Here is a 42,737-nt window from a genome sequence, read left to right as displayed (position 1 = left end):
CGGCCGGGCGGGGCTGCCCCACCAGCTGCGGCACGGCCGTCAGCTCGCCGTCCACGTCCAGCTCGACGCGCTCCCGGCGGACCACCTTGCCGCTCGCCTCGTCGAGGTCGTACAGACCGACGGCGATCCGGTGCGGGCGCAGCGTCGGCTCGCCCTTGGCGCCAGCCGGCAGGGCGGGGGCCTCCTGGCGGATGGCGAAGGACGTGACGACCCCGTCGGAGTCCGTCTCGATCTCCGGGCGCAGCACGTTGATGCCGGCCGTCTCCAGCCAGGCCTTCGACCACGACTTCAGATCACGCCCCGAGGTCTCCTCCAGGGCGCCCAGCAGGTCCGACAGGCGCGTGTTGCCGAACGCGTGCGCCTTGAAGTACGCCTGCACGCCCCGGAAGAACTCGTCCTCGCCGACGTACGCGACGAGCTGCTTGAGCACGCTCGCGCCCTTGGCGTACGTGATGCCGTCGAAGTTGACGAGCACGTCGTCGAGGTCGTTGATCTCGGCCATGATCGGGTGCGTCGACGGCAGCTGGTCCTGGCGGTACGCCCACGTCTTCATGGAGTTGGCGAACGTGGTCCAGGAGTGCGGCCAGCGCGACTCGGGGTGGGCCGCCTGGCAGGCGATCGACGTGTACGTGGCGAACGACTCGTTCAGCCACAGGTCGTTCCACCACTCCATGGTCACGAGGTCGCCGAACCACATGTGGGCCAGCTCGTGCAGGATGGTCTCCGCGCGCACCTCGTACGCCGCGTCCGTCACCTTCGAGCGGAACACGTACTGGTCACGGATGGTCACCGCGCCCGCGTTCTCCATCGCGCCCGCGTTGAACTCCGGCACGAACAGCTGGTCGTACTTCTCGAACGGGTACGCGTAGTCGAACTTCTCCTGGAACCACTCGAAGCCCTGCCGGGTCACCTCGAAGATGGCGTCCGAGTCGAGGTACTCGGCGAGGGAGGGACGGCAGTAGATGCCGAGCGGGACGGACTGGCCGTCCTTCTCGTACACGCTGTGCACCGAGTGGTACGGGCCGACGATCAGCGCCGTGATGTACGTCGAGATGCGCGGCGTCGGCTCGAAGACCCAGACGTTGTCCTGGGGCTCGGGCGTCGGGGAGTTGGAGATGACCGTCCAGCCCTCGGGCGCCGTGACCGTGAACTGGAAGGTCGCCTTGAGGTCCGGCTGCTCGAAGCTCGCGAACACCCGGCGGGCGTCCGGGACCTCGAACTGGGTGTAGAGGTAGGCCTGGTCGTCGACCGGGTCGACGAACCGGTGCAGGCCCTCGCCGGTGTTGGTGTACGCGCAGTCGGCGACGACCCGGAGGATGTTGCGGCCCCGGAGCAGGCCGGGCAGGGCGATCCGGGAGTCCGCGAAGACCTCGGCCGGGTCGAGGGAGTCCCCGTTCAGGGTCACCTCGTGCACGGCCGGCGCCACCAGGTCGATGAACGACTCCGCGCCGTTCTCGGCCGTCACGTCGAAGCGCACCGTGGTCACGGACCGGTAGGTGCCGCCCTCCTGCGCGCCCGAGAGATCGAGCTCGATCTCGTACGACTCGACGGCGAGCAGCTGCGCCCGCCGCTGCGCCTCTTCGCGGGTCAGGTTTGTGCCAGGCACGCGGTCATCTCCTCGTTATGGGTGGGTTGCGCCATCTTTCCACGGCGGCTCGGCGTCATGCGACGACCTGGGCGAGTCCTAGGGATACCCCTCGGGCAGGGCCCTTCGCCGGGGGGCGTGACGTCCGGATTCCGCCGGTGAGCGCGGCTCGCGCGAGCGAGTCTGGTGACCATGACGACCATCTCGTACACCGCGCGCCCCATCGCCCCGCGCGCCCTGAAGGACCTGCGCACGACGGACGACGCGGGCCGCCGGACCGACGGCTTCACCGACGCCGATGGCGGCAGCCCGCTGCGCTGCTGCCTGCGCCACAGCGAGCCGGGGGAACGCCTCGCCCTGGTCTCCTACGCTCCCCTCCGCCGCTGGGCGTCGGAAACGGGCGCCACCCCGGGCCCCTACGACGAACAGGGCCCGGTCTTCATCCACGCCGAGGAGTGCGCGGGCCCCGCCGGTGACGCCCTCCCCTTCACCGGCTCCCACCGCACGGTCCGCCGCTACTCGGCCGAGGGACGGATCCTGGGCGGCCGGCTGGTCGGGGAACCGGGTGCGTTCCAGCGGGCCCTCCGGGAAGCGTTCGACGACCCGGCCGTGGCACTGGTCCACGTCCGGGCCGTCGAGTACGGCTGCTTCCTCTATGAGGTGCGCAGGGGCTGAGGAGGGGGCGGGGACTAGCCCTTCAGCTCCGCCGCCACCAGCTCCGCGATCTGGATCGCGTTCAGCGCCGCGCCCTTGCGGAGGTTGTCGTTGGAGACGAAGAGGGCCAGGCCGTTGTCCACCGTCTCGTCGCGGCGGATGCGGCCGACGTAGGACGGGTCCTTGCCGGCGGCCTGGAGGGGGGTGGGGATGTCGGTGACGACGACGCCCGGGGCGTCCGCCAGCAGCTCGGTCGCGCGCTCGGGGCTGATCGGCCGGGCGAAACGGGCGTTGACCTGGAGGGAGTGGCCGGAGAAGACCGGGACGCGCACGCAGGTACCGGAGACCTTCAGCTCGGGGATCTCCAGGATCTTGCGGGACTCGTTGCGGAGCTTCTGCTCCTCGTCGGTCTCGTTCAGCCCGTCGTCGACGATGCTGCCCGCGAGCGGCAGCACGTTGAAGGCGATGGGGCGCTTGTAGACGCCCGGCTCGGGGAAGTCGACCGCCTCACCGTCGTGGGTGAGCTTCTCGGCGTCGGCGACGACCTTCTGCGTCTGGCCGTGCAGCTCGGCGACGCCCGCGAGGCCGGAACCGGAGACCGCCTGGTAGGTGGCGACGACCAGGGCCTGAAGGCCCGCCTCGTCGTGCAGCGGACGCAGGACCGGCATCGCGGCCATGGTCGTGCAGTTCGGGTTGGCGATGATGCCCTTGGGACGGTCCTTGATCGCGTGCGGGTTGACCTCGGAGACGACCAGGGGCACCTCCGGGTGCTTGCGCCACGCGGAGGAGTTGTCGATCACGACGGCGCCCTGGGAGGCGACCTTTTCGGCCAGCGCCTTGGACGTGGCACCGCCCGCGGAGAACAGCACGATGTCCAGGCCGGTGTAGTCGGCGGTCGCCGCGTCCTCCACCGTCACGCCGTCCAGCTGCGACCCTGCGGAGCGGGCCGAGGCGAACAGGCGCAGCTCGGTGACCGGGAAGTTCCGCTCCTTGAGGATCCTGCGCATGACCGTGCCCACCTGTCCGGTGGCTCCGACGATTCCGACCCTCACGGTGACTCCCTCTCCTGCGTCTGTTCACATACTCGTTGCTTGGCCGAGGCTTTTCCATCATGCGGCCGACCACGGCCCGCCTGTCCACTTCTTTCCCCGGTCTGCCCGGAGAGTGGGACGGCCTGTCCCAGCCCATGGTTGCGGACCTGCGGTGTCGACCCCGCTGAGCTGGAGGAATTCGTCCGGCAGGGGTCGTGCGCCGCAAGCTCGCCTGCCCATACCGATCCCCGCCACACGGAAGTGTGATGTACGCCTCTGCCGTCCCGGCGGAACTCGCCGCGCGGTGAGCGAACGTTCCGTGCCCTGCCGGCGTCGTAGGAGAAACGACGTGAGGGGGGTGGCTTGTGCTGTTGCGCGGAAGGCCACGGCGCGGCCGGGAGGCGCACGCGGCGACCGGCGGCGACCCGGGGGGCGGGGCCGATCCGCTGGACGCGGCACAGGAGCGCCGGGTCCGGGCGGTGCTCGCGCTCGGCGGGGTGCCGCAGGCGGACCTGCCGGACGGGGTACAGCAGGTCCGCCTGCGGCTGCTGGAGCGGGCCGCCGGCGGCCGGGAGGCACCGCGGGACGTTTCGGCGTGGGCGGCGGTCGTCGCCTCCAACCTCGCCATGGACTGGCACCGGGCCAAGCGCCGCCAGGAGCGGCTCGGGGAGCGGCTGGCCGCCCTGCGCCAGCCGGCGGCGCACCCTTCCGGCGAGGACAGCAGCGTGCTGTCCGTCGCCGTCGCCCAGGGCCTGGACGAGCTGCCCGACGCCCAGCGGCAGGTCGTCGTCCTGCGCTTCTACGCCGACCTGCCGGTCCGGTCCATCGCCGAGCAGCTCGGCGTCCCGGAGGGCACGGTCAAGAGCCGGCTGCACACGGCCGTACGGGCCCTGCGCGCCCGCCTGCACGAGGACGAGGTGGTGTGACGTGACCGCCGGGTACGACAAGGACGGGCACGACCAGGACAGGCATGACGAGGCGGCGCTGATGGCGGTGATCACCGGCGAGGCACCCGGGGACGACGCCCTCGCGGACGACGCCTTCATGGCCGAGTACCGGTCCGCGACCGCCGACGTGGCGTTGCTGCGCGAGCAGCTGGGGCTCATCGGGCAGGCACTCGCCGAGCCCTCGGAGGCACCGGGACCCGAGACCGGTGGCGGCGCCTCCGTGACACCGCCGGCCGTCCGCCGTAAGCGGCCCGAGCCCCTGGCCCTTGCGCTGAGGGGCCTCGTCGCGGCCGTCGGGGCCAGTCTCGTGATCGGCATGGGCTGGCTCGTGGTTCAGAGCGACGGCATGGGAGCCGGAGACGATCAGGGCGGGTCGTCCGCCGCCGACAGCTCCGCCGACCGGCCGCAGGCCGGTGCGGACGCCAAGCTCGGTCACGCCGGGTACCTCGCCTGCGCCCGGATCGTCGTCGAGGGCACCGTCGCCGGGGTCGAGCCCCTTCCCGGCAGCGGCCAGGACCGGATCACCCTCGATGTCGCGCACTACTACAAGCCCGACAAGGGCGGCAAGCGGATCACCTTCCCCATGGACACCGGCGTCGACCCCCGGCTCCGGGCCGGTAATCACGTCCTGGTCGGGATCCCCGCCGGTCAGGCCGAGCCGGACATATGGACCACGGGGGAGAAGGAGATCGCCCGCGACCGGGCGTGGATCACCGAGGCCCTGCCCGCCTCGCGCACCATCCCGTGCCCGTGAGGAGCAACGCAAAGGGCGGGCGCCCGCACGGACGCCCGCCCCACAGCTACCGCGGTACCGCTAGGGCAGAACCTTCTCGATCTTCACGCTGCCCACGCCCGCGACCGTGCCGCGCGCGTTGACCAGCTGGACCTGGCCGAAGAACTCACGCCCCTCGGGAGCGGCCGCCGCGGCGGTGACGCTGCCCGAGACCGTGGCGGAGTCGCCCGTGCCGAGCTTCACCGGAGCCGACCCGTCGACGCTGACGCTGCCGAGGGAGGAGGAGAAGAACACGTCCTGGTAGTCGTACTCCGTGGTGCCGGCCGGCACCGAGTAGCCGACGACCTCGATCGAGTACGTCCCGGCGGCCGGAGAGGGGAGGGAGACCGACTCCTCCGAGTCGCCGTCGGCGGAGCTGCCGACCTGCGTGCCCGACGCGTCGTACACGGCGAGGTCCAGGTCCGCCGCGTTGTCCGAGACACCACCGATGGCGACGTCCAGCGACTTGGCGCCCGCGGGCACCTCGACCGTCGTGGTCTGCGTCTCGCCCTGCTTGATCGAGGGGCGGGCCGCCTTGGCCGAGCCGAGCGGGCCGCCCACCAGCTTGCCGTCGAGCGCGGCGAAGCCGTTCGTCACCTTCCAGGAGGAGGCGGCCGGGGTGCCGACCTTCGCCTCGGGCACGGTCACGGTCTCCGGGTCGAAGGCCGCGCCGAGCACGGCGACGTCCAGCTTGTACGGGTTGTCCAGCAGCGGCGACGTACGGCGCGACTCGACCTCGATCTCCCAGACGCCGGCCTGCGGGTCGGCGTAGGAACGCACGTCCGGGCGGCAGGTGTTGGCCGGGTTGCTGTAGTTCGGGTAGCAGTTGATCGTCGACGTCGGGTCCGACGGCACGCCGTACGGGTGGATCGAGATGAACCGCGTCTGGCTCTTGTCCTTCAGCCCGCTCATCGCGACCTCGAGGGTCTTGGCGCCCTTGGGGACGGTGACGAAGTAGTGGTGCGAGCTGTTGCGCTGCACCGTGTTCTTCGCGGAGGTCGTGAACTTCAGCGGCGTGGAGACCACGACCGTGCTGAGGACCTGGCGGTCGATGCCCTCGGTCTTCGGGTCGTCGACCTCGAGGATCGCGCTCTTGAGACCGGCGGACTTCGGCGCGGCCTGGACCTTGACGGTCACCGGCTGGTTCAGCGGCAGCTTCACCTCGTCGGAGCCGACGATGCGGAACGTGCGGCCCGCGTTGTTCTCGAAGTGCAGCTCGTGCCGGATCGCCTTGTCGGCGCCGGACGTACGGGTCAGGGTGATCTCGTACGTCTTCTTCTGGCCGGCCTTCAGGCCGCCCTCACGGTCGTAGAGGCCCGTGCCGAAGCCCGGGGTCTTCAGGAACTGGTCGATCGCGGTGTCGACCGGCGCCTTGACCGTGTAGGTGTGGGCGGTGGCGTCGTCGCGGATCGCGTCCCAGGCGTCGGGGATGTTCATCAGGCCCGCGCCCTCCTCGTACGCCTGCACACCCTTGATGTGGTCGGCGGTGGAGGTGAGGGCCGTGCGCAGGGTCGCCGGCGTGAGGTCGATCTTCTTCTGCTTGGCGGCCGAGATCAGCAGCGCCGAGGCGCCGGTGGCCTGCGGGGAGGCCATCGAGGTGCCCTGGAGCATCGAGTAGCCGGCCGGCAGGGTGTAGCCCGCCTCGGCGACCGGGCCGCCCGGCAGCCAGGTCTGCGTGGTGTTGATCGCCGCACCCGGGGCGACCAGGGTCGGCGTGAAGCCGCCGTCCTCACGCGGGCCGCGCGAGGAGAACGGCATCATCGCGTACTTCTTCTCCACGACCGAGCCGTAGTTGGCGGCCCAGGTCTCCTTGGAGACGGACGCGCCGACCGAGATGACCTTGTCGGCCAGGGCCGGGTCGCCGATGGTGTTGGCGCCGGGGCCGGAGTTGCCCGCGGAGATCACCAGCTGGACGCCGTAGGTGTCGATCAGGCGCGTGTACAGCTCGCTGCGCGCGTTGTTGCCGTCGTTCAGCGCCGGCAGGCCGCCGATCGACATGTTGACGATGTCGACACCGCGCTTGGTGACGAGGTCGATCATGCCCTCGGTCAGCGCCACGTTGGTGCAGCCGCCGGACCAGGTGCAGGCGCGCGAGGAGACCAGCTTGGCGCCGGGGGCGGCGCCGTTCATCTTCCCGCCGAACAGGCCGTTGGCGGCGGTGATGCCGGCGACGTGCGTGCCGTGCTCGGACTCGATGACGCCGATGTTGACGAAGTCCGACTTCTTGCCGACCCAGGAGCCGCCCAGCGGGTCCATGGGCACGTCCTTGCGGATCTCCACGACGAACGGCTGCCGCTCGGCGACGTCGGTGGCCGGGTTGTCGGTGCCGAAGTAGCCGACCTGGTGGCCGTCCTTGTACGGCTTCATCGGGGCGTCGTCGCCGAAGTCGTTGTTGTTGTTCAGGTCGACCCGGACCGTGCCGGTCGTGGCGTCGTACAGCACGCCCCAGACATCGGTGGTGTCGCCGTCGCGGTTGGCGTCGCCCTTGGCGTCGCCGCCGGTGGTGTACGACTCCTTGAAGAGGCTGACGGCGTACGAACCGGCCGGCGCCTTGTACGACTGGCCCTGGTAGGTGAAGGCCGGGCCGGACACGGCCGTGACCATCGGGCGCCAGGTGCTGTCGCTGTCGATGATCGGGTCGGTCGCCGTCACCCAGTCGACGATCTTCCGCTCACCGGTCGTCGTCTTCTGCAGCGCCGGGTGGCCCAGGTCCACGCCGGAGTCGAGGATGCCGATGGTGACGCCGCGGCCGTCCGCCTTCGGGTGGTCCTCGACGAAGTCGACCGCGCCCGTCTCGAAGGACGGGTTGTACGGGTTCTCCGCCGGGGTCCTCTTGCCCGGCGCGGGGTACGTCCCCTGCGCGGCCTTGGCGCCCTTGGCGGTGTCCGCGCTCGGCGTCGGGTCGTCCAGCGGGATCTCCTCGCGCAGGTCGATGCCGTGCACGGAGGACAGCTTGGCTGCGGCCGCGATCGCCGAGTCCGCCTTGGCCGTCGGGACGGTGGCGCGGACATAGCCCAGCTTGTCGTCGGCCCGGCCCACCGAGCCGCCCTTGACCGCGTCCAGCTGCCCGGCGACCTGCTCGGTCTGCCCGGGCGCGGTGGCGATCATCATCGTGACGGTCTTGTCGCCGTCGGCCTTGGCCTCCGCGAGCAGGTCCGCGTCGTTCGAACCGAGCTTGGCGTGCGCGGACTTGACGCTCGGGTCGGCCGGGGCGTCCGCGCCCGGCCCGTCGGCGGAGAAGGCCATCGGGATCGGCCCGGCCGCGGAGAGCGCGGCCACGAGACCGGCGGCCACGGCGATGCGTGCCACGCGTCTCGGGCCCGATATCTGATCGCGCTGGGTGGGAGGGGTCATCGGCATCCCTTGTAGGTAAAGGAACGAGCGGGAAGCGACCGGGGCCCGATCGGCCGTGGTCGCACACGGTCCGAACGGCGAGCCCGGACGATCGCACAGCCTTGCGCAAGGGGAACTTCTTTGGGGAGGGTTGACCGAAACGAAATGGATGTATGGGGAAAACCCCCGATGCGATTTGTGAGCATCAGTCCTGAAGGTGGCGAAGAAATCGGTTAACGTCCCCAAGTGAGACAGAAGTTGAGGGTGGCGGCCTACGCCATATGCGTCCGGGACGGACAGATCCTCCTCGCCCGCTCGCCCGCCCAGGACGGCACGCCCGAGTGGGTCCTGCCGGGCGGCGGCATGGAGCACGGCGAGGACCCCTACGACACGGTCCGGCGGGAGGTGGAGGAGGAGACCGGGTACCGCATCGAGGTGACCGGACTGCTCGGCGTGAACTCCTCCCACCGCGTCTTCCGCAACGGCTTCGGACCTCCCGTCGACCATCACGGCGTCCGGCTCGTCTACGAGGCCCGGATCATCGGCGGCGAACTGCGCTACGAGGTGAACGGCTCCACGGACCTCGCCGCCTGGCAGGACCTGGACGCCGTGCCCGGCCTGGTGCGGATCTCGATGGTCGACATCGCCCTGCGGATGTGGCGCGAACGCCCGGCCACCGGACGGCTGGCCGACGCCCTGGAGTAGGGCCGGACCGCACGGCGGTTCAGGTGCGGTACCCCGGAAGATGAACGCCGCGTGACCGGTTGCGGGCCGGATCCGGAGCGGGCGACGACGCGCAGGGTAGCCCAAGATCCACGTCCGGTGATCGGCGCTGCGCGTTGCCCGCTCGTTCACGCGCAGGTCATTCCCGGTGCCAACGATCCAGTACGAGCGGGGTGTTCACGTCGTGAACGCCCCGCGACCACTGCCGACGCGTTCGCACTCGGGGAGAGAAGCGCATGTCGCGCACACGCTCAGTCGCCGGCTCCGGCCAGGGCATCCACCGTCGTTCCGTCCTCGCCGCCACCGGCGCGGTCGCCCTCTCCGCGGGCGTCGGCTACGCCCTGCGGCCCAGCGACAGCCAGGCCGCCACCGCCCGGGAGAGCACCACCGCCGTGGCCGCGTCCTCGCGCCGGGCACCGGCCGCGCCGCTGGCCCCGTACACCAAGGGCACCACCCTCGCCTCCGTCGCCACCCCGCGCGGCAGCTCCGGCTACCGGCGCCTGGGCGACGGAGCCGGCTGGAAGCGGGTCGTCCGCTCCGACCTCGCCGCGCCCAAGTCCGGCCGCGCCGGGCGCCGTACCGCGCTCGCCGCGTTCGTGCAGCTCACCGATCTGCACATCATCGACGCCCAGCACCCGCTGCGCCTGGAGTACCTGCGCTCGGCCGACATCCACGCCTGGCGGCCGCACGAGGCGCTGACCGTGCAGGGCGCGATCGCGCTCGTGGAGCGGATCAACGCGCTGCGCGGCGCCCCCGTCACCGGCGCCCCGCTGCACTTCGCCATGACCACCGGCGACAACACGGACAACAACGCCACGTCCGAGCTGGACTGGTTCCTGAAGATCATGAGCGGCGGGCGCATCACGCCCAACTCCGGTGACCCGCGCCGGTACGAGGGCGTCCAGAACAGCGGCCTCAAGCAGTACTGGCAGCCCGACGCCGCCGTCCGCGACAGCGACAAGCAGGCCGGGTTCCCACACCTGGACGGCTTCCTGAAGGCCGCCATCCGGGAGGTCCGCAGCCCCGGCCTCAACCTGCCCTGGTACTCCACGGTCGGCAACCACGACTCCCTGCCGATGGGCTGCTACGCCTCGCACGGCGACTCCTACCTCACCGAACTGGCCGTCGGCGGAAGGAAGCTGATGAACGTGACCGCGGCCGAGGCCCAGCAGCTCCAGGCGCAGATCAAGAAGGCCCGGGACCCCCAGGGCGTCCGCTACCACGACTTCCTCAAGTCCCACGCCCGCTCCATGCGTTCGGTCACCCCCGACGAGCGGCGGGCCCCCTTCACGCAGGCCGAGTACCTGGAGGCCCACCTGGACCCGGCCCACCGCGGCGTCGGCCCGGCCGGCCACGGCTACTCCTCCGCCAACCTGGACACGGGCACCCAGTACTACGCCTTCCGCATCTCCGACGACGTCATCGGCATCAGCCTGGACACCACCGACTCCGGCGGCCACTACGAGGGGTCCATCGGCACGGCCCAGATGAAGTGGCTCGACAAGACACTGCGGGACAACAAGGACTCCTACGCGGTGATCTTCAGCCATCACACCAGCAAGACGATGACGAACCTGCGCAGCGACCCGGCGAGGCCGAACGAGCGCCGCCACAACGGCCAGGAGGTCCTCGCCCTGCTCGGCAGCCACCCCAGGGTGCTCGCCTGGGTGAACGGCCACATCCACAAAAACGTCATCACCCCGCACTCCGCGTCCGGCGGCCGCTCCTTCTGGGAGATCTCCACCGCCTCCCACGTCGATTTCCCGCAGCTGGCCCGGGTCATCGAGCTGGCCGACAACAAGGACGGCACGATCTCCCTGTTCACCACGCTGGTGGAGTCCTCGGCCCCGCACCGCACGGACTTCTCCGACCTCTCCCAGACCGGCCTCGCGGCCCTCTACCGCGAGCTGTCCCTCAACGCGCCCGGCGCGCGCACGACCCTCGGCGGCGACCCGAAGGACCGCAACACCGAACTGGTGCTCAAGAAGGACTGAAAACCGCTCAACTGCCCGGCAGCGGTCAACCCCCGTCAGGGCGGCCGGAGTCCCCTCTCCCGACACGACTCGATATGACGTGACAGGGGGAAACGGGGACATGAACAGACGCGCGCGTACGGCGGCCCTGACGGCGGCGACGGCGGTGGCACTGGCGGCGGCCCTCACGGCTCCGGCGGTGGCGGCGGGCCCGGTCGTCGCATCCGGCGGTCACGACGCGACCGGGCGGGCCGTCCGGGCGGCGGTCGCCGACGGCGTCCCGGGCGTGACGGTGACGGTACGGCGGGGCCACGGCACCTGGGCGGCCACGGCCGGCGTCGGCAACGTGAAGACGGGCAAGCCGCGTTCGGTCCGGGACCACTACCGCATCGCCAGCATCACCAAGACGTTCGTCGCCACGGTCGTGCTCCAACTGGAGGCGGAGGGACGGCTGTCGCTCGACGACACGGTGGAGAAGTGGCTGCCGGGCGCGGTCCGGGGCAACGGCAACGACGGCCGCCGCATCACGATCCGCCAGCTGCTGAACCACACCAGCGGCATCTTCGACTACCTGGAGGACCCGGGCTTCCAGCAGACCTACATGACCCCGGACGGCTTCATGAAGCACCGCTTCGACGAGGCGGCCCCCGAGGACCTGCTCGCCATCGCGATGAAGAACCGGCCGCACTTCGAGCCCGGCGCGTCGTTCGCGTACTCCAACACCAACTACCTCCTGGCCGCCCGGGTGATCGAGAAGGCCACCGGCAACGACTACGGCGCCGAGATCGACCGCCGGATCATCGCCCCCCTGCACCTGACCTCCACCTCGGTCCCCACCACCCGCGTGACGCTGCCCCGGCCCAGCAGCCGGGGCTACTCCAAACTGGCCAGGGAGACGACGGGCCCGACCTACGACGTCACCGAACTGAACCCACGCCTGGCCTACGGCTCGGGCCAGATGGTCTCCAGCTCCGCCGACCTGACCCGCTTCTTCTCGGCGCTCCTGCGCGGCGAGCTGCTCCCGCGGGAACAGCTGAAGGAGATGAGGACGACGGTCCCCTCCAGCCGCGACACCAGCCGCTACGGCCTGGGCCTGGTCGACCGCAAGCTCAGCTGCGGCGTCCACGTCTGGGGCCACGACGGCGGGATCTACGGCTCGAACTCGGACGCGGTGACCACCGGGGACGGCCGCCACTCCCTCGCCGTCAACTTCAACGGCGACTGGTCGGGTAGCACGGACGCGATCATCGAGGCGGAGTTCTGCGACAAGTAGCGCTCTCCGCAGGAGGAGGGGCCGCCGGGCAGGCGCAGGTCGACGTTCCAGACCGGGTCGGGCAGGCCGTACTCGTGGACCATCCGGTACAGGCGGTCCTCCGCTCGTGCCCGGCCCTCGGCGAGCAGGGACTCCACCGCGTCCACCACGTGGGGGCGGCTCAGCAGCCGGGCCTGGTTCAGCTCGCGGACCACCGCCGTCGGGTCGCCGTGCCCGCCGCGGACCGCCTCCGTGAGCAGCCGGCGGACGAGGCCGGCGTCCGCGAGTTCGGCCACCGCGTCGGCCAGTGCGCGGGCGACCGGTGCCACCGGCACCCCCGTGACCTGCTCGGGGGCGGGCATGACAGGTGTGCGGACGATACGCGCGCAGCCCGTGGAGCGCAGCCGCCGCATCCGCGGGACCAGGACGTCGATCGCGTCCAGGGACGGCAGCGGGGGAGTGGAGGAGAAGCCGTGCAGCGTCAGCGCGGCCAGGCCCGTGATCATCACCTCGGGGTAGGCGGGGGCGTGGGGCCGGCCCGCGCCGGGCTGGGCGGGCACCCCGGTGCCGCGTTCCCGCGCCGCGTACATCAGCACCGCGTGCAACCGCTCCTCGCTGGTCGGCGGGCCCGGGTGGAGCAGGACGACGCCGGGGAGGAGCTGCCGCCAGGGGCCGCCCGCGCGGCACTGCTCGTTCGTCTCGGCCGTGGAGACGCCGTGCGAGCGGAGCTGTGTCGTCGTCATCACGCGGGGGCGGCCGCCCCCGGACAGCTCGTGCAGCGGGCGGCGGGAGAGTGGGGGGTTGTAGGTCATGCCCCGCAATTTCCCGCGCCCGGACCGCCTTTGAACCGCTGTTACAGGTCCGTCGACAAAGACGGACAACCCAGCACTAAAGGACGGATGTTCGGATGCCGAAAGCCCCTGGTCCGTTCGGGTGCGGACCAGGGGTTACGGCTCAGAGGGCACTCGTCTCGTAACGATGGAAGAACGCCCGGATCTCAGGTCAGAATTTCTGGACATCATGCGCAGCGCTCCGGCCTTCGGGCCGGAGGTGAAACGAACCTTGTGGCCGTGTCACGTTGTCGTGTGGCGGAGCTGGGCCCCCGCTCGGGACGGTGACGCATCGTTCGCATGTTCCCGATGGCGACGTGGGTTCGACGTGCCTACTGTGATCGTCATGCAGCTCCGGTACGCCTTCAGGTTGTACCCCGACACCGCTCAGCAGGCCGCGTTGGCCAGGGCGTTCGGGTGCGCTCGCGTCGTGTTCAACGACGCCGTGCGTGCTCGCGAGGACGCCCGTAAGGCCGGGCAGCCGTTCCCGACGGCCGGTCAGCTGTCACGGAAGCTGATCACCGAGGCGAAACGGACAGTCGAACGGTCCTGGCTCGGCGAGGTCTCCGTGGTGGTGCTCCAGCAGTCCCTGCGGGACGCCGAGGCCGCGTACCGCAACTTCTTCCGTTCCCTCAAGGGCACGCGCGAGGGACCGAAGATGAGAGCACCACGATTGAAGTCCCGTAAGAAAACGCGGCAGTCGATCCGGTTCACCGCCAACGCCCGCTGGAGCATCACCGGCCAAGGGCGGTTGAACCTGCCGAAGATCGGCGCAGTGAAGGTGAAATGGTCCCGCACGCTGCCCGCCGCTCCCACCTCCGTCACCGTCATCAAGGACGCGGCTGGCAGATTTTTCGCCTCCTTCGTCATCGACACCGACCCCGTCGCCGACGACGCCCGGATGCCCGATACCGAACGCACCATCGGCATCGATCTCGGCCTCACGCACTTCGCGGTCCTCTCCGACGGCACGAAGATCGACTCCCCGCGCTTCCTGCGGCGCGCGGAGAAGAAACTGAAGAAGACCCAGCGGGAGCTGTCCCGCAAACAGACAGGCTCGAAGAACCGAGCCAAGGCCCGTCTGAAGGTCGCCCATGCCCACGCCACAGTTGCCGACGCACGCCGTGAGTTCCACCACCAGCTCTCCACCAGGCTGATCTCCGAGAACCAAGGGATCGCCGTGGAGGACCTGTCGGTGGCGGGACTGGCCCGCACGAAGCTGGCCAAGTCCGTTCATGACGCGGGCTGGTCGTCGTTCGTGAACATGCTGGAGTACAAGGCCGCCCGGTACGGCCGCACCCTGGTGAAGATCGGCCGGTTCGAACCGACCTCCCAGACCTGCTCCACCTGCGGAGCCGTGGACGGACCCAAACCTCTGAACGTGCGGGAGTGGACCTGTACCGCCTGCGGTACTGTCCACGACCGGGACACCAACGCCGCGATCAATGTGAAGACGGCCGCCGGACTGGCGGTATCGGCCTGCGGAGCGTCGGTAAGACCGGGAGCAGTCCCGGCACAGCGCGAAGAAACAGCAAGCCATGGACTCCCCGCCGGAAGCCGTGCCGCGTAGCGGCACAGCAACCGGTGGAGAAGGCCAGAACCTCGGGCTTCACCCGAGGTGCAAGTCAATGGTCAGAGGCCTCGTCGCACGCCTGTCCACGCAACGCCCGTGCCAAGTCGTCACGGGACTCCAGCACCAGCCGGCGCAGCGCCGGGGCCGCGTCCTTGTGGGCGTCCAGCCAGGCGTCCGTGGCGTCCAGCGTCTCCCGCGACTGCTGCAGCGAGGGGAACAGGCCCTGCACCACGTGCATGCCGATCTGGATCGACCGCTCTGCCCAGACCCGCTCGATCGCCGCGAAGTACTTCCCCGCGTACGGCGCGATCAGCTCTCGCTGCGAGCCCTGGGAGAAGCCCGCGATGGTCGCCTCCACCATGGCGTTGGACAGCGCGTCCGACTCCACGACCTGCGCCCACGCCTGCGCCTTGACCGCCTCGGACGGGCGGGCGGCCAGACAGCGCACCTGGTGGCGCTTGCCGGACGCCGTGTCGTCCCGGGTCAGCTCCTCGGCCAGCGCCTTCTCGTCGACGATCCCGTGCGCGGCCAGCGGCTCCAGGAACACCCAGCGCAGCTCCTGGTCGAGGTCGAGACCCTCGACCGCCGCCGTGCCCGCGAGCAGGTCCCGCAGCAACTCGAAGTCGGCCTCGGTGGCGGCCGTCCGGGCGAAGAAGCGCGCCCAGGCAAGCTGGTGCTCGCTGCCCGGCCCGGCCGCGTACAGCTCGCGCCGGGCGCCCTCGGCGAGCAGCCGCGCGGCCGTCTCCCGCCGGGCGGGCGCCGTGTAGTGGGTGACCGCCGACTCCGCCCACGCGTGCAGCATCTGCACGACGCCGATCTCGGACTCGCGCCCGCCGAAGCGCAGCACCAGCTCCACGAAGTCCCGGGCCGGGAGCAGCGCGTCACGCGTCATGTTCCACAGCGCCGACCAGCACAGGGCACGCGCCAGCGGGTCGGTGATCGCGCCCAGGTGCTCGCGCAGGGTCGCCAGCGACGTCTCGTCGAAGCGGATCTTGCAGTAGGTCAGGTCGTCGTCGTTGACCAGGACCAGGTCGGGAGCCTCGGCGCCGGCCAGGTCCGCGACGACCGTGCGGGCGCCGTCGACGTCGGTCTCCACGCGCGCGTAGCGCTCCAGCGCCCCGCCGTCCGCCACCCGGTACAGGCCCACCGCCACCCGGTGCGGACGCAGTTCGGGGTGGGACTCGGCGGCCTCCTGCACCACCGCCAGCTCCTCGATACGGCCGTCCGGGCTCAGCAGCACCTGCGGCGTCAGCGAGTTCACCCCGGCCGTCTGGAGCCAGGACCGCGACCAGGCGCTCATGTCCCGGCCGCTGGTCTCCTCCAGCACCGACAGCAGGTCGCCGAGGCGCGTGTTGCCGTAGGCGTGCCGCTTGAAGTAGCGCCGGGCCCCCTCCAGGAACGCCTCCTCGCCGACGTACGCCACGAGCTGCTTCAGCACCGAGGCGCCCTTGGCGTAGGTGATGCCGTCGAAGTTGAGCTTGGCGTCCTGGAGGTCGCGGATGTCCGCCGTGATCGGGTGCGTGGAGGGCAGCTGGTCGGCCCGGTAGGCCCAGGCCTTGCGGCGGTTGGCGAAGGTGATCCAGCCGCCCGCGAAGCGGGTCGCGCCCACGAGCGAGTACGCGCCCATGAAGTCGGCGAAGGACTCCTTCAGCCACAGGTCGTCCCACCACTCCATGGTGACCAGGTCGCCGAACCACATGTGCGCCATCTCGTGCAGGATGACGTTGGCCCGGCCCTCGTAGGACGCCTGCGTCACCTTCCCGCGGAAGATGAACTCCTCGCGGAACGTCACCAGGCCCGGGTTCTCCATCGCGCCCAGGTTGTACTCGGGCACGAACGCCTGGTCGTACTTCCCGAACGGGTACGGGTAGTCGAAGTGGTCGTGGAAGAAGTCCAGGCCCTGCTTGGTGACCAGGAAGACGTCGTCGGCGTCGAAGTAGGGCGCGAGGCCCTTGCGGCACAGGGCGCCGAGCGGGATCTCCAGCGTCGTGCCGTCGGCGAACGTACGCGTGTAGGAGTCCGTCACGTAGTGGTACGGGCCCGCCACCACGCACGTGATGTACGTCGAGATCGGCTTGGTCTCGGCGAACCGCCACACCCCGTCGGTCTGCTCACCGGCCCCGTTGCTCCACACCGTCCAGCCCTCGGGCGCCCGCACCTCGAAGCGGTAGGGGGCCTTCAGGTCGGGCTGCTCGAAGTTCGCGAAGACGCGGCGCGAGTCGGCCGGCTCGTACTGCGTGTACAGGTACACCTCGCCGTCCTCGGGGTCGACGAAGCGGTGCATGCCCTCGCCGGTGCGCGAGTAGGCGCACTGGGCGTCGACGACCAGCTCGTTGTCCGCGGCCAGGTCCTCCAGCGTGATCCGGGAGCCGTCGAAGACCTGTCCGGGGTCCAGATCACGGCCGTTGAGTGAGACGGCCGTCACACTCGGGGCGATCAGGTCCGCGAACGAGCTCGCCCCGGGCTCGTTGCAGCGGAAGCGGACCGTCGTGACGGATCGGAACGTGCGGGGCCCGTCCCCGGGGTCCTCACCGACCGCGGACCGCAGGTCGAGGGACACCTCGTACCCGTCGACGCTCAGCAGGGCGGCCCGCTCCCGGGCCTCGTCGCGGGACAGATTCTCACCGGGCACGGGCGGCACTCCTCAAACGTCGTGGGGTACGGCTGAACAGCACCGATCCTGCCATGTGCCCCTGACGCGGGGCAGCCGGGAATGACGGGAGCGCGTACCGGCGTTGCCCGGGAAACGGCTTCCTGCTGAGGAGAGACATGTCGGACAAGACCCCCGTCGACTTCTGGTTCGACCCGCTGTGCCCCTGGGCCTGGATGACCTCCCGCTGGGTGCTGGAGGTGGAGAAGGTCAGGGACATCGAGGTGCGCTGGCACGTCATGAGCCTCGCCGTCCTGAACGAGAACCGGCTGGACGAGCTGCCCGAGGAATACCGCGACATGCTGGCGACCAAGGCGTGGGGTCCCGTCCGGGTCGTCATAGCCGCCCAGCAGGAGAAGGGCCCCGAGGTCCTCGGCGACTTCTACACCGCGCTCGGCACCCGCATCCACAACCGGGGCGAGGGCCCCGGCAAGGAGACGGTCGCCGCCGCCCTGAAGGACGTCGGCCTGCCCGACTCCCTCCTGGACCACTGGGACTCCACCCCGTACGAGCCGGAGCTGCGCGCCTCCCACAAGGAGGGCATCGACAAGGTCGGCCAGGACGTCGGCACCCCGGTCATCGCCGTGCCCGGCGCGGACGGCGAGCAGATCGCCTTCTTCGGCCCGGTCGTCACCCCGGCCCCGCAGGGCGAGGAGGCCGGCCGCCTGTGGGACGGCACCCTCGCCGTGGCCTCGGTCCCCGGCTTCTACGAGATCAAGCGCACCCGCACCAAGGGCCCCGACTTCTCCAACCTGTAGGCCTCACGTCGAGGCGTCGGCTCCCGGGTTCTGCAACTCCTCCGGGAGCCGGCCCCCGCCGGATCGACGGTCCCAGGGCTGGTACCACCGGCAGCCCGCGGCAGTGCAGCGCCACAGGTCCGTGCGGTTCGTCCCGAGGGCCTTGCGCTCCGCGGGCTTGAGCGGCGCGAACACCTGAGTGCCACTGCCCCCACAGGTCGGGCAGTGCTTGTCCTTGAAGAACATCAACGCCTCCTAGCCATCACCGCCAGGTCAGGGAAGTCGGTCACCACCGCGTCGACTCCCAGGCGGTAGTACAGCGCGTATTCGGCGAACGCGTCCCCGAAATCGTTCGGTCCGCTCCCGTGTCGCAGTTCCGCGGGCAGGAACTGGTTCTCCGCGCGGAAGGTGTACGGCCCGATCCGCAGGCCCGCCGCATGCGCGTCCGCGACGAGGCTCGTGCCGGCGACCGAGGACTTGTCCGGCCCGATCCAGTCCGCGTACCGCGCGATATCCGCCAAGCCCGCCGGCGTCATCATGTCCCGGTAGGTCGTCGACGGCAGGTCGTACGGCCCGCCCGCCGTGCCCAGCGCCTGCCACAGCGGCACGCCCAGCCGCTCCGCCGCGATCCTCTGCAGGCTCGTCGGCTCGAAGGACTGCACGACGCACTCGCGCCGGCCGAGCCGGTTGCGACGGATCAAGGCGGCGAGCCTCGGCTCCAACGGCAGTCCGATCGAGCGGAAGTACGTGGGGTGCTTCGTCTCCGGGAAGACCGCGACGGTCCTGCCGTGCTCCCGCGAGAGCCGCCGCGCCAGATCCACGACCTCCTGGAAGGTCATGACCTCTTCCCGCCCGTCGAAGACGGTGTTGCGGTTGCGGACCGCGGGCAGCCGCTCCACCGCCCGCAGCGTCTTCAGCTCGGCCAGCGTGAAGTCCTCCGTGAACCAGCCGGTGACGGCCCGCCCGTCGACCGTCTTCGTCGTACGGCGGCCCTCGAACTCCGGCCGGCGGGCCACGTCGGTCGTCTGGGAGATCTCGTTCTCGTGCCGCACCACCAGCACGTGGTCCTTCGTCGGCACCAGATCCGGTTCGATCCAGTCGGCCCCGGTCTGCACGGCGTACGTGTACGACGACGCCGTGTGCTCCGGGCGCCAGCCGGCCGCGCCGCGGTGGCCGATGACGACCGGGCCGCCGCCCGTGTGGGGTGCGGCGCCCGCCGGGGCGGCCGTGCCGGCGGTGGCGGTCCCCGCGGCCACCGCGAGCAGGAGGGATCTCCGTCCGAGCTGCATACAACTCCCCTTTGTCGAAGACAGGTTCACTTGCGGGCCCGGTCCCGGGCCAGCGCCAGCCGGTCCAGGTGCTCCGCGTAGCCGCTCGTGTAGAACGCGGCCCGGTCCGGGTCCGGCTCGACGACCGCCGTCGGTTTCGTCCACGCCCGCGCGTCCAGCCCGACCCCGTACCGCCCGGCCGCCGCCAGCACCGCGCCCCGGGCGCCGACCTCGCCCTCCACGACCCGCAGCGGCCGCCCGAGCACATCGGCCAGCAGCCGCATCCAGGCGGAGCTGCGGGTGCCGCCGCCGCAGACGGCCAGGCTCCCGGTGAGGCCCGCCGCTTCCAGGCAGTGCCGGGCCGCGTACCCGATGCCCTCACAGGTGGCGCGGACCAGATCGCCCCGGGTCGACTCCAGCGAGACACCCGTGAGTTCGGCGCGCAGACGGGGTTCCACGAAGGGCGCGCGCTCCCCGGAGGGCGCGAAGTACGGCAGCACGCGGACGCCGTGCGCACCCGGCGGCGTCCCGGCCAGCAGGCCGTCCACCTCGTCGTGCCGCACTCCGGTCGTCGACAGCACCCAGTCCAGCGCCGCCGTGCCGACCATCGCGGGCATGGCGCGCAGCCAGTGCCCGGGCCGGTCGGTGGAGATGTGGAGACCTGCCGGTTCGCCGGTCAGATCGAGCTCGGTGGTGGCGACCAGGCCGGCCAGACAGGTGCCGACGATCAGCAGACCGTCCCCCGGTGACGTCACCCCGGCGCCCAGCGCGCAGGCCGGCAGATCGTAGGGCCCGTTCGCGATCCGGGTCCCGGGCGGCAGGCCCTCACCCCGCGCCTCGGCGGTCGCGACCGGGTCGCTGACCGGGGCGAGCAGGCCCCGGCGGTGCGCCAGCCCCAGCAGCTCGACGACCCGGTCGTCGTACGTCCGGGTCCGCGGGTCCAGGAACGGCATCGACGCGTCCGACACATCCGTCGCCGGACCGGCCCCCGTCAGCCGCTGGAACACCATGTCCTTGCAGTACAGGGCCGCCTTCGCGGTGTCCAGCGCCTTCGGCTCGTGCCGGTCCAGCCACGCAAGCAGCGGTCCCGGGCAGCCCGGGAACATCGCGCTGCCCGTGCGCCGGAACACCGACTCGAACGTGCCGTCCGCCAGCCACCGGTCGACCAGCTCGTGCGCCCGCCCGTCCATCCAGGAGGCGGCCGCCCGCACCGGCCGGCCCTCGCCGTCGACCAGCCACACCCCGTCGCCCTGCCCGGTGAGCCCGGCCAGCTCGACCGGTCCCGGGACCCGCCCGGTGACCTCCCCGAGCACGGCGACGACCGCCCCGTACACCTCCTCCATGTCCTGCTCGACGACCCCGCCGTGCAGGGCGAGCTCCACCGGGCGGGACGCCACGGCGAGTTCACGGCCCGTGGCGTCGAAGGCCGCCGCCTTGACCATGGACGTGCCCACATCGATACCGACGTACATGCGGCTCTCCTCCGGGTCCTCAGGTCAGACAGTGCGCGAGCGGCTCCCCGCGCACCCAGCGGCCCACCTCTTCGGCGGCGATCCGGGCGGCCTTCTCCGCGACCGCCCGCGACGCCCCGCCCAAGTGGGGTGTGAGGACCACGCGTTCGGCCAGTCCCAGCAGCCGGGACTCCGCCGGCAGCGGCTCCCGCTCATAGGTGTCCAGAGCCGCCGCCGACACCCGCCCGCTCTCCAGCGCGTCACACAGCGCGCCCTCGTCCAGCAGCGGGCCCCGGGCCACGTTCACCACCACCGCGCCGGACGGCAGCAGCGCCAGCTCCCGGGCGCCGATCAGCCCCCGCGTCTCGGGCGTGAGCCGGGCGTGCAGGGTGATCACCTGGGAGCGGCGCAGGAGGTCGTCGAGCGAGGTCACGCGCAGGCCGTGGATCTCGCCGTGCACATACGGGTCGTGGACCATCACCCGGGCCCCGAACGCGCACAGCACCCGCGCGACCCGGCTGCCGACGGCCCCGTACCCGACCAGACCGACGGGCAGGTCCTCCAGCTCCAGTCCGCTCCGCTCGTAGGTGTAGTACGTCGCGCCCTCCCAGCTGCCCTGCCGGACGAGCGGGTCGTGGGCCTGGGGGATGCGGCGCAGGGCGGCCAGCATCATCCCCACGGTGAACTCGGCGGTGGCGGCGGCGTTGCGGCCCGGCGCGAAGCACACCCGCACGTCATGGTCCTTGGCCGCGTCCAGGTTGACGTTGACCGGCCCGCCCCGGCAGACCACGACCAGTTTCAGATCCGGGCAGGCGGCGAGGACCTTCCCGGTGACCGGCCCCATCTGCGTGACAAGGACCTCCGCCCCGGCCAGCGCCTCGATCATCGCGTCCTCGGCGTCACTGGCCTCCTGCACCTCGGCGACCGGCCCGAACGGCTCCAGCGGCCAGCCCAGTTTCACTTCCCGGACGTCCGCCCGCTCCACCTCGTGCTCCACCGCCCGCGTGATCAGCGACGGCAGGACGAAGTGGTCACCGGCGGCCACGACACGCACGCTGTTTCCGTCAGTCATCGCAGGGAAGCTCCCGTCTCGGCGTCGAAGACATGGGTGTGCCGGGGGTCGGCGGCGACCCGGACCCGCTCGTCGTGGGCGAGTCGCACCTCGGGATCGGTGAGGACGACCAGATGCCGTTCGACACCGTCCAGGGCGAGGGTCGCCAGGCCCGACTCCGGGAGCGGTTCATGGGCGACGACCCGGGCGGGCAGACCGTCCTCGGCGGTGAGGCGGACGTCCTCGGGGCGGATCCCGACCACCACCTTCCGGCCCTCGTCCACCGGGACGGGCAGCGCGATCCGCACCGCGTCGGAGAGCCGGGCGTGGCCGTCGCCGGCGATGCCGGGCAGCAGGGTGATCGCCGGTTCGCCGACGAAGTCCGCGACGAACACGTTGGCCGGACTGTCGTAGATCTCGTAGGGCGTGCCGAGCTGCTGGATGACGCCGTCCTTCATCACGGCGATCCGGTCCGCGAGGGAGAGGGCCTCCTCCTGGTCGTGGGTGACCAGGATCGTGGTGTGGCCCGAGTCCTTCTGGATGCGCTTGAGTTCCCTGCGGGTGGAGTCGCGCTGGGCCGCGTCCAGGTGGGAGAGGGGCTCGTCGAGGAGCAGCACGTCCGGTTCGCGGATCAGGGCGCGGGCCAGGGAGACACGCTGCTTCTGGCCGCTGGAGAGGCCGGCCGGGCGGGCGCCGAGGAGCTCGGTCAGACCGACCCGTTCGGCGATGTCCTTCACCTTGCGCTCGACGTCACCCCGGGAACCGCGGGCGGCCCCGCGCCGGGCCTTCAGCCCGAACGCCAGGTTCTCCGCGACCGACAGCGGCGGATACAGCGCGTAGTTCTCGAACGCGACCCCGATGTTCCGCTGCTGGGCGGGCCGTTCGACGACCGACGCCCCGCCGACCAGGATGTCCCCGCCGGTGACGGACTCCAGCCCGGCGATCATCCGTAAGGTGGTCGACTTGCCGCACCCGGACGGCCCGAGCAGCCCGAGCAGCTCCCCGGACCGCAGGGTCAGATCGATCCCGCGGACGGCGTCGACCGAGGGCCGCCCCCGCGACCGGTACGTCTTTCGCAGTTCACGTAGCTCCAGTCCCGTTCCGCTCGCCATGGCCGCCCTTCGTGCCGCAAACCTCGTAACGGACCTTGTGCTCGTCCAGATCCCGCAGTGCCTCCGGCGACGCCCCGTCGTCCACGAGGAGCGTGTCGAAGCGGGACAGCGGGACGACCCGGTGCAGGGCGACCCGGCCGAGCTTGGTGTGGTCGATCAGCAGGACGTTGCGTGCCGCCGCGTCGAGCATCGCCCGCTTCACCGACACGATGTGCTGCTCCTGGTGGTAGGCGTAACCCCCGTGCACCGCCGACGTCGACGCGAAGCACACGTCCACGCGCAGCTGCTGGACCGCCTCCACGCACGACACCCCGAGGAACGAGGAGTGCAGCGGGTCGTAGTCGCCGCCCAGTGCCATCAGGTGGATGCCGCGCTGGTCGGTCAGGAGGTTGATGGCCTCCAGAAAGTTGGTGACGACCGTCAGCGGCGTGACCTCGGCCGTGCGCAGCCGCCTGGCTATCTCCAGGGTGGACGTGGAGTCGTCCAGCAGGATCGCCATCCCGGGCTCGACCATCCGCAGCGCGTGCTCGGCGACGGCCGCCTTCTCGGCCCGCATGCTCTTCAGCCGGTACTGCACGTTCGACTCGAAGACCCCCGACGGCTGCGCGGTCACCCCGCCCCGGAACTTCCGTACGATGCCCTGCCGTTCCAGCTCGTCGAGGTCCCGGTGGATGGTCATCAAACTCACCCCGAACCGCTCGGCGAGCTCCGCCGCCGTCGCCGAGCCGTCGGCCAGCACCTGCTCGGCCATGGCGGCCTGCCGCGCCGCGGGCCCCTGCTGTCCACCACTGCTGTTGCTGCTCATGGCTGTGTCTCTATCCGTCGTCCCGGTCGCTCCGGCCGGTCGGCCTCGAACAGCAGCAGGTTCTCAGGCCGGACCACGAGCCGTACCGGATCGTCCGCACGAAGGCGCGCCGCGTCCGCCCTGGGGGCCACCAGCGACACCCGCCGCTCCCCGGACCCGAGCCGCACGGTGACCTCGACGGACCGGCCGAGCACCTCCGTGACGTAGACGGTCCCGGTCAGTTCGTGGCCCGCGCCGCCGTGCAGGGCGATGTCCCGGGGACGCAGGCCCACCAGCACCTCCGTGCCCGGCGCGGCCGGTGCCCGGACCGGCAGTTCCACACCGCCGTCGGAGCGCACGCCGCTCTCCGTCACCACGCCCGGCAGCAGGTTGATCCGGGGCCGGCCGAAGGCCCGCGCGACCTCGGTGTCCTGCGGCCGGTACCAGATCTCCTCCCGCGTGCCCGTCTGCACGATCCGGCCCTCCCGGATGACCCCGATCCGGTCGCCGAGCGCCAGCGCCTCCACCGAGTCGTGGGTCACGTAGAGGGTGGTGGTGTGCTGCACGGCCCCGATCGCCTTCAGCTCGGCCCGCATCTGCTGGCGCAGCTTGGCGTCGAGGTGGGAGAGCGGCTCGTCGAGCAGGAAGGCTCGGGCGGGGCGGACCAGCACCCGGCCGAGCGCGACCCGCTGTCGCTGGCCGTTGGACAACTGGCCCACGGGCCGGTCCAGCAGCCCGGAGATGCCGAGCAGCTCGGCGATCGCGCCGATCCGCTGCCGGGCCTCGTCGGCGGGCAGTCGGTGCCGGGGGGAACGCAGCGGCGAGGCGAGGTTGTCGTAGGCCGAGCGGTGCGGGTAGAGCGCGTAGCTCTCGAAGCACATGGCCACACCCCGGTCGTAGGGCTCGACCCCCCGCATGTCCTCGCCGTCGAGCACGACCGTGCCGGAGTCGGGCTGTTCGAGCCCGGCGACGGTCTTCAAGGTCGTGGTCTTGCCGGCGCCCGACGGGCCCAGCAGACAGAAGAACTCGCCCTCCCGCACCTCCAGATCGAGCTCGTCGAGCGCGAGGGTCTTCCCGTAGGCCTTGCGTATCCCGCTCAACCGGATCATGACTTCACCGCCCCGAACGACAGGCCCCGCACCAGATACCGCTGGATCGTCAGCGCCAGCAGCAGGGGCGGTACGACGGAGACCAGCGCGGCGGCGGCCGTGAGGTTGTACTTGGGCCGGTCCCCGCCGAGGAACGACAGGGCCCCCACGGTCACCGTCTGCGCCTCGTTGGAGGTGAGGATCAGCGGGAAGACGAAGTTGTTCCAGGCGAAGATGAAGGCCAGCAGGGACACGGCCGCGATGCCCGGCTTGACCAGCGGCAGGGCGACGCGGAAGAACGCCTGCTTTCGGGTGTAGCCGTCCAGCAGGGCCGCCTGCTCCAGCTCCGGTGTCAGATCGGCGAAGTAGGACCGCATGATCCACACGATCAGCGGCAGCGTGACGAGTTGCAGCACCCACACCATGCCGACGTACGTGTCGAACAGCCCGAGCTTCTGGTAGAGCACGAACAGCGGGATGATCACGGTGAGTTCGGGTGCGAAGCGGAACGACAGCAGGGTGAACATCAGGTTCTCGGAGCCCTTGAACCGCCAGCGCGCCGAGGCGTACGCCGCCGGCAGTCCCACCACCAGCGACAGCGCGACCGCCCCGACCGACACCACCAGGCTGTTGACGAAGAACCGCACGAACGGGATGCCCTCGCTGTCGCCGAGGACCGTCCGGTAGCCGTCGAGGGTGGGGGAGAAGGAGAAGTAGGTGGAGAAGAGCTGGTCGGCCGGCTTCAGCGACAGGATCACCATCCAGGCGATCGGGAACAGCGCGAAGACGAAGTAGAGGACGAGGGCGGCGTCGCACACCCACCCCACCAGGCGTTTCCTCATGTGGTGACCTCCGCGGCCTTTCGCTGGATCTTCCCCAGGTGTTTCACCAGCACCATCGCCGCCAGGTACACCACGGCCCACAGGACGATCGTGTAGGAGATCCCGAACGAGTAGCGCTGGAAGCGGATGGCTTCCAGGTACGCCCGGATCTGGAGCACGACGGTCGAGTCGCCCGGCCCGCCCTCCGTGAGCGCGTAGATGATGTCGAACACCTTCAGCGAGTCCATGAACCGGAAGATCACCGCGACCAGCACGTACGGCCACAGCATCGGCAGGGTCAGGCGCCGGAAGGTGTACCACCACCCCGCGCCGTCCACGGCCGCCGCCTCGAACGGGGAGGTGGGCAGCGACCGCAGACCGGCGAGGGCGAGGATCGCCACGAACGGGGTGTAGACCCAGACGTCCACGGCGATCGACGACAGCAGTGCGCCCGTCGGGGTGTCGGTCCACTGCACCCCGCCCAGCCCGAAGGGCTCGAGCAGATGGTTGACCACTCCGACCGACGGCTGGAGCATCAGCTTCCAGATGATCGCCGCGATCACCGGGGCGATCATCAGCGGCAGGATCAGGATCTTCTCCAGCACCCGGCCGATCAGGCTCGAGCGGTACAGGAGCAGGGCGACGGCCACGCCGAGCACGGTCTCGGCGAGGGCCGCCCCGACCGCGTACAGCACCGTCACCCACGCCGAGTTCCAGAACGCCTCCTGGGTGAAGACGGCACTGTAGTTCTCGAACCGCACCATGTCCGGCTGCGGTTTGCTCGCCGAGAAGTCGAACAGCGTGTAGTACAGCCCGAGCCCGAAGGGGTAGAGGATCCCGCAGGTCAGCAGCAGTGCGGGGACGATCAGGAGGTACGGCCGCAACGCGAGCCGCATGGCTAGCCCACCTTGCCGGCGAGGTCGTCCGCCAGCCCGTCCAGGACCGACTTCGCGCCCTTGCCGCCGTAGATCTCCTGGAGGGCCGAGGCCCAGCTGGTCGTCGCGTCGAAGAACTGCGCCTGCGGGGTGAACTGGATCTTCGTCTGGTCGACGACCGTCTCGAAGGTCTCCAGGAAGCCCGGCAGGTGCCGCATCTTGTCCTTGTACGCCGCGTCGTCGGCGACGGACTTGCGCACCGGGTCGATGTGGTTGTGGGTGATCGCGCTCCTGCGCAGGTGCTCCTTGCCGGTCGCCCACTGCAGGAACAGCCAACTGGCGCTCTTCTTCTTGCTCTTGGCGTTCATGCCGAGCGACCAGATCCACATGTTGGTGGCCAGCGACCCGCCGGGCCCCTTCGGCCCCGGATGGAAGGCGATCGTCCCGGAGGCGGGGCTCGCGCCCTTCACCGCCTGGAAGTAGGCGGCCGTGTCGGCGTCGAACAGCATCCCGGCCTTCTTCGCGCCCAGGTCGCTGGAGCACTGGTACCAGGTGTACGACGTCCAGGACGGCGGCCCGCCCCGCTTGACCATGCGGGCCCAGTCCTCGGTGAAGGCGACGGCCTCGGGGCTGTTCATGGCGGGGGTGAGCTTCCCGCCGTCGACCGTGAAGTCCTTCAGTCCGTTGCGGGCGTACATCGTCATGAAGCCGGGGTGGATGGTGGCCCAGCTCCTGGATCCGCGTACGGCGATCCCGTACATCCCGTCGAAACCGGCGCCCGGTGCCTTGCGCTTGATGGTCGCGGCGAGTTCGGTCAGCTCGTCGAACGTCTCGGCCGGCTTCACGCCGAGCTTCTTGAACAGCTCGGTGTTGTAGGCGACGACGTTGGTCTCCCAGCCCCACGGCAGCGCGTACTGCCCGCCCTGGCCGAGCGGTGCGCCCGCCTTCAGGGACCACTGGTCGGCCTGGAGCAGGTTGGGGAAGAAGTCCGCCTGGTCCCATTCGGCGCCCGTCGCCGAGGAGTTGCGCATCCAGGGGCCGAGGTCCTCCAGCCAGTTCGGCGGCCCGTACTGCCACACCATGTACGCGCCGAGCATGAAGACGTCGTAGGAGGCACGCCCGCTGGACAGGTCCACGGTGAGCTTGTCGAAGTAGTTGTCCTCGGGGAAGACGTCGTACTCGACCTTGATGCCGGTCTTCTCGGTGAACGACTTCAGGTCGGCTATCAGGGCGTCCGTGTACGGGTGCTTGTTGAGCAGCGCCTTGACGGTGGTGCCCTTCTCCCGCTTCCAGTCGAAGGAACCGGTGACGTCGTCCGCCGCGGACCCGTCGCCCTTGTCGTCGTTCCCGCCGAAACCGGCGCCGCAGGCCGTGAGCAACGGGGCCGCCGCCGCCCCGGCGGCGAGGGCGAGGAAGCGCCGGCGGTCGTGCACGTGCGTGTCCATCCGTACCTCCGCGTGGAGCCTGGTTAACACGTCGAGTCGACTCGCTAACAGAGAGTGGAACGGCTGAAGTTGGGCGTCAATCCCTCGCGCACGGGAAAATATCGGGGCACAGTGAGAAGTTCACAGATCCAGCTGCGACGGCACGGGAGGTTCCGGATGGTGGACGAGGGTGCGGGCTGGCTGGGAATCGACCTCGGCACGCAGAGCGTCCGCGTGCTGCTCGTCACCGCCGACGGCACGGTCCTCGGCAGCGGCTCGGCCCCGCTGACCGGCCGGCGGGACGGGGTGCGGCACGAGCAGGACCCGCTGCGGTGGTGGTCGGCGCTGTGCACGGCGTCCCGGGCGGCCCTCGGCTCCGCGCCCCCGCACCCGCCGCTCGGCGGACTCGCGGTGTGCGGCACCTCCGGAACAGTCCTGCTGACCGACGGCTCGGGCCGTCCGGTGAGCCCCGCGCTGATGTACGACGACGGGCGGGCCAAGGCCGAGGCCGCCCGGGCCCGGAGGGCGGGGCTCGCCGTCCAGGACACCTGGGCGCTGCCGAAGGCGCTGTGGCTGCTCGGGGAGTACGGCGGCGGCGCGCTGCGCCTGGCGCACCAGCCCGACCTGATCGTCTCCCGCCTCACGGGCGAGCCGCCCCCGGCCGATTCCAGCCACGCCCTGAAGACGGGCTACGACCTCGACGCCGACCGCTGGCCGCAGGCCGCCCTGGACGGACTGGGCGTGCCCGACGGCCTGTTGCCGGACGTCGTCCACCCGGGGACCCGCCTCGGCGAGGTCGGCCCGGCCGCCGCCGACGCCACCGGCATTCCCGCCGGCACACCGGTGTTCGCCGGGATGACCGACGGCTGCGCGGCCCAGATCGCGTCGGGCGCGCTGCGGCCCGGCTCCTGGAACTCCGTGCTCGGCACCACGCTCGTGCTGAAGGGCGCCGCCCGCGACCCGGTCCGCGACCCCGCCGGCGTGGTCTACAACCACCGTGCCCCCGACGGCACTTGGCTGCCGGGCGGGGCGTCGAGCGTCGGGGCCGGGGCGCTCTCGGCGCGCTTCCCCGACGCCGACCCGGCCGGCATGGACGCGCGGGCGGCCGCGTACGAGCCGTCCCGTGCGGTCGCCTACCCTCTGGTGTCCCCGGGGGAGCGTTTCCCCTTCCGGGCACCGGAGGCGATCCCGTTGATCCTGGGCGACCCCGTGGAGGACGCCGACCTGTGGGCCGCGCTCCTCCAGGGCGTCGGCTTCGCCGAACGGCTGTGCCTGGACTACCTGCACCATCTCGGCGCTCCCCTCGACGGCTCGCTCACCTTCACGGGCGGCGGCGCCCGCAGCCCCTACTGGAACCAGCTGCGCGCCGACATCCTGGGCCGCCCGGCCCGCGTGCCCGAGCAGACGGAACCGGCCCTGGGCATGGCGGCGCTCGCCGCGTACGGAGCATCGGGGGCCGGTGCGCTCGCGGACATCGCCGAGCGCATGGTCCGCGTCCGGACCGTCGTCGAACCCCGCCCCGGCCGCACGGCCGCCTTCGCCGAGCCGTACGCGCGTCTCGTCGATGCCCTGCGGGACCGCGGCTGGCTGCCCGCGCCGGTCGCCGCGCACGCACACAGCCGACTGAGCCGGGATACTTCCGCATCATGAGTACGACCCTCCTGCTGGTCCGCCACGGACAGACCGTCTGGCACGCGGAGAACCGCTACGCCGGCATCAGCGACATCGACCTCACCGACACCGGCCGCACCCAGGCCGAGGCCCTCGGCCGCTGGGCCGGAGCCCATCCCGTCGACGCGATCTGGACGTCTCCGCTGTCCCGCGCCGTCGCCACCGCCGAGCCCGCCTGCCGCGCCCTCGGCCTCGCCTCCCAGAGCGAACCCCACCTGCGGGAATGCGACTTCGGCGTGCTCGAAGGCCGTACGCTCGCCGAGTTCGAGGCCGAGGACCCGGAGTGGGCCGCGGCCTACCGGGCCGACCCGGTGGAGCACTCCTTCCCCGGCGCCGAGGACCCTCTGGCGGCGGCGGCCCGCGGGGTGCGCGCCCTGCGGGACATCGCCGCCGCCCACCCCGGCGAACGCGTCCTGGTCGTCGCCCACAACACCCTGCTGCGGCTGGTGCTGTGCACCCTGCTGTCGATCCCGCTCGGCGAGTACCGCAGAGTGCTCCCACGGCTGCGGAACGCGGCGATCAGCGAACTGCGCATGCACCCCGACGGTTCCGCCGCACTCCTCTCACTCAATGTGCCGTGCGAGACCGATGTGCCGTAGCACCATGGGCACATGACGCAGATCGGCACGTCGGTGCCGCATTCGGCCCGGATCTGGAACTACTGGCTGGGCGGCAAGGACACCCACGAGGTCGCGAGCGGAGCGTAGCCGGAGCGATTGGGGGTCCCCCTGCTCGAAGAGCTTGGGGGAGGCTTGCCCCCTAGTCGCGGATCGTCTACGTCGACAACGACCCCCTGATCCTGGCGCACGCCCGGGCCCTGCTCACCTCCACCGCCGAGGGCGCGACGGCGTACGAACCCGTCAGCCTCTACGAGCCCGAACAGATCCTTCGGGCCGCCGGGAAGACCCTCGACCTCACCCGGCCCACGGCCCTGATCCTCAACGGCATCCTCGGACACGTGGCCGACCACGAGCAGGCCCGCGACCTGGTCCGCCGCCTCCTGGCGGCCTCCCCGCGGGCAGCCACCTCTCCCTCAACGAGGGCTCCCGCGGCACGGATCCGGCCTACGAGCAGGCCCAGGACGCCTACAACGAGACGGGCGCGATCCCGTACTTCCTGCGGCCGGTCGGGCAGATCGAGGCGTTCTTCGAGGGCCTGGAGCTGGTGGAAGCGGGCGTGGTCTCGGTGCCGCTGTGGCATCCCGAGCCGGGCGCGCCGACCGGGCCGATCGGCCGGCACGGCGGGCCGGGCCGCAAGCCGTAGCGCGGCGAGGGACGAAAGCCCCCCGCGAGTCACGTCCTCGCGGGGGGCTTCCTCTTACCGCCTGCCGTGCGTGAAAGGTGAGAAGACGATCACGAGGCAGGACGACTCAGCGGCGGACCGTCGTCACGGCGCCAGCAGCAGCACGTCCGTCCGGGACTTTGCGGCCGCGTAACGGCGCGCCACGTCCTGCCAGTTGACGACCTGCCACATCGCCTCGATGAAGTCGACCTTCTGGTTCCTGTACTGCAGGTAGAAGGCGTGCTCCCAGGCGTCGAAGACCAGGATCGGGGTGGCGCCCTGACCGACGTTGCCCTGGTGGTCGTAGACCTGCTCCACGATCAGCCGCCCGCTCAGCGGCTCATACGCGAGCACGCCCCAGCCCGACCCCTGCGTGGTCGCGGAGGCCTTGGTGAGCTGGGCCTTGAAGCCGGCGAACGACCCGAACGACTCGACGATGGCGTCGGCGAGCTCCCCCACACCGTCGGCGGCCAGCGGCTCACCGCCACCGTCCTTCGGGCCGGTCATGTTCTGCCAGTAGATGCTGTGCAGGATGTGCCCGGACAGGTGGAAGGCCAGGTTCTTCTCCAGCCCGTTGACCGCCCCCCACGTCTCCTTGTCCCGCGCCTCGGCAAGCTGCTCCAGCGTGTCGTTGGCGCCCTTCACATAGGCGGCGTGGTGCTTGTCGTGATGCACTTCGATGATCTCGGGGCTGATCACGGGGGCGAGCGCGGAGTAGTCGTAGGGCAGTTCAGGCAGCGTGTAGACGGGCATGGGCGGGATCCCCTCCGGACTCTTATTGCAATAGTCTTGCAACTGCACGCTAGCAGCAGGAACAGGCGGGCGGGTGGCCCGGGCACGCAAAAAGGCCCCCGCGTGTGTCGCGGGGGCCTTCGGCGGTGGATCTCCTACTGCTTGGCGCGGGCCTTCTGCCAGCCGTACCCGATCGCCGCCAGTACCAGGATCATCCCGCCCGTCGAGTACAGCTGCACCCGCGTGTCCGGCTCCCGGGCCATCAGGACGAAAACCGCGGCCATGCCGGCCAGGGCGACCCAGGTCAGCCAGGGGAACGCCCACATGCGCACGGCCAGCTTCTCGGGTGCCTCGCGCTCCAGGCGGCGGCGCAGGCGCAGCTGCGAGACGGCGATGAAGATCCAGACGACCAGGATGACCGCGCCGATCATGTTCAGCAGCCAGGCGAAGACGTCGTCGGGCCGCCAGTAGCTCAGCAGCACGCACAGGAACCCGAAGACGGAGGAGGCCAGCACGGCGATCCGTGGCACCCCGCCGGAGATCCGGCCCAGCCCCTTCGGGCCCTGGCCGCGGTCGACGAGGGAGTAGGCGATGCGGGAGGCGCCGTAGATGTTGGCGTTCATGGCGGACAGCAGGGCGACCAGGACGACCACGTTCATCAGCTGGCCGGCGCCCGGGATGCCGAGCTCGTCGAGGGCCGCGACATACGGTCCCTTCTCCACGACCTCCTTGGAGTCCCACGGCACCAGCGTGACGATGACGGCCATCGAGCCGACGTAGAACAGCGCGATGCGCCACATCGCCGTGCGCACCGCGCTCGCGACGCCCTTGACGGGGTTCTCCGACTCGGCCGCCGCGATGGTGACCGTCTCCAGGCCGCCGTAGGCGAAGACCGACGCGAGCAGGCCGATGACCAGGCCCTCGCCGCCGTTCGGCAGGAAGTCCGTGAGGTGGCTCGCGCCGGGGGAGTCGGTGCCGGGCAGGATCCCGAGGATCGCCAGGACGCCGAGCACCAGGAACAGGGTGATCGCGCCGACCTTCAGCGCCGCGAACCAGAACTCGAACTCGCCGAAGTTCTTCACGGCCGCGAGGTTCGTGCCGCAGAAGACGACCATGAACAGCGCGACCCACGCCCACTCCGGCGTGCCCGGCAGCCAGCCGCTGACGATCGTCGCGGCGCCGATGCCCTCCAGGCCGACGGCCGTGCAGAGCAGGACCCAGAAGGACCAGCCGGCGGTGAATCCGGCCCAGGGGCCGATCGCCCGCTCCGCGTGCGCCGAGAACGACCCCGACGACGGATACGCGGCCGACATCTCGCCGAGCATCCGCATCACCAGCATCACGAGGACACCGGAGAGGGCGTAGGCGACCACGATGGACGGACCGGCCGCGGCGATACCGGCGCCGGAGCCGACGAACAGACCGGCTCCGATCACCCCGCCGAGGGCGATCATCGACAGGTGGCGCTGCTTCAGGCCATGGGACAGGGAGGTGTCGTCCGTACCGGGCGGAGTCCCCGTGGTGGTGCTGCTGGGCATGGGCGCGGCTCGTCCTATGCGTGAGAGACGTACGAGGGCAAAAACGCCGCCAGTCTCGGATGCCTCTCCGCTCACACGGAGAGGCATCCCACTATCCGGACAGTTGCGTCGCTCTGCGTGGCTAGGCGGCGACCGGTGAGTAGTGCGAGGCGTCGCCCTCGATGACGTAGCTCTCCTTGCCCTCGATCCCCACGGGGATGTCGCCGGCCACGGTCACCCGGTGCAGGCGCCGGGGCCGGCCGTCGTAGTTGTCGACGGCGTAGTGCTGGGTGATGCGGTTGTCGAACAGGACGAGCTGGTTCGGCGACCAGCGGTGGCGCAGGATGTTCTCCGGCCGGGTGACGTACGCCTGGAGCAGGTCGAGGATCTTGCGGGACTCGCCGGGCGAGAGGCCCACGATCCGCTGGGCGAAGCCGCCGATGAACAGCCCTCGCTCGCCGGTCAGCGGGTGGACGCGCACCACGGGGTGGACCGTGCGGTACTTGATCGAGGTGAACTGGGCGCGCCGGGCGGCCTGCTCCTCGTCGACGTCCTCCTCGGGGACGGCGTAGTCGTAGTCGTTGGTGTGCTCGGCCCACAGGGTGTCGGCGAGGCTGCGCAGCGACTGGGGCAGGTTGCGGTAGGCGGCGGCCGAGCTGGCGATCAGCGTCTCACCGCCGTAGGGCGGAACGGTGATGCTGCGCAGGCTGCTGGCCTGCGGCGGGTTCAGCACGAAGGTGACGTCGGTGTGCCAGTGGTTGGCGGCCCGGCCGCCCTCGCTGTCGACGGGCAGCACGTTCGGGGCGCCGTCGACGGCGGACACCGTCGGATGGGCGGTCGTGATGTCACCGAAGTGGCGGACGAAGGCCTGCTGGCCGGCATCGTCCAGGCCCTCCGCGTCGAAGACCAGGGCCTTGTGGACGTTGAGCGCCTCGCGCAGGGCGGCGGAGGTCTCCTCGTCGAGGGGCCGGGTGAGATCGACGCCTTCGACACGGGCGCCGATGTTCGCGGTGACCTTGTGGATCTCGATGGTCATGGCGGGTTCCTCTCAGGAGAACCGGAAGCGGGGTCAGACGAGAGCGGGGGCGATGACGTGCTGGTTGGCGGGGCGCGGGAGGCCGTAGCGCTCCCGCAGGGTCCGGCGGGCGTCGCCGTACTCGGTGCGCAGCAGCCCGCGGGCGCGCAGGATCGGGACGACGTGGTCGACGAAGGTCTCCAGGCCGGACGGCAGTACGGCGGGCATGATGTTGAAGCCGTCCGCGGCGCCCGACTCGAACCACAGCCCGATGGTGTCGGCGACCTGCTCGGGCGTGCCGGCGAAGGTGAGGTGCCCGCGCCCGCCGCCGAGCCGCCCGATCAGCTGCCGGACGGTGAGCCGGTCGCGCCGGGCCAGTTCGACGATGAGCGTGTAACGGCTCTTGGCGCCCTCGACGGCGCTCTCCGGCGGCAGGTCGGAGGGGAGCGGACCGTCCAGCTCCAGGGTGCCCGGGGCCAGTTGCAGCAGCCGTTCCAGGCGGTCCACCCCGTGCGCGTGCACGATGTGGTCCTCCAGGACCCGCTCGTTCGCAAGCGCCTCGGCCTCCGTGGAGCCGATCACCGGGACGATGCCCGGCAGCACCTTGATGTGGTCGCCGTCCCGGCCGGCCGCGACCGTCCGGGCCTTGAGGTCGGCGTAGAAGGCCCGCGCGTCCTCGATGGTCTGCTGGGCGGTGAACACGGCCTCCGCGTACCGCGCGGCGAACCGCTTGCCGTCCTCGGAGGAGCCGGCCTGCACGAGCAGGGGGTAACCCTGGGGCGAGCGGGGCACGTTGAGCGCCCCCTCCACGCTGAAGAAGCGCCCCTGGTGCCGGGGCGGGTGGATCTTCGCGTCGTCGCCCCACACGCCCGCCGCCTTGTCGGCGACGATCGTGTCGTCCTCCCAGCTGTCCCACAGCTTCAGCGCCACGTCGAGGAACTCGGCGGCCCGCGCGTACCGCTCGGCGTGTGCCGGTTCGGCCTCCAGGCCGAAGTTCCGGGCGGCCTCGGCCCCGGCGGTGGTGACGATGTTCCAGCCCGCCCGGCCACCGCTGAGGTGATCCAGCGTGGCGAACTTGCGGGCCAGGTTGTACGGCGAGTTGTAGGAGGTGGAGGCCGTGGCGATCAGGCCGATGTGCTCGGTCGCGGTGGCCAGCGCGGTCAGCAGCGTGATCGGCTCCAGCGCCCCGGCGGGCCGCTGCGCGAGGTTGTTCCACAGCTGCGGGCCGTCGGCGAGGAACAGCGAGTCGAAGGTGCCGCGCTCGGCGATCCGGGCGAGCCGTACGTAGTGGGCCAGGTCCACATGCGCGTACGGGTCGCTCTCCGGCAGCCGCCACGACGCCTCGTGGTGGCCGGTGTTCATCAGAAACGCGTTGAGGTGCAGCTGTCTGCGGGTCATCGATGGTCCTCCGTGACACCGAGCGCGGCCAGCAGCCGCTCCCGGTACTCGCCGAGCAGGGGGGCGCGGTACGACCGCGGGTGCGCGCGGTCGATGGTGAGGTCGAGGCCGATCCGTCCCTTCTCCAGGACGAGCACCCGGTCGGCGAGCACGATCGCCTCGTCCACGTCGTGGGTGACCAGCAGTACCGACGGCCGGTGCCGCTCCCACAGCTCCCTCAGCAGGCCGTGCATCCGGATCCGGGTGAGCGCGTCCAGCGCCCCGAACGGCTCGTCGGCCAGCAGCAGTTCCGGCTCGCCGACCAGGGACCGGGCCAGGGCGGCGCGCTGGGCCTCCCCGCCGGACAGCTCGCCGGGCCAGGCCCGCTCGCGGCCCTTCAGCCCCACCTCCTCCAGGGCCGCGCGCCCCCTGCGGCCGGCGTCCTTGCCCTCCGCGCCGAGCAGCACGTTGTCGAGGACCCGCCGCCAGGGCAGCAGCCGGGAGTCCTGGAAGACCACCGACACCCGCTCGGGCGCCGTGAGCTGCCCAGTGCCCGTGACGCCGTGGTCGAGTCCGGCGATCGCCCGCAGCAGCGTGCTCTTGCCGGAGCCGCTGTGCCCGAGCAGGGCCGTGAGCTGCCCGGCGGGCAGATCGAGGTCGATGCCGTCGAGGACCGTGCGCCCCTCGAACGACCGTGTCAGGCCGCGCAGTTGGACGGCGGGGCGGGTCAGCTGCTCAGTGTGCGGCGCCATGACAGCACCCTCCGTTCGACGATACGGACCGCGCTGTCGGAGATGAGGCCGAAGATGCCGTAGACGACCAGGCCGACGAGGATGACGTCCGTCTGGCCGTAGTTCTGCGCCTGGAACATCATGTAGCCGAGGCCGCTGGTGGCGTTGATCTGCTCCAGCACCACCAGGCCCAGCCAGGAGCCGGTGACCCCGAGCCGCAGGCCGACGAAGAACCCGGGCAGCGCGCCGGGGATCACGACCTGCCGGATGAACCGGAGCTTGGACAGTCCCTGGACCTCGGCGAGTTCGACGAAGCGGCTGTCGATGCCGGACAGCGCGGCGTGCGTGTTGAGGTAGATCGGGATGTAGACGACGATCGCGATGATGGCGATCTTGAAGGTCTCGCCGATGCCCAGCCAGAGGATGAACAGCGGGATCAGACCCAGGGTGGGGATCGCCCGGTTGAGGTTGACCGTCCCGTCGATCAGCGCCTCGCCGGTCCGGGTCAGCCCGGACGCCAGCGCGAGCAGGATCCCCGCGACCAGGCCGATCGAGAAGCCGGTGGCCGCGCGCTGCAGCGAGGTCAGGATGTCGTCCGGCAGCGTGCCGGCGGTCCACAGCCGGCTGCCCGTCTCCACCACCGTCCAGGGGGCGGGAATCGCGCCCGGGTCGAGCAGCCCAGCGGCGGAGGCGGCGCTCCACAGCGCGAGGACGGCGGCCGGCCCGACGAGCCGGGTGGCGGGCAGCCGTTTGCCGGGAGCCAGCCGCCGGCGCCTGCGCACCTGGCGCGTCTCCTCCTCGGCGAGGGGAGCGAGCGGTGCGGATGTGCTCGTGCTCGTCGTGTGCGTGGTCGTGGTCACGGCGGTCACCTCCGGTACTGCGCGGGCACGGCCTTGGCCGCGAGGGACTCGAAGCGGTGGTCGAACAGCTCCGAGACGTCGAACTTCTTCACGAAACCGCCCTCCGCGAGCAGATCGGCGGTCTCCTGCTCCCAGGCGATCGCCTCGTCCCAGCGGGGCGGGAACAGCGGCTTGTTGGCCAACGCGGTGATCCCCTTCGCCTGCGCGAGGGTCAGGTTCTGCGTCCCGACGTAGAACTGCTCGTTCCACTCCTCGGGGTGCTCGTACGTCCACACCTGGCTCTTCGCCCAGTACGGGACGTACGCGGCGACCGCGGCGGCCTTCGCCCGGTCGTTCAGCACCGACACCGGCGCCCACAGCAGGTTCAGCAGGTCCACCACGTCCGTGGTGATGGTGCGGGCGGTCTTGTACTGCGTCAGATACGCGGGCGCCTGGGTGTTGCCGAGCGGGGCGATGTCCACCTGCCCGGACTGCAGGGCGGTGAGGAACTGGTTGCTGGTCAGCGGCACCAGCTCCACGTCGTCGTACTTCAGCCCCGCCTTCCTCAGCGCCCGCAGCAGGACGACGCCCTGCGCCTGCCCCTGGGAGAAGGCGAGCCGCTTGCCCCGGAAGTCGGAGACCCGGCGGATGTCGCTGCCGGGCTTGGTGGCGAAGAGGTAGTTGGGCTTGCGGGTGATGTTGATCGCGACGATCTTCGCGTCGAAGCCCTGGTAATGCGCCTGGATCGGCGGGATCCCGGCGTTGTTGGCCACGTCCAGGGACTTCGCGCGGAAGGCGTTGATGACATCCGGGCCCGCCCCGATGTTCAGCCAGTTGGACACCTTGAACGGCAGTTCGCGGAACCCGGCCAGCTTGAACTGGAGTTGCTGCGCGTTCTGGTACGAGGAGATCTTCAGGCTCGTCCCCGCGGGGACCTTGGAGGCCAGGGGAGCGTCGGAGGCCGCCTCGTCGGCTGCCGCACTGTTGTCGGCGCAGCCGCTCAATCCGGCCGCCGCGGCCGTCACGCCGAGCAGTGAGGTCAGGAACAGGCGCCGGTCTGGACCGGAAACGGAGGACGAGGGCATGGAAGGGCTCCCTGGGTATGGAAGAGGCACAGCGAGCGGAATTCCGGGCAGGAAAGGATCCGCCAAGGGAATTCACGCGAATGTCACAAAGGAAGAAGAAGGCGCTCGGTGAAGGGGCGCCGGGGGCGCGTCAACGGGTCAGCAACAGAGAGTGCGACAGCTCGTGAGCGGGTTCATGAACAGGATGTTCCTGGTCAGCGGCCCGCCCTGTCAACATTCCGAGTTTCTGAATTAAATAGCCTCAGGTGACGCGGCCAGCGGATCCCGGTAGAGCACGTCGAGGGCCACCGACCCACCGGCCACCGCCAGCACGGAATCCGGGAAACTGATCGGCGAGACGGTCGCGGCGCGATCCGCACCGACCTCTTCCCGCAGCGCCGTCAGGCAGTCCTCCCGGTGCATGGCCCCGATCTCCGTCACGACCACCCGCTCCGGGTTGAGCACATCGAGCAGCAGCCCCACCGCACGGCCCACCCGCCGCGACCGCTCCCGCAGCAGCCGCACCGCGACCGGGTCACCGGCCGCCGCCGCACCGACCACGTGCATCGGGTTCACCCCGTCGACGACGCCCGCCGAACGGGCCCGCCGGCACAGGGTGCGCTCGCTCAGCTCGACCTGGAGGCAGCCCACCCGGCCGCAGTCGCAGGTCTCCGTGCCGCCCGGCACCGGCAGATGAGCGATCGCCCCCGCCTGGGAGCGCGGCCCGTGGTGCACCTCGTCATGGGTGGTGAACGCCGCGTCGACCACATTGCCCGCGAACAGATGCAGCACACTGCCGCTGCCCCGCGCGCGCCCGAACAGCCGCTCCGCGTTCACCAACGCCCGCGCGTGTCCGTCCACATGGACCGGCAGGCCGGTGCGCGCCCCGAGCAGCTCCCGCACCGGCACTTCGCGCCAGCCCAGCATCGGATGCTCCACGACGGTGCCCGAGTCCCGGTCCACCCAGCCGCCCGCCGCGAACCCGACCCCCAGCGCCCTGCTGCCGGGAACCCCGGCGAGCAGCGCCGCCAGCGCGTCGCCCGCCCGGGCCAGCACCCGCACGGGGTCGGTGCTCTCGTGCTTGAACTCGCCCCGGGCCACCACCCGACCGCGCAGGTCCAGCAGCGCGACCGTGGTGTACGGCACCGCCACATGCACCCCGCCCACCACGAACCGGGTGTCGTCGAGGTCGACCGGCAGATGCGGCCGCCCCACGCCCTTGGACCGCCGCAGCACCGCGGACTCGCGGAGGAGGCCCAACTCGCTGAAGCGGGCGCAGTAGTCGGTCACCGACGCCGGCGACAGGCCGGTCAGCCGGGCGATGGTGCTGCGCGCGACCGGCCCGTGCTCCAGCACGGACCGCAGGACGACGCTCGCGCTGGTGCGGCGCCGGTCGCTGTCGGCGACACGGGGGATGGGGGACGTCAGAGGGGGAGCCGCGGTACGGGGCATGGGAATCTTCCTGGAGGCCGGTCCGACACTGCGCCGTCTCGATCGGCGGGCCGGATCCCTCCGCCCCGCCTCACCGAGGGCGGCGACAGGTGGCCGTGCCCTGGCGTCGCAGGTCGACATAGCGACGCGACGAGAAGTACCGGGCCTGGGCAACCACGCTCGCGACGCTAGCAAAACGGCCCCGCACTGCCCAGACGGCGACCGACGGGCGAGACGGCCGCCCCGGCGGCTTTGGGGGAAACCTACAGAGGCCCGGTTTCCCGCCCCCGTGTCACATGGCACCCCATCACCGTGACCGGCATCACGCCTGACTCGCTGTAACCCGCATCCTTTGTGCGAAGCCGACCAACGGCCGGTCCCGGCCTTTGTGGACGGCTGACGGTGATCGGGGCGAGGGCGCTGGGATAGCGTCACGATGTCCCGACCGGCCCTCACCCTCGCGGAGTCCCCATGAGCACCGCTGCCGCCACACCGTCCCGCACCGGACAGGTCCTCGCCGACCTGCTCCCCGCCTCTCGAGTCAGGGACGCGGCCCTCGTGCTCGGCGGCGCCGCGCTCACCGGCCTCGCCGCCCAGATCTCCGTGCCCGTGCCGGGCTCCCCGGTGCCGGTGACCGGCCAGACCTTCGCCGCGCTGCTCGTCGGCACGTCCCTCGGCGCCGGCCGCGGCTTCCTGGCGCTGGCGCTGTACGCCGTGGCGGGCATCGCGGGCGTGCCGTGGTTCGCGCAGGGCACCTCGGGCGTCGCCCCCTCCTTCGGCTACATCCTCGGCATGATCCTCGCCTCCACGGTCGTCGGCGCCCTGGCCCGCCGCGGCGCCGACCGCTCGGTGCTGCGCACCGCCGGCACCATGCTGGTCGGCGAGGCGATCATCTACGCCGTCGGCGTGCCCTACCTGGCCCTCGCCACCGGCATGTCCGCCACCGCCGCGATCGCGGCCGGCCTCACCCCGTTCCTCATCGGCGACGCGGTGAAGGCCGCGCTGGCCATGGGCGCGCTGCCGACGGCCTGGAAGTTCGCGAACAAGCGCTGACACCGCAGGCGTTGCCGAGAGGCCCGCCGGGGCGTACTGCCCCGGCGGGCCTCTTGGCGTGTGCGAGACGCAAGGGGGGCCGGTTCAGCCCTCCTGAGCCCCCGGCCGCCGCCGCTGCGACCACCACGTTCCGGCCACGCCCGCCGCCAGCAGCGACGCACCGGCCGCGCCCAGCGGCAGCAGATCACGGGCCGGACCGGTCTTCGGCAGCTCCTTCCCGCCCGGGCCCGCCGGCTCGTTGTCGGTACCGAGCAGCAGAGGCGTGGCCGGGGCGTCCGGCGACGGGTTGCTCGTGCCGAACGGCACCGGGCCCTGCTGCCAGAAGGTCTTCTTCCCGTCGCTCGTCTGCACGGGCAGACAGATCTTCCCGGTCTTGCCGAGGTCGAACGTCGCGTCGACGGCGTACGACTTCGACTTGCCCGCCGCGAGATTGTCGATAGGGCATGCGAATCCGCTGTTCGAACCTTCCGGAAGCTCTTTCTCGGGTATCGCCGAACACCCCTCGACTCCCTTGACGACCAGCCCGTCGAAACCGACGACCAACAGCCTGATCTTCCCGCTGTCCTTGCTCCCCTCGTTCTTCACCGTGGCGGTAATCGCCGTCTTTTCGGAATCGTTGTCGACCGAGATCTTCCCGGGCAGCGTCGTGGTGAGCTTCACTCCGGCCGGTGCCGCGTCAACCGCCTTTCCCCCCTTGCCGCTTGCGGGTCCCTCGTCCTCCGCCCCGGCCGTGCCGGAAAGGATCAACACCGCCGAGAAAGATGCCATGACCAGCGATCCGGCGACCGCTGTCGTACGACGAGAACTCATGTTCGTCCCCCTTGCGTCCCCCTGGGCTGCGCCTGAATTCGCAGCACTGAAAGAGGTACCACAAGATTTCGCCGCACTATCCTGGTACGGCGCGAAGTGTGACCATTGTGTTTCACTGGAGTCGGTCGCGGCGTCGTGGAGGGGGTGCAGCGGATTGCCGGGGAATGCGAACAGTGGCGGTGTTCCAGGGATATTGGTGACGGGGCGCTATCGGTTGGTCGAAAGTATCGGCCAGGGGGGAATGGGGCGGGTGTGGCGAGCCGCCGACGAAATACTCGACCGGCAGGTCGCCGTGAAGGAAATGCGGATCGACGGTCTCGACGCGGAGGACAGCAGGACCCGCCGCGAACGGACCCTGCGCGAGGCCAGGGCCACGGCCCGGATCGACCACCCCAACGTCGTCCGGGTCTACGACGTGGTCGACGAAGGCGAACGCCTGTGGATCGTCATGGAGTTGGTGGCGGGCCGCTCCCTCGAACGGATCCTCGCGGAGTCGGGCCCGCTGAGCCCCGGCGAGACGGCCCGCATCGGACTCGGTCTGGTCGCCGCGCTACGACAGGTGCATGAACGCGGCGTACTGCACCGCGACATCAAGCCCGGAAACGTGCTCGTGGAACACGCGACCGGGGTGGCCGGATCAGTACGCGGCAACGGCAACGGTTCCGGCCACGGGCGGCGCGTCGTCCTCACCGACTTCGGCATCGCCGCGATCCAGGACGCCAAAGCGCTCACGATGGTCGGCATGCTGGTCGGCTCGCCCGACTACATGGCCCCCGAGCGCGTCTCAGGCCGCCCCCAGGGCCCGCCGTCCGACATCTGGTCCTTGGGGGCGACCCTCTGCGCGGCCCTGGGCGGCCGGTCCCCGTTCTCCCGCGACACCACGCTGGCGACCCTGCACGCGGTCCTGTACGAGGAGCCGGAACTCCCCGCCGCCTCGGGCCCGTTACGGGACATCCTGACGTCCCTGCTGGCGAAGGAGCCGTCGGGCCGCCCGGACCTGGAGGCGCTGGAAACGGCACTGGAGCCGGTGGCGTATCCGGCACCGACACCCACGGTCGCGCTGGGGCCGCGGGATGCGGAACCAGGGCGGGAGGAGGAGCCGGAACCGGGGCGGGGTGAGGAGTCGGACCCGGGGCTCGTGCCGGACGGCGAGTGCGCCATCGCCGCCTCACCCGCCCCGGCCGCACCCGAACCCACCGGGCACCACCTCTTCGCCGCCATGGACCGCGCCGTCCACCGCGGCCCCGGCTTCACCGTGAACATCGCCATGGCCAGCGACCGC

35 protein-coding genes and 2 pseudogenes are annotated in these 42,737 nt (G+C 71.0%); 13 read left to right on the top strand and 24 right to left on the bottom strand.

From position 1 onward, the window contains the following. A partial coding sequence (gene pepN, locus K4G64_RS15880) for an aminopeptidase N (protein WP_221756688.1) occupies positions 1–1,606 on the bottom strand: 1,606 nt, incomplete at its 3' end. A gap of 171 nt (positions 1,607–1,777) precedes the next feature. Between pepN (K4G64_RS15880) and K4G64_RS15875 the strand changes: the two genes are divergently transcribed. Next, positions 1,778–2,260 (top strand): DUF1203 domain-containing protein, encoded by a 483-nt coding sequence (locus tag K4G64_RS15875; RefSeq protein WP_221756687.1) that lies wholly within the window; start codon positions 1,778–1,780, stop codon positions 2,258–2,260. 14 nt (positions 2,261–2,274) lie between these two features. Here K4G64_RS15875 and K4G64_RS15870 read toward each other — a convergent pair whose 3' ends face one another. Further along, complete coding sequence (locus K4G64_RS15870; protein ID WP_221756686.1) at positions 2,275–3,291, bottom strand: aspartate-semialdehyde dehydrogenase; 1,017 nt, start codon at positions 3,289–3,291, stop codon at positions 2,275–2,277. Positions 3,292–3,638: 347 nt separating this feature from the next. Between K4G64_RS15870 and K4G64_RS15865 the strand changes: the two genes are divergently transcribed. Both K4G64_RS15865 and K4G64_RS15860 read left to right on the top strand, forming a co-directional pair. Next, positions 3,639–4,196: a sigma-70 family RNA polymerase sigma factor gene (locus K4G64_RS15865; RefSeq protein WP_221756690.1), complete on the top strand. Its 558-nt coding sequence runs from the start codon at positions 3,639–3,641 to the stop codon at positions 4,194–4,196. Between the two features lies 1 nt (position 4,197). Further along, positions 4,198–4,971 (top strand): hypothetical protein, encoded by a 774-nt coding sequence (locus K4G64_RS15860; protein WP_221756685.1) that lies wholly within the window; start codon positions 4,198–4,200, stop codon positions 4,969–4,971. Between the two features lie 60 nt (positions 4,972–5,031). On the opposite strand, the gene K4G64_RS15855 is transcribed toward K4G64_RS15860, so the two are convergent. Beyond that, the gene (locus tag K4G64_RS15855) at positions 5,032–8,343 is read right to left on the bottom strand and encodes a S8 family serine peptidase (protein WP_221756684.1); all 3,312 of its coding nucleotides are present in this window, start codon (positions 8,341–8,343) and stop codon (positions 5,032–5,034) included. Between the two features lie 225 nt (positions 8,344–8,568). Here K4G64_RS15855 and K4G64_RS15850 point away from each other — a divergent pair, with 225 nt between their 5' ends. The 3 genes and pseudogenes from K4G64_RS15850 to K4G64_RS15840 form a co-directional block, all read left to right on the top strand. Beyond that, positions 8,569–9,027, top strand: coding sequence for an NUDIX hydrolase (locus K4G64_RS15850; protein WP_308122384.1), 459 nt, complete (start codon positions 8,569–8,571; stop codon positions 9,025–9,027). A gap of 254 nt (positions 9,028–9,281) precedes the next feature. Then, positions 9,282–11,039, top strand: coding sequence for a TIGR03767 family metallophosphoesterase (locus K4G64_RS15845; RefSeq protein ID WP_221756683.1), 1,758 nt, complete (start codon positions 9,282–9,284; stop codon positions 11,037–11,039). Positions 11,040–11,139: 100 nt separating this feature from the next. Beyond that, a pseudogene (locus K4G64_RS15840) lies at positions 11,140–12,117 on the top strand (serine hydrolase domain-containing protein); the annotation flags it as partial. A gap of 50 nt (positions 12,118–12,167) precedes the next feature. On the opposite strand, the gene K4G64_RS15835 reads toward K4G64_RS15840, so the two are convergent. Next, positions 12,168–13,082, bottom strand: a complete 915-nt coding sequence (locus K4G64_RS15835) for a hypothetical protein (protein WP_260460502.1) — start codon at positions 13,080–13,082, stop codon at positions 12,168–12,170. A 364-nt stretch (positions 13,083–13,446) separates the two neighbouring features. Between K4G64_RS15835 and K4G64_RS15830 the strand changes: the two genes are divergently transcribed. After that, complete coding sequence (locus K4G64_RS15830; protein ID WP_221756681.1) at positions 13,447–14,670, top strand: RNA-guided endonuclease TnpB family protein; 1,224 nt, start codon at positions 13,447–13,449, stop codon at positions 14,668–14,670. A gap of 55 nt (positions 14,671–14,725) precedes the next feature. Here the strand turns inward: K4G64_RS15830 and pepN (K4G64_RS15825) are convergent, their stop codons facing one another. Beyond that, a complete protein-coding gene (gene pepN, locus K4G64_RS15825) occupies positions 14,726–17,305 on the bottom strand; it encodes an aminopeptidase N (protein ID WP_221756680.1) in 2,580 nt (859 codons plus the stop codon). Between the two features lie 137 nt (positions 17,306–17,442). Between pepN (K4G64_RS15825) and K4G64_RS15820 the strand changes: the two genes are divergently transcribed. Further along, positions 17,443–18,081 carry a DsbA family protein gene (locus K4G64_RS15820; protein WP_221756679.1) on the top strand — a complete coding sequence of 213 codons (639 nt, stop codon included), beginning with the start codon at positions 17,443–17,445 and terminating at the stop codon, positions 18,079–18,081. 3 nt (positions 18,082–18,084) lie between these two features. Here K4G64_RS15820 and K4G64_RS15815 read toward each other — a convergent pair whose 3' ends face one another. From K4G64_RS15815 to K4G64_RS15770, 10 genes are read right to left on the bottom strand one after another with little or no spacing between them, the layout of a single operon-like run. Next, positions 18,085–18,306, bottom strand: coding sequence for a hypothetical protein (locus K4G64_RS15815; protein WP_221756678.1), 222 nt, complete (start codon positions 18,304–18,306; stop codon positions 18,085–18,087). Then, entirely contained in the window at positions 18,306–19,349 is a 1,044-nt protein-coding gene (locus K4G64_RS15810) for a glycerophosphodiester phosphodiesterase family protein (protein ID WP_221756677.1), read from the bottom strand. The genes K4G64_RS15815 and K4G64_RS15810 overlap by 1 nt, the downstream gene beginning before the upstream one ends. Positions 19,350–19,375: 26 nt before the next feature. Further along, the gene (locus tag K4G64_RS15805) at positions 19,376–20,800 is read right to left on the bottom strand and encodes an FGGY-family carbohydrate kinase (RefSeq protein WP_221756676.1); all 1,425 of its coding nucleotides are present in this window, start codon (positions 20,798–20,800) and stop codon (positions 19,376–19,378) included. Between the two features lie 19 nt (positions 20,801–20,819). Next, on the bottom strand, positions 20,820–21,851 hold the full coding sequence (locus tag K4G64_RS15800) for a 2-hydroxyacid dehydrogenase (protein WP_221756675.1): 1,032 nt from the start codon (positions 21,849–21,851) through the stop codon (positions 20,820–20,822). Further along, positions 21,848–22,942 (bottom strand): ABC transporter ATP-binding protein, encoded by a 1,095-nt coding sequence (locus K4G64_RS15795; protein WP_221756674.1) that lies wholly within the window; start codon positions 22,940–22,942, stop codon positions 21,848–21,850. Before K4G64_RS15795 ends, K4G64_RS15800 begins: the two co-directional genes overlap by 4 nt. Continuing rightward, a complete protein-coding gene (locus K4G64_RS15790; RefSeq protein WP_221756673.1) occupies positions 22,911–23,747 on the bottom strand; it encodes a DeoR/GlpR family DNA-binding transcription regulator in 837 nt (278 codons plus the stop codon). Before K4G64_RS15790 ends, K4G64_RS15795 begins: the two co-directional genes overlap by 32 nt. Continuing rightward, positions 23,744–24,835 carry an ABC transporter ATP-binding protein gene (locus tag K4G64_RS15785; RefSeq protein WP_221756672.1) on the bottom strand — a complete coding sequence of 364 codons (1,092 nt, stop codon included), beginning with the start codon at positions 24,833–24,835 and terminating at the stop codon, positions 23,744–23,746. The genes K4G64_RS15790 and K4G64_RS15785 overlap by 4 nt, the downstream gene beginning before the upstream one ends. After that, positions 24,832–25,656, bottom strand: coding sequence for a carbohydrate ABC transporter permease (locus K4G64_RS15780; protein ID WP_260460501.1), 825 nt, complete (start codon positions 25,654–25,656; stop codon positions 24,832–24,834). Before K4G64_RS15780 ends, K4G64_RS15785 begins: the two co-directional genes overlap by 4 nt. Further along, positions 25,653–26,531 carry a carbohydrate ABC transporter permease gene (locus K4G64_RS15775; protein WP_221756670.1) on the bottom strand — a complete coding sequence of 293 codons (879 nt, stop codon included), beginning with the start codon at positions 26,529–26,531 and terminating at the stop codon, positions 25,653–25,655. The genes K4G64_RS15780 and K4G64_RS15775 overlap by 4 nt, the downstream gene beginning before the upstream one ends. Before the next feature lie 2 nt (positions 26,532–26,533). Continuing rightward, a complete protein-coding gene (locus K4G64_RS15770; RefSeq protein ID WP_221756669.1) occupies positions 26,534–27,955 on the bottom strand; it encodes a sugar ABC transporter substrate-binding protein in 1,422 nt (473 codons plus the stop codon). Between the two features lie 156 nt (positions 27,956–28,111). On the opposite strand from K4G64_RS15770, the gene K4G64_RS15765 reads away from it, so the two are divergent. The 3 genes and pseudogenes from K4G64_RS15765 (at position 28,112) to K4G64_RS15755 (ending at position 30,868) form a co-directional block, all read left to right on the top strand. Continuing rightward, positions 28,112–29,584, top strand: a complete 1,473-nt coding sequence (locus K4G64_RS15765) for an FGGY-family carbohydrate kinase (protein ID WP_221756668.1) — start codon at positions 28,112–28,114, stop codon at positions 29,582–29,584. Then, the gene (locus tag K4G64_RS15760) at positions 29,581–30,204 is read left to right on the top strand and encodes a histidine phosphatase family protein (protein WP_221756667.1); all 624 of its coding nucleotides are present in this window, start codon (positions 29,581–29,583) and stop codon (positions 30,202–30,204) included. The genes K4G64_RS15765 and K4G64_RS15760 overlap by 4 nt, the downstream gene beginning before the upstream one ends. Positions 30,205–30,216: 12 nt before the next feature. After that, a pseudogene (locus K4G64_RS15755) lies at positions 30,217–30,868 on the top strand (SAM-dependent methyltransferase). 123 nt (positions 30,869–30,991) lie between these two features. Here the strand turns inward: K4G64_RS15755 and K4G64_RS15750 are convergent. The 8 genes from K4G64_RS15750 to K4G64_RS15715 all read right to left on the bottom strand — a co-directional run bounded on the left by K4G64_RS15750 (position 30,992) and on the right by K4G64_RS15715 (position 39,613). After that, a complete protein-coding gene (locus K4G64_RS15750; protein WP_221756666.1) occupies positions 30,992–31,639 on the bottom strand; it encodes a superoxide dismutase in 648 nt (215 codons plus the stop codon). 134 nt (positions 31,640–31,773) lie between these two features. Then, positions 31,774–33,156 carry an amino acid permease gene (locus tag K4G64_RS15745; protein WP_221756665.1) on the bottom strand — a complete coding sequence of 461 codons (1,383 nt, stop codon included), beginning with the start codon at positions 33,154–33,156 and terminating at the stop codon, positions 31,774–31,776. A 121-nt stretch (positions 33,157–33,277) separates the two neighbouring features. Then, positions 33,278–34,171, bottom strand: coding sequence for a TauD/TfdA family dioxygenase (locus tag K4G64_RS15740; RefSeq protein ID WP_221756664.1), 894 nt, complete (start codon positions 34,169–34,171; stop codon positions 33,278–33,280). 33 nt (positions 34,172–34,204) lie between these two features. Next, on the bottom strand, positions 34,205–35,548 hold the full coding sequence (locus tag K4G64_RS15735; RefSeq protein WP_221756663.1) for an LLM class flavin-dependent oxidoreductase: 1,344 nt from the start codon (positions 35,546–35,548) through the stop codon (positions 34,205–34,207). After that, positions 35,545–36,279: an ABC transporter ATP-binding protein gene (locus tag K4G64_RS15730; RefSeq protein ID WP_221756662.1), complete on the bottom strand. Its 735-nt coding sequence runs from the start codon at positions 36,277–36,279 to the stop codon at positions 35,545–35,547. The genes K4G64_RS15735 and K4G64_RS15730 overlap by 4 nt, the downstream gene beginning before the upstream one ends. Continuing rightward, the gene (locus K4G64_RS15725; protein WP_221756661.1) at positions 36,255–37,127 is read right to left on the bottom strand and encodes an ABC transporter permease; all 873 of its coding nucleotides are present in this window, start codon (positions 37,125–37,127) and stop codon (positions 36,255–36,257) included. The genes K4G64_RS15730 and K4G64_RS15725 overlap by 25 nt, the downstream gene beginning before the upstream one ends. Further along, complete coding sequence (locus K4G64_RS15720) at positions 37,124–38,182, bottom strand: ABC transporter substrate-binding protein (protein WP_221756660.1); 1,059 nt, start codon at positions 38,180–38,182, stop codon at positions 37,124–37,126. The genes K4G64_RS15725 and K4G64_RS15720 overlap by 4 nt, the downstream gene beginning before the upstream one ends. A 231-nt stretch (positions 38,183–38,413) precedes the next feature. Then, positions 38,414–39,613: an ROK family protein gene (locus tag K4G64_RS15715; protein ID WP_221756659.1), complete on the bottom strand. Its 1,200-nt coding sequence runs from the start codon at positions 39,611–39,613 to the stop codon at positions 38,414–38,416. Positions 39,614–40,063: 450 nt separating this feature from the next. Between K4G64_RS15715 and K4G64_RS15710 the strand changes: the two genes are divergently transcribed. Next, positions 40,064–40,645, top strand: coding sequence for a biotin transporter BioY (locus K4G64_RS15710; protein WP_221756658.1), 582 nt, complete (start codon positions 40,064–40,066; stop codon positions 40,643–40,645). An 84-nt stretch (positions 40,646–40,729) separates the two neighbouring features. On the opposite strand, the gene K4G64_RS15705 is transcribed toward K4G64_RS15710, so the two are convergent. Then, positions 40,730–41,455, bottom strand: coding sequence for a hypothetical protein (locus tag K4G64_RS15705; RefSeq protein WP_221756657.1), 726 nt, complete (start codon positions 41,453–41,455; stop codon positions 40,730–40,732). A gap of 241 nt (positions 41,456–41,696) precedes the next feature. On the opposite strand from K4G64_RS15705, the gene K4G64_RS15700 reads away from it, so the two are divergent. Continuing rightward, a partial coding sequence (locus tag K4G64_RS15700) for a serine/threonine-protein kinase (RefSeq protein ID WP_260460503.1) occupies positions 41,697–42,737 on the top strand: 1,041 nt, incomplete at its 3' end.

Source organism: Streptomyces sp. WAC04114, assembly GCF_019733245.1.
GTDB lineage: Bacteria > Actinomycetota > Actinomycetes > Streptomycetales > Streptomycetaceae > Streptomyces > Streptomyces massasporeus_A.
Note: the sequence above shows the minus strand (reverse complement) of the source record. Positions and strands in the feature narration are given on the sequence as shown.

What these genes read in the sequence shown, in the direction of transcription:
- K4G64_RS15735 (WP_221756663.1), bottom strand. Translation starts at nt 35,548, where the DNA reads ATGACCCGCAGACAGCTGCACCTCAACGCGTTTCTGATGAACACCGGC.
- K4G64_RS15715 (WP_221756659.1), bottom strand. Translation starts at nt 39,613, where the DNA reads ATGCCCCGTACCGCGGCTCCCCCTCTGACGTCCCCCATCCCCCGTGTC.
- K4G64_RS15780 (WP_260460501.1), bottom strand. Translation starts at nt 25,656, where the DNA reads ATGAGGAAACGCCTGGTGGGGTGGGTGTGCGACGCCGCCCTCGTCCTC.
- K4G64_RS15835 (WP_260460502.1), bottom strand. Translation starts at nt 13,082, where the DNA reads ATGACCTACAACCCCCCACTCTCCCGCCGCCCGCTGCACGAGCTGTCC.
- K4G64_RS15855 (WP_221756684.1), bottom strand. Translation starts at nt 8,343, where the DNA reads ATGACCCCTCCCACCCAGCGCGATCAGATATCGGGCCCGAGACGCGTG.
- K4G64_RS15710 (WP_221756658.1), top strand. Translation starts at nt 40,064, where the DNA reads ATGAGCACCGCTGCCGCCACACCGTCCCGCACCGGACAGGTCCTCGCC.
- K4G64_RS15720 (WP_221756660.1), bottom strand. Translation starts at nt 38,182, where the DNA reads ATGCCCTCGTCCTCCGTTTCCGGTCCAGACCGGCGCCTGTTCCTGACC.
- K4G64_RS15765 (WP_221756668.1), top strand. Translation starts at nt 28,112, where the DNA reads ATGGTGGACGAGGGTGCGGGCTGGCTGGGAATCGACCTCGGCACGCAG.
- K4G64_RS15815 (WP_221756678.1), bottom strand. Translation starts at nt 18,306, where the DNA reads ATGTTCTTCAAGGACAAGCACTGCCCGACCTGTGGGGGCAGTGGCACT.
- K4G64_RS15770 (WP_221756669.1), bottom strand. Translation starts at nt 27,955, where the DNA reads ATGGACACGCACGTGCACGACCGCCGGCGCTTCCTCGCCCTCGCCGCC.
- K4G64_RS15830 (WP_221756681.1), top strand. Translation starts at nt 13,447, where the DNA reads ATGCAGCTCCGGTACGCCTTCAGGTTGTACCCCGACACCGCTCAGCAG.
- K4G64_RS15750 (WP_221756666.1), bottom strand. Translation starts at nt 31,639, where the DNA reads ATGCCCGTCTACACGCTGCCTGAACTGCCCTACGACTACTCCGCGCTC.
- K4G64_RS15875 (WP_221756687.1), top strand. Translation starts at nt 1,778, where the DNA reads ATGACGACCATCTCGTACACCGCGCGCCCCATCGCCCCGCGCGCCCTG.
- K4G64_RS15745 (WP_221756665.1), bottom strand. Translation starts at nt 33,156, where the DNA reads ATGCCCAGCAGCACCACCACGGGGACTCCGCCCGGTACGGACGACACC.
- K4G64_RS15740 (WP_221756664.1), bottom strand. Translation starts at nt 34,171, where the DNA reads ATGACCATCGAGATCCACAAGGTCACCGCGAACATCGGCGCCCGTGTC.
- K4G64_RS15730 (WP_221756662.1), bottom strand. Translation starts at nt 36,279, where the DNA reads ATGGCGCCGCACACTGAGCAGCTGACCCGCCCCGCCGTCCAACTGCGC.
- K4G64_RS15760 (WP_221756667.1), top strand. Translation starts at nt 29,581, where the DNA reads ATGAGTACGACCCTCCTGCTGGTCCGCCACGGACAGACCGTCTGGCAC.
- K4G64_RS15820 (WP_221756679.1), top strand. Translation starts at nt 17,443, where the DNA reads ATGTCGGACAAGACCCCCGTCGACTTCTGGTTCGACCCGCTGTGCCCC.
- K4G64_RS15805 (WP_221756676.1), bottom strand. Translation starts at nt 20,800, where the DNA reads ATGTACGTCGGTATCGATGTGGGCACGTCCATGGTCAAGGCGGCGGCC.
- K4G64_RS15705 (WP_221756657.1), bottom strand. Translation starts at nt 41,455, where the DNA reads ATGAGTTCTCGTCGTACGACAGCGGTCGCCGGATCGCTGGTCATGGCA.
- K4G64_RS15845 (WP_221756683.1), top strand. Translation starts at nt 9,282, where the DNA reads ATGTCGCGCACACGCTCAGTCGCCGGCTCCGGCCAGGGCATCCACCGT.
- K4G64_RS15795 (WP_221756674.1), bottom strand. Translation starts at nt 22,942, where the DNA reads ATGGCGAGCGGAACGGGACTGGAGCTACGTGAACTGCGAAAGACGTAC.
- K4G64_RS15785 (WP_221756672.1), bottom strand. Translation starts at nt 24,835, where the DNA reads ATGATCCGGTTGAGCGGGATACGCAAGGCCTACGGGAAGACCCTCGCG.
- K4G64_RS15790 (WP_221756673.1), bottom strand. Translation starts at nt 23,747, where the DNA reads ATGAGCAGCAACAGCAGTGGTGGACAGCAGGGGCCCGCGGCGCGGCAG.
- K4G64_RS15800 (WP_221756675.1), bottom strand. Translation starts at nt 21,851, where the DNA reads ATGACTGACGGAAACAGCGTGCGTGTCGTGGCCGCCGGTGACCACTTC.
- K4G64_RS15775 (WP_221756670.1), bottom strand. Translation starts at nt 26,531, where the DNA reads ATGCGGCTCGCGTTGCGGCCGTACCTCCTGATCGTCCCCGCACTGCTG.
- K4G64_RS15810 (WP_221756677.1), bottom strand. Translation starts at nt 19,349, where the DNA reads ATGCAGCTCGGACGGAGATCCCTCCTGCTCGCGGTGGCCGCGGGGACC.